This is a genomic window from Streptomyces sp. NPDC002574 (assembly GCF_042889545.1).
GTDB lineage: Bacteria > Actinomycetota > Actinomycetes > Streptomycetales > Streptomycetaceae > Actinacidiphila.
The window spans coordinates 1-57,671 of record NZ_JBIARB010000022.1 but is presented as its reverse complement, the minus strand read 5'-3'; the positions used below and the strand labels follow the sequence as shown (position 1 = coordinate 57,671).

Sequence of the window (57,671 nt, the reverse complement as noted above, 5' to 3'; positions counted from 1 at the left end):
CGAATCGGCCCCCACCGGCCCGCCGATGACCCATGACGCATTCATGGCCGCGCCGGAGGACGAGGACCGCAAGTCGGAGGCTTCGTGACCCACACGGTCGTGTGGCAGCACCAGGCCATGGACGAACTCCGGCGCCTGCGCATCCTGGACCCGGTCGGTGCCAAGGCATGCGCAGCCACCGTTTCGTGATCCGGCCAGGGATCCGCGTCCCGATACGAGGCCCGCTCACCTCGGGGTGCTGCCCGCGCGTTCCACGAGGGCCCAGCCGGTGGCGGCCATGAGGATCGCGGCCGGGGCGGTGAGGCGGACGGCGATCAGGACGGCGGAGTGGCCGTCGAGGAGGCCGCCGAAGCCGACCGCCGACAGCCCGAGGACGCCGAGGAGGGCGAGGGCCACACCGAGGGCGGCACCGGGGGCGGCCAGCCGTCGGGGGGCCGCCGGCGGACGGGGCGCCGGCGGCCGTTCCGCACGGCGGAAGACGGCGACCAGAGCCGCGGTCAGGGCCGCCGCCGCGGCGATCCGCAGCGGGACCTGGGCCCACCACGCGCCGGACGCCGGGGCGGGCAGGTCGCTGCCGAGGGCGATCAGCGCGCCGTAGACCGCGAGCATGGCCGTGAGGTGCCACAGGAAGGCGGTCATGGCGACGCCGTTCGCCGCGACCACGCCCCGCCACACGCGCGGCCGCCGCAGCCACCGTCCGGCGGGGCCGCGCAGCAGCTCGACGGCGCCGACCAGCCACACGCCGTGGCAGAGCAGCGCGAGCGTGGGCGGCGCCATGTTGGAGATCCGCTCGCCGGGCATCCCGACCATGGACAGCGGGTACGGGCCGAGGGCCACCAGCGCCGCCGCGGCCGCCATCCCGCCGGCCGCCATCACCGCGGGCCGGCGCAGCCGCCCGTCCGCCCGCAGGAAACCCAGCTGGTGCACCGCCAGCCATACGAAGGCGAAGTTCAGGAACGGCACGAAGGGCACCCCGGCGGCGAAGCGCAGCACGTCCACGGCCGCGGCCGCGGCGCACAGGGCCGCGAACGCGCCCCACCCGTACCGGTCGTGCAGCCGCAGCAGCGGCGGCGTGAAGGCCGCCATCCCCAGGTAGACCCCGATGAACCACAGGGGCTGCGCCACCAGCCGCGCCGCGGCGTCCGGCACGGGCAGCAGCAGCGCCGCCGCGCCCCACACGACGGTGAAGACCGCCGTCGGCAGCAGCAGCCGGTGCAGCCGGGCGCGCAGGAACGCCGCGTAGCCGCCGCCCGCGCGCACCACGGAGCGGTACGACAGGGCGTGCGAGAAGCCCCCGACGAAGAAGAAGACCGGCATGACCTGGAGCAGCCAGGTCAGCGGCTGGAGGGCGGGGCGCACGGCCAGCAGGTTGCCGACCTCGATGCCCCCGCCGTCGCGGGTGGTCACCGCGGCCATCAGCCAGTGCCCCAGCACGACCGTGGCCAGCGATGCCACCCTCAGGAAGTCCACGTACCGGTCCCGGCTCGCGGGCGTGGCCGCGGCCAGCGCCGCGGCGTTCGTCTCCACCATGCCGCCACGATGCCGCCGGACGGCCGGGGCCCGGCACCGCCGGGCTACTCAACTCCCGTACAAAGAGCCTGAGTACATCTACCTACGACTGACGGACGACGGTCGCGCCCTCGGCCGGTCCCGAAGTGACGCGGACCGCCCGGCAGGTGCCGGAAGCGGTGAGCGCGGCGGCGACGGACCGCGCGGACTCGGCGTCCTTGGCGAGGAACGCGCAGGTCGGCCCGGAGCCGGAGACGAGACCGGCCAGCGCCCCCGCGTCGGTGCCGGCGGCCAGGGTGGCCGCGAGCGAGGGGCGCAGGGACACCGCGGCGGCCTGGAGGTCGTTGGCCAGCGAGGCCGCGAGCGCGACGGGGTCGCCGGTGCGCAGCGCCTCCAGCAGCACCGGGGACGGCTCGGGGTCGGGCACCGCGGCGTCGCCGCGCAGGCGGTCGCACTCGCGGTAGACGGCCGGGGTCGACAGGCCGCCGTCGGCGACCGCGAAGACCCAGTGGAAGGCGCCGCCGACCGGCAGCGCGGTGAGCAGCTCGCCGCGGCCCCGGCCGAGGGCGGCGCCGCCGACCAGGCTGAACGGCACGTCGCTGCCGAGCTCCGCGCAGATCTCCAGCATCTCCTCGCGACCCGCACCGGTGCCCCACAGCGCGTCGCACGCGAGCAGGGCGGCGGCGCCGTCGGCACTGCCGCCCGCCATGCCGCCCGCGACGGGGATGTCCTTGACGATGTGGACGTGCACGTCCGGCGCCACACCCTCGCGCCGCGCAGCCAGCGCGATCGCCGCACGGGCGGCGAGGTTGCTCGCATCCGCCGGCACCTGGTCCGCGTCGCGGCCCTCGACGGTGATCCGCAGCCGGTCGGCCGGGGTGACGGTGACCTCGTCGTACAGACCCACGGCCAGGAAGACGTTGGCCAGGTCGTGGAACCCGTCCGGGCGCGGCCCGCCCACCGCGAGCTGGACGTTGACCTTGGCGGGGACGCGGACGGTCACGGATCGGCTGGTCACGGGCGTGGTTCTCCTCGGGGAACGGGACGGGACCGCACGGCGGCGGCCCCCATTGTGCCTTCTGCTACCGCTGGGCGCCGCGCTCGGCGATCGCCGCGAACTCCTCCACCGTCAGCGACTCCCCGCGCGCCTGCGGCGACACCCCGGCAGCCACCAGGGCCTCCTCCGCGGCCGCCGCCGAGCCCGCCCAGCCGGACAGCGCGGCCCGCAGGGTCTTGCGGCGCTGCGCGAAGGCCGCGTCCACGACGGCGAAGACCTGCTCGCGGGTCGCGGTCGTCTTCAGCGGCTCGGTACGGCGCACGAGCGAGACAAGACCGGAGTCCACGTTCGGCGCGGGCCAGAACACGGTGCGGCCGATCGCGCCGGCCCGCTTGACCTCCGCGTACCAGGCGGCCTTGACCGACGGCACGCCGTACACCTTGGAGCCGGGGCTCGCGGCGAGGCGGTCGGCGACCTCCGCCTGCACCATCACCAGCGTGCGGTCGATGGTCGGGAACGCCGCCAGCATGTGCAGCAGCACCGGCACGGCCACGTTGTACGGCAGGTTCGCCACCAGCGCGGTCGGCGGCGGCCCGGGCAGCTCCGCCACCCGCAGCGCGTCGCTGTGCACCAGCGTGAAGCGATCCGCCCGGCCCGGCAGGCGATCGGCGACGGTGTCCGGGAGCGCCGCGGCCAGCACGTCGTCGATCTCCACGGCCGTCACGCGGTCCGCGGCCTCCAGCAGCGCCAGCGTCAGCGAGCCCAGCCCCGGCCCGACCTCCACCACCACGTCCTCCGGCCGCACGTCCGCGGTCCGGACGATACGGCGGACGGTGTTGGCGTCGATCACGAAGTTCTGCCCGCGCTGCTTGGTGGGGCGCACGCCCAGCCGGGCGGCCAGCGCCCTCACGTCCCCGGGGCCCAGCAGCGCGTCGTCCTGATGATCGTTACGGTCGGTGTCGCTCACCGCTCCAGCCTATCCGCGCCCGACCTCGCGCCCGGGCAGGCTCTTCCCCCGCCCGCCCTCCCTCCCCCAACCTTCGGCCGGGGGTGCCCCCAGCCCCGTGAAGTCAGTGACCCCGGCGCGCGTGCAGGGTGGGCCGGGTTCGGGGCCTCCGGGGCTGCACGTCCTGGACTGGCATATTTACGCGCCTTTCCAGCACCTGCTCATCCCATCCCCGCCCGGATACCGCGCACAAATATGCCGCACCGTCCAGAACGCCCACCCCTGCACCCCCGCCCCCTCCGTTGTTTGTCGCGCCTGATCCCCGGAGGGAGGTGTTTGGCAGTGACGGCTGCGCACCTGGACAGCGCCGCGCCAACGAATGGCCCGAGCACGGTGCCGTCTCTACCCCCCACCGGGGATCAGGCGCATGACGAAACTGAGGGGGCGGGGGTGTAGGGGTGGGCGTTCTGGACTGTGGAGCATATTTGGGTGCACGACCCGGAGTGACCGATCCAGGGTGCCCGAGGCACCTAAATGTGCTGTCCAGAATGGCCAGCCCCGGAGGCCCCGAACCCGGCACCCCACGAAACGCGCGCCGGGGCACCCTGACTTCACAGGGCACCCGGGAGGGCGGGCGGGGAAAAAACCTGGCCCCACGGCAACCCGCGTCAGCGGTAGAGCTTGCGGCCGCAGACCGGCCACGGCGTCGCCCCCCGCTGGATGTACAGCCGCTTGGCCCGGTACGTCTGCTCCTTGGCGGGGGCGTCCTGGGGGCGCCCGCTGCCGCCGAGGGCGTGCCAGGTGCGGCGGTCGAACTGGTAGAGGCCGCCGTAGGTGCCGCTGGAGTCGACCGCGTTGGGCCGGCCGCCGGCCTCGCACTTGCCGAGGGCGTGCCAGTTGAGGTGGTCCGCGCCGTCGACGGACTCGGGAAGGCGCTTGGTGCCGACGCGCACGACCTCCTGGACCGGCTCGTGCACGAGTTCCTCGGCGATGGGCTCGGGTTTCTGGCGGACCCCGTTGATCGTGCGGTAGGCGTACGTGACGCGCCGGAGGCCGTTGCGGCCCCGGGTGTCGACGGCGGTGGTGCCCTGGAACAGCTGGGGGTCCTCGCGCCGCACGACCTCGTAGGGGACCGGCTGTTCGCGGGTCTCCTTGCGGCCGCGGATGCGCATGACGGAGACGGTCTGGCCGTCCCGGGGGAAGCTGTCGGGGGCGGCGGAGGTGGTGTCCTCGCCGCTCAGCCGGATGCCGGCGTCCCGCACGGCCTCGGCGATGGTCGCGGCGTTGGTCTGGACGGTGCGTTCCTTGCCGTCCACGAGGAAGGTCAGCTGCCGCTCGGTGCGCACGTTCAGGTCCAGGCCGCGCCGCCCGATCGGCTCGGAGCGCGAGGTCGAGACGTACGCGCCGTCGGCGCGCACGCCGAGCCGGCCCAGGGCCTCGTCGACGGTGCGGGCGGTGGTCCACAGCCGCTTCGGACGGCCGTCGAGGGTGAGCGTGACGGGGCGGCCGTAGCGGACGGCGACGCTGTCGCCGTCGTGCAGCTCGGCGTGCCGGCCGGGGGCGACGATGTCGTGGTCGCCGACCCGGACGCCCTGCCGGCGCAGCAGTTCCCCGACGTCCCCGGCGTAGGTGTGCAGGGTGCGCACCTGGCCGTCGACGGAGAGCTCGACCGCCTTGCCGCCCATCACGTACGCGCCGGTGCCGCCGGCGAGGACGGCGACGACCAGCGCGCGCGGCAGCAGCCTGGCCAGCGCGTCGGGGCGCTCGGCCGCGCGGCGCCTGCGGGCCTCCGCGCGTGCGGCGATCCGCGCGGCCGCGCGGCCGCCCACGGCGGGCGCCGGGCGTTGCAGCGGCAGTCCACTGCCGTACAGCCCGGCTTCGGCATACGAATGACTCACGACGTACCTCCGGCGGGTCCGGTCGGAACCGAACCGGGACCATAGCCGACATTCGTCGCGATCCGTCGCTGCGTGGTGACCCCGTGTCGCGGATCAGTAACCGAAGGCGCGCGCCGTGTTGGCGCCGATCGCCGCCGCGACCTCGTCCTCTGCCGCCTTCCGCGCCTCCGCCATGGCACGCACCGTTATCGGAACGAGATACGGAGCGTTAGGCCGACCGCGGTACGGCACGGGGGTCAGGAAGGGGGCGTCCGTCTCGACCAGGAGCAGCTCGGCCGGGGCCACCGCGACCGCGTCGCGCAGGTTCTGGGCGGACTTGTAGGTGATGTTGCCGGCGAAGGACATGTAGTAGCCCTTGTCCGCGCAGGTCCGGGCCATCTCCGCGTCGCCGGAGTAGCAGTGGAAGACCACGGTGTCCGGCGCGCCTTCCTCGTCGAGGATGCGCAGGACGTCCGCGTGGGCCTCGCGGTCGTGGATGACCAGGGCCTTGCCGTGCCGCTTGGCGATGTCGATGTGGCGGCGGAAGGAGTAGTGCTGGGCCTCGACGCCCTCAGGCCCGGTGCGGTAGTAGTCCAGGCCGGTCTCGCCGACGCCGCGTACGTGCGGCAGCGCGGCCAGCGCGTCGATCTCGGCGAGCGCGGCCTCCAGCGCGGCACTGCCACCCCCCTCGCGGGCCCCCTGCCTCGACCAGCCGTCAGGGTCCCCGTGCACGATCCGCGGCGCCTCGTTGGGGTGCAGCGCGACGGCCGCCCAGACGGTGTCGTACGCCGCGGCCGTGCGGGCCGCCCAGTGGGAACCGTTCACGTCGCAGCCGACCTGCACGACGGTGGTGACACCGACGGAGGCGGCCTTGGCCAGCGCGTCCTCGACACTGCCTTCCTGCATGTCGAGGTGGGTGTGCGAGTCCGCCACCGGGACCGCGAGCGGTTCCGGGAGGGGAGGGGTGGCGGACCCGTCCTTGCGCTGGTACTTCTGCTGGCGTTCGGGCTTCTGGGGCATGCCCCAGATCCTAGGCGGCGGCCGTGACGGCTACGCCTGGTCCCTCCTGCGGTGGAGCAGGTGCAGCGGCGACCAGTGCCGGCCGCGGCGCTCGGTGCCCTCGGCGGGGGTTGCGGCGGCGACCGGGCGCCGGGGGGCGGCGCAGGGGAGCGGGCCGGCGGTCGCGGTGCTGGACCATGTACCGGTCACATCGGACACCTGTCCGGCCCGCATGATGCGGACCTTGTGGCCCTCGCACCCGACGCACGTGGGGCGGGTCAGCGGGGACGGGACCCGCTTGCCCTCGACCATGTACCAGACGAGTTCGCGGCCCTGGGCGTCGACGTGGTGCTCTATCTCGTACGCCTGCTCCCAGCCGCGACCGCAGCTGATGCAGACGAAGGCGTACGCCTCACGAACCGTGCCATCGGTTCCGATGGTCTCGCTCATGGCAGCTCCTGTTGCCCTCCGGACGAGGCGTCCGGAGCGGGACTTCCCACTACAGAGAACGCCCACAAAGGCGCCGGTGACAGCGGGGGTGCCCTTTCTTGAGCCAGTTTTGGGAAGTATGTGACGCGAGGCCGACCTAGCGGCCGACGGCCTTTCCCTCCCCCACGACAGTACTTTGCCGACGCCGTGTTTAACCCTTTGTGGGTGGGTTCGTCGCCGCGGCGTGCTTGGCGGACACCACGGCGTCGAAGACCTCGCGCTTGGGCAGCCCGGCATCCGCCGCGACGGCGGCGATCGCCTCCTTGCGCCGCTCCCCCGCCTCCTCCCGCACCTGTACCCGGCGCACCAGTTCGGCCGGGTCCAGCTCCTGCGGGCCGGTCTCCGGGGCGCCCTCGACGACGATCGTGATCTCCCCGCGCACACCGTCGGCGGCCCAGGCCGCCAGTTCCTTCAGCGGCCCGCGCCGGACCTCCTCGTAGGTCTTGGTCAGCTCGCGGCAGACGGCGGCGCGGCGGTCCGCGCCGAAGACCTCGGCCATCGCGGTCAGGGTCTCCGCGAGGCGGTGCGGCGCCTCGAACCACACCAGCGTGCGCCGCTCGGCCGCGGTCTCGGCCAGCCGCGCCCGGCGCTCGCCCGCCTTGCGGGGCGGGAAGCCCTCGAAGCAGAAGCGGTCGACCGGCAGGCCGCTGAGCGCCAGCGCGGTGAGCACGGCGGACGGGCCCGGCACCGCGGTGACCCGCAGGTCCCGCTCGACGGCGGCGGCGACCAGCCGGTAGCCGGGGTCGGACACCGAGGGCATCCCCGCGTCGGTCACCAGCAGCACCCGCGACCCGTCCTCCAGGGCACGGACCAGCTCCGGGGTGCGGGCCGACTCGTTGCCCTCGAAGTACGACACGACCCGCGCGGTGGTCGTCACACCGAGCGCCTGGGTGAGCCGGCGCAGCCGCCGGGTGTCCTCGGCGGCGATGACGTCCGCGGCGACCAGCTCGGCCGACAGCCGGGGCGGGGCGTCGGTGACGTCGCCGATGGGGGTGCCCGCGAGCACGAGTACGCCTGCGTCCGCCGGTCCGGTCGATGTGGTCACCGCCCCAGTCTCCCACCCGGTCGGACCCGGCCGGACCCTCGGATGGCCCGGTCCTCAGCGCATCCACAAGCGGCTTCCCTACGATGGCCCGGTGACGAGTGACACCGCTACGCAGGCAGACCCGGCCGAGGACGCCGAGAACGCCTCCCCCGAGCCCGCGGAGCAGGACTCCTGGCAGCGGCGGCTGCGCCGCTTCGGCCACGTGGACCGTCCGCGCACGAGCCTGCGCGAGCGGCTGGTCCCGCCGTACCCCGAGCCCGGGACGCGCGCCTGGTCGGCGCTCGGGCTGGGCCCGGTGCTCGCGAGCCGGCTGGCCCGCTGGTCGGCCTGGGGCGGTCCGCTGCTGGTGGCACTCCTCGCGGGGCTGATGCGGTTCTGGAACCTGGGGTCACCGCGCGCGGTGATATTCGACGAGACGTACTACGCCAAGGACGCCTGGTCGCTGCTGCAGTACGGCTACGAGGGCAGCTGGCCCGACAAGGCCAACGACCAGATCCTCGCCCACCCGCCGACGATCCCGCTGTCGGAGGCGCCGTCGTACGTCGTCCACCCGCCCGTCGGCAAGTGGGTCATCGCCTCCGGCGAGTGGATCTTCGGGCTGAACCCGTTCGGCTGGCGGTTCGCGATGGCCGTCCTGGGCACCCTGTCGGTGCTCATGCTGTGCCGCATCGGCCGGCGGCTGTTCCGCTCGACCGCGCTGGGCTGCCTGGCCGGCGGCCTGATGGCGGTGGACGGCCTGCACTTCGTGATGAGCCGCACCGCCCTGCTCGACCTCGTCGTCATGTTCTGGGTGCTGGCCGCCTTCGGCTGCCTGCTCGTCGACCGCGACAAGGCCCGCGCCCGCCTGGCGGCGGCGCTGCCCGAGGGCCGCCTGGACGACCACGTCGCGTCCTTCGCGTGGCTGGGTGTGCGGCCGTGGCGGATCGCGGCCGCGGTCTGCCTGGGCCTGGCCACCGGCACCAAGTGGAACGGCCTGTACGTACTGGCCGCGTTCGGCATCCTCACCGTGCTGTGGGACGCCGGTGCCCGCCGCGTCGCCGGTGCCCGCCACCCCTGGCTCACCGCGTTCTGGCTGGACGGCCTGTGGGCGGGCTTCTCCATGGTGGCCGTCGCCCTCGGCACCTATCTGCTGTCCTGGCTCGGCTGGTTCACCACCGACAAGGGCTACGACCGGACCTGGGCCAAGGGCGACGGCGGGTTCTTCTCCGACGCCTGGGCGGCGCTGCGCAGCCTGTGGCACTACGAGTCCCAGGTCTACGACTTCCACGTCAACCTGCACTCGCCGCACACCTACCAGTCCAACCCCTGGAGCTGGCTGGTGCTCGGCCGGCCCGTCTCGTACTTCTACGAGTCCCCCAAGGAGGGCCAGGACGGCTGCACCGCCGTCGGCGGCTGCGCGCGCGAGGTACTGGGCATCGGCACGCCCGCCCTGTGGTGGGCCGCGTGCGTCGCCCTGCTGTACGTGCTGTACCGCTGGGCCTTCCGCCGCGACTGGCGGGCCGGGGCCATCGCGTGCGGCGTCGCGGCCGGCTACCTGCCGTGGTTCCTCTACCAGGACCGCACGATCTTCCTCTTCTACGCGGTCGTCTTCCTGCCCTTCCTCTGCCTCGCCCTGGCCATGATGCTGGGCGCGATCCTCGGCCCACCGGGCGCGGGCGAGCGACGCCGTATGTGGGGTGCGATGGGCGCCGGCACGATCGTGCTGCTGATCGCCATCAACTTCATCTACTTCTGGCCGCTCTACACCGGCCAGACCATCCCGATGGACGCCTGGCGGCAGCGGATGTGGCTCGACACATGGATCTGACCGGCCCGCGCGCACCCTGACCCTCCGCACCGGGGGTACCGGCCCGGCGGACCGAACCGCTCGCCGGCCCGGCCGGGCCGCACCGGGCGGACGACCGTCGAGGGGCCCGTCCGGCGCGTGAAGCGCCCATGCCTGGGGACGAACCGCCACCCGGCACCGCCCGCGCGTACCCTGCGCCCCCGCACCGGGCGCGCAACCCCGATGCACGCCTGACCGTGGCGGATGCGGCGGATGCGGCGGATGCGGCGCGGCGGCCGGTTCCGCCCCCAGGAGCGGAACCGCTCGCCGAACCGGTGGGCCGCGCGCGGCGTCAGCAGTCGGGGCCGGGGAGCCAGGGGCCGAGGTCGCGGAGGGTGTCCTCGACAAGGGCGTCGACGAACTCACCGACGGGGTCGGTGCCGTCGTCGCCGGGGCGGTCCGGGCGGACGGCGGTGAAGGTGTCGATCGGCGCGGTGCCGACGTCCTCGCCGTTCCCGCCGTCCCGGCCCTGCTCGCCGTTGCCGCCGCTGCCGCCGTTGCCGCCGTTGCCGTCGTTCGGGACCGGCTCCGGGCGGGCGGCGGGGCGCTGCGCGGCCGTGCCGGAAGGGACGCGCGGTGCGGCGGCGGAGCCGTCGCCGCAGTCCAGGCCGGCGCGGTCGGCCCGGACGAGGCCATAGCGGACGCCGTGGCCGGTCGCGGGGATCGGCTGGGAGCACGCGCCGAGCCGGGCGAGGGTCTGCCCGGGGGCGCCGGTGCACTCCCCGGTGGTACGGCACAGCGCGGCGGTGGCGCTGACGAAGCCGGTGGCCATGCTCGTGCCGGACAGGGACGCGTAGGTGTTGCCGGGGTAGGTCGAGACGATGTCGACCCCGGGGGCGGCCACGTCGACCCAGTCGCCGCGGGTGGAGAAGGACGCCAGGGCGTTGCCGGGGTCGGTCGCGGCGACCGAGATCACCTCGGGGTAGCCGGACGGGTACTCCCGTGCCGTCGTCCCGTCGTTGCCCGCGGCCCCGACGAGGGTGACCCCGGAGGCGGCGGCGATCTGCACGGCCGCGCGCAGCAGCGGGCTCTCGTCGGGCGAGGTCAGGCTCATGTTGACGACGCCGATGTTGTGCGTCGCGGCGTTGGCGGCCACCCACAGCAGGCCCTCGGCGACCTGGGAGACCGAGCCGGTGCCGTTGTCGTCGAGGACCTTGACGTTCCACAGCCGGGTGCCCATGGCCTCGCTGGCGACACCGATGCCGTTGTCGGTGACGGCGCCGATGATGCCGGCCAGGTGGGTGCCGTGCCCGTAGTGGTCGTCGGCGGTGGGGCTGTCGGAGAAGTTGACCGACCCGGCGACCACGCCGGCCAGGTCCTCGTGCTGCGCGTCGATGCCGGTGTCCAGGACGGCCACAGTGACGTCGTTGCGGGCGCCGCAGGTGGGGGCCTTGACCGCGAACAGTCCCCACTGCTTTCCGGAGGTGTAGAAGGGGTCGTTCGGCACGCACCCGCCGACCGGCGCGGCGAGCGGCACGCGGTCCTTGCCGGGCAGGACGCCGCCCTTGCCGGGCGCGGGCCGGTCCGCGGTGGCGGGCGGCAGCGGCGTGACCACCGCGGGCCGCCCCATGCGCTCGGGCGCGTGCACGATGCCGTCCCGGACGACGGAGCTGACCAGGCGGTTCGAGCGGAGGGCGGCGGCCTGTGCCGCGGTCGCCCGGATCGTGTAGGCCTTCAGTGTGCGGCCGGCGGCGGCGACGTCGTAGACCCGGCCGACGGTCGCGTGGTGCGGGCGGGCGTGCTCGGCGGCCAGCGTGCGGACGTCGCCCGCCGTGTTCTTGAGCATCACGATCCACTGGGCGGCCGGCCCGTCCGTCGCGCCCGCCGTACCCGGCACGAACGCGGAGAGCAGCGCACCCACCACCAAGGGGGCCGCCACGTCCGCTCCACGTGCCCACGTCAACGACCGCCTGGTCCGCATGTGTACTCCCGTCACACCGGCGCGCGCCTCGCGCGTCCCTCGAGACCGGGAACGTACGACAATCCGACTGTCTTACTGATCTCCCACACCGGGAGCGGCCCCCCGCCCACCCCAGCGGGTCAGCGCCGGGCCGTTTTGCGGCGCCCTCGCCGCCGCCCTAGCGTGGAAAGGCGCTCAACCCCCGCACGGGGATCACTGGACCACCTCATATGACCGGCTCCGACGACAAGGCAATCGATGCGGCCGCTGCCGACGCCGGCGGCGGCACCGCGCTGGCGGTGATCGACCCGGCGGGACGCCTGAGCCGGTGGACCGACAGCGCGCGCCGACTGCTGGGCTACCGGGCGGAGGAGGTGCTCAGCACCCCCGCCACCGACCTGCTGGCCGAGGTGGACGACCTGCCCCACGGCTTCACCGGCGAGTGGTCCGGCACGGTCGGGCTGCGGCACCGCGAGGGGCGGCCGTTCCCGGTGGGGCTGCGGGTCTCCCCGCTGCCGGGACGGGGCGGGGAGGTGGACTGGCTGGTCTCGACGACGACGCCGGACGCCGCGGTGCTGAAGGCGGTCGGCGAGGCCTGCCCCTTCCCGATGGCCGTGTGGGACGCCGACCTGCGCATGACCTGGCTCAACGAGGCCCTGGCGCGGGCGTACGGGACGCCCCCCGAGCAGCGCCTCGGGCTGCGGCTCGACGAGTCGCCGCTGTACCGCAACACCCGCGAGGTCACCCGGCTGCTGCAGAAGGTGCTGGACACCGGGGTCCCGGAGATCGACCACGAGCTGGAGCAACTGGACCACTACCGCCACCGCGCCTACGCGCTGTCGGTGTTCCCCGTCGCCGACGCCCGCGACGGCCGGCCGGGTGTGTGCTCCCTCAACGTGGACGTCACCAGCAGCCGTCGGACCCGGGAGCGGATGACCCTGCTGAGCCGGGCGAGCCGGCGCATCGGCGCGCACCTGGACGTCATGCAGACCGCGCAGGACCTGGCCGACGTGCTGGTGCCGGTGCTCGCGGACTACGTCACCGTCGACCTGGCGGAGTCCGTCGAACTCGGCGACGCCCCGCTCGCCCGGCTCGGCTCGGCGCACGGGAACGTCCCGGCGTTCTTCCGCGCCGGGCAGATGTCGATCCACGAGGACTTCCGGGAATCCCTCTGGCCGCGCGGGAGCGCCGTCTTCGTCCCGCCGGAGTCGCCCTTCATCGACGTCCTGCACTCGGGCCGGTCCCATCTGGAGACCGTCCTGGACACCGGCCCCGGCAACTGGCTCGACCACGACCCGCGGCGCCGGGAGCGGATCCTGACCCTCGGCATGCACACGCTGCTGATCCTGCCCATCCACGCCCGCGACGAGATCCTGGGCATCGCGGTGATGGTCCGCACCGAGAACCCGCTGCCCTTCGACGAGAACGACCGGACGCTCGCCGAGGAGCTGGTCAGCCGCGCCGCGCTGAGCCTGGACAACGCCCGCCGCTACACCCGTGAGCACACCGCGGCCCTGGCCCTGCAGCGGGACCTGCTGCCGAGCAACCCGGACGGCGGGAACGCCGTCGACGTGGTGTCGCGCTACCTGCCCTCGGACGCGGAGGGCGGCGTCGGCGGCGACTGGTTCGACGTGATCCCGGTGTCCGGCGCCCGGGTGGCCCTGGTGGTGGGGGACGTCGTCGGTCACGGCATCAACGCGGCGGCGACCATGGGGCGGCTGCGCACCGCCGTGATCACCCTCGCCGCCCTGGACCAGCCGCCCGACGAACTGCTCACCAACCTGGACGAGTTGTTCGTGCGCCTCACCGAGGAGTCCGACGACCGGGCGCCGCCCACCGCGCTCATGGGCGCGACCTGCCTGTACCTGGTCTACGACCCGGTGACCCGGTGCTGCGTCGGGGCGCGGGCGGGCCATCCGCCGCCCGCGGTCATCGACCCGGCGTCGGGCGCGGTGTCCTTCCTCGACATCCCCTCCGGGGCGCCGCTGGGCGTGGGCACCCGGTCGTTCCGGACGGTCACGCACCAGCTGGCGGAGGGCAGTGTCCTCGTCCTGTACACCGACGGCCTGGTCGAGACCCGGGAGCACGACATCGACCACGGCCTGGAGCGACTGCGCCGGGCCCTCACCCAGCCGCCGGGGACCGGGCTGGAGGACCTGTGCGCCACGGCGGTGCGCACGCTCGGCGACCACCGCCAGGAGGACGACGTGGCGGTGCTGATCGCCCGCACCCGGTCGCTGTGCCCGAGCCGCTTCGCCACCTGGCAGGTGCCGCGGGACGCCGCGGCCGTCGCGGGCCTGCGCGCCGAGGCCGTACGGACACTCACCGCCTGGGGCCTGGAACGCCTGGTGCCCGCCGCGGAGCAGATCGTCGGCGAACTGCTCGCCAACGCCGTGCTCCACGGACTGGCACCGATACAGCTGCGGCTGATCCGCGACCGGGTCCTGGTCTGCGAGGTCTTCGACCAGGGATGCTCCATGCCGCGGCAGCACCACAAGGCGTCCCCGGGTGACGAGGCCGGGCGGGGCGTCGCCCTCGCCACGGCGCTGTCCTCCCGCTTCGGCGTCCGCAGTTTCCCGGAGGGAAAAAGCGTGTGGGCGGAGCTGGAGTTGCCGCCCGGCTACTCCGGCCCGCCGTGCTGAGGGTGTCCCTGCCGGTACCCCGACCGGCAGGGCACTGGCTGGGCGCGCACCGCGGTCGCACGGTGGAGCCATGACCGACACCACCCGTTTCACCACCCCTTTCACCCGCCGGACCACCGCGGACGAGGTGATCGCCGGCGTCGACCTGGGCGGCCGGCGCGCGATCGTGACCGGCGGCGCGTCCGGCATCGGCGTCGAGACCGCCCGCGCTCTGGCCTCGGCGGGGGCGGAGGTGACGCTCGCCGTCCGGGACCTGGACGCCGGGCGGCGCACCGCCGCAGAGATCGCGGCGAGGACCGGCAATGACGGCGTACGGGCGGCGCGGCTGGAACTCACCGACCCCGCCTCGCTGGAGGCGTTCGTCGCGGCCTGGCAGGGGCCGCTGCACATGCTCGTCAACAACGCCGGGATCATGGCGCTGCCCGAGCTGCACCGCACCCGGGAGGGCTGGGAGTTGCAGTTCGCCACCAACCACCTCGGCCACTTCGCCCTCGCGCTCGGACTGCACGGCGCACTGGCCGCCGCGGGCGGGGCGCGCGTCGTGGCCGTCAGCTCCAGCGCGCACCTGCGTTCCCCCGTCGTCTTCGACGACCTGCACTTCGAGCGGCGTCCGTACGAGGCGTGGAGCGCGTACGGCCAGGCCAAGACGGCCAACGTGCTCTTCGCCGTCGAGGCCGACCGGCGCTGGGCGGACGACGGCATCACCGCCAACGCCCTGATGCCGGGCGGCATCCGGACCAACCTCCAGCGGCACCAGACCGGCCCGGAGGCACAGGCGATCTTCGACACGTACCCGTGGAAGACCGTGGAGCAGGGCGCCGCGACCTCGGTCCTGCTCGCGGCCTCACCGCTGCTGGAGGGCATCGGCGGCCGCTACTTCGAGGACGCCGCCGAGGCCCGGCCCGCCGCGCCCGCCGGCTCCGGCGGCCTGGACAAGGCTGCCGGGGAGGCCGGGGTCGCCGCCCACGCGCTGGACCCCGAGGCGGCCGCCCGCCTGTGGGAGGTCTCGACGGCGCTGCTGGACACCCGGGCCGCATAGCCCTGCCCGGGCCGTGCGACGGATGGTGAACCTGTGACCGATAAAAGCCCCGGTTGTCACCCGTGAAGCGTAGAGTGCGCTTGCTGCACTGCTTTTTGAACGCGTTCAGGAGGATCACGGGGAGGGTCGGCCATGCGCCGAGGCGTGAAGGCGGGGATCATCGGCACGGTGTTCGCGGGAATGGTGGGAACCGCGGGCTACGGTGCGTACAACCTCTATCAGGGGGTGAACGGCGGCGGCGGGGGCTTCACGGCCCAGGCCGCGCCTGTCGAGACGGGGCCGCCGTCGGCGGCCGAAGTACGCAAGACGGCGGTCGACTTCCTGACCGCGTGGGCCAAGGGCGACACCGCTGCGGCCGGGAGCCTCACCAACGACGCCACCGCGGCGAGCGACGCCCTGGCCGCCTACCGCACCGAGGCCCACGTGACCCGGGTGAAGCTGACGCCCGGCACGCCGGTGGACCGCGTGGTGCCCTTCAATGTCGTCGCCACGCTCTCGTACCAGGGCAGGACCTCCACCTGGAAGTACGGCTCCGCGCTCACGGTCTTCCGCGGCGCGACCACGCACAAGCCGCTGGTGGACTGGGAACCGTCGGTGCTCCACCCGAAACTGACGGCAGGTCAGTCACTGGTGACCGGTGAGGCGCCCTCCCCGCAGGTGATCGTGGTGGACCGGTCCGGCAAGACCCTGGACGCCGGCAAGCTCCCCTCGCTGGCCTCGGTGCTGCCGCAACTGCGCGAGCGGTACGGCAGCAAGCTCAGCGGCGGCAAGCCCGGCATCGAGACCTGGGTGAACGGCGGCGACGGCCCGGGCCAGACCCTGCACACCCTCACCAAGGGCACCCCCGCCAAGCTGCGGACCACGCTCGACGCGCGGCTCCAGGCGACCGCTGAGCAGGCCGTCAAGGGCAAGTCCCAGTCGTCGGTCGCGGCGGTGCAGGCGAGCACGGGCGAGATCCTGGCGTTCGCCAACAACCCGTCCACCGACAACAACAACGCGTTCAACGCCCAGGTGGCGCCCGGCTCCACCTTCAAGGTGCTCACCGCGACGGCCCTGCTGGAGAAGGGCGTCAGCCCCGGCACCGCCGCGCCGTGCCCGGCGACCGCCAATTACAACAACGGCAAGATGTTCCACAACGTGGAGAGTTCGTCCGACCCCTCGGCGACCTTCCAGCGGGACTTCGCCATCTCCTGCAACACCGGCTTCATCAAGCTCGCCGGCAACCTCAGCGAGTCCTCCGTACCCACCGTCGCCCAGCGCTACTACGGCTTCGGCCAGACCTGGAACGTCGGCGTCCCCGCCTGGGACGGCCGGGTGCCCGGCGGCAGCGGCGACGAGATGACCGAGGAGATGATCGGCCAGGGCCAGATCCAGATGAGCCCCCTCAACATGGCCGCCGTGGCCGCGACCGCGGACACCGGCACCTTCCGCCAGCCCCGGCTGGTCTCCACCGACCTCATCGGCGAACCGCTCGCCAAAGCGGGCAGTTCGCTGCCCTCCGGCGTGCGGAGCAACCTCAAGTCGATGATGCGGCTCACCGCGTCGAGCGGCACCGCCGCCGGGGCGATGAGCGGCGTCTACGGGGACGTCGGCGCGAAGACCGGTTCGGCGGAGGTCGGCGGCCAGGAGAAGCCGAACGGGTGGTTCCTGGCCTACCGCAATGACATCGCCGCCGCAGGCATGGTGCTGGAGGGCGGCCACGGGGGCGATTCCGCCGGGCCGATCGTGGCGTCCGTGCTCAAGGCCTCCTCGTAAACGGTTTGGCGTCCGGCCCCCGCCTCGGGCTAGCGTTCCGGGCATGCAGACCCCCGCCGCCGCCCACCCCCGGTTCGCCGAGGCCCTCGCCGGACTCGGGCTCGAGGTCCCCGTGCGCTCCTTCCCGGACGCCACCCGCACCGCGGCGCAGGCCGCGGAGGCGATCGGCTGCGAGCTCGGCCAGATCGTCAAGTCGCTGATCTTCCAGGCGGACGGCGCACCGGTGCTCGTCCTCATGGACGGCGCCTCGCGGGTCGACGTGGACCTGGTCCGGGCCGAACTGGGCGCGGCGGCCGTCCGCCGCGCCGACGCGGACCTGGTGCGCGAGACGACGGGGTACGCCATCGGCGGCGTACCCCCCTTCGGGCACCGGACCCGCACCACCGTCCTGGCCGACCGGCAGTTGCTGCGGCACGACACCGTGTGGGCCGCCGCCGGCACGCCGCACACCGTCTTCCCTATGGCGCCGGGCGACCTCGTCCGGCACGCCGGAGCCACCCTGGCCGACGTCCGCGAACGCACCGCGTGACCCCCCTCATAGCGGCGGCCGTCCTGGTCGCCGCGGTGACGCACGCCTCCTGGAACGCCCTCGCCCACGGCATCGGCGACCGGTTCGCCTCCTTCACCCTCGTGGGCGCGGGCGGCGGGCTGTGCGCCGCCCTCATCGCCCTGTTCGCGCCGGTTCCGGCGTCCGGGGCGTGGCTCTGCCTCCTGGCGTCGGTGGGCATCCATCTCGCCTACATGTACCTGCTGATGAAGTCCTTCACCCTGGGCGACTTCGGGCAGGTCTACCCCGTCGCCCGCGGTGTCGCCCCGATGGTGGTGACGGTGCTCGCGGCCGTGTTCATCGGCGAGGTGCCGAACGCCTGGCAGGCCGCGGGCGTCGCCGTCGCCTCCGCGGGGCTGGCCGGCGCCGCGCTGTGGGGCATGCGCGGACGCGACCCCAACTGGCGCGCGCTCGGCGCGGCCGTCGGCACCGGCCTGACGATCGCGGCGTACACCGTCGTGGACGGCGTGGGTGTCCGTGCCTCCGGCACCGCCCTCGGCTACGTCGCGTGGCTCCTGCTGCTCCAGGGCATCGTGCTGGCCGGCACCGCCTTCGCGGTGCGCCGCGCGGCCCTCCTGCCCCAACTGCGCCCCGTCGCCGCCCGCGGCCTCCTCAGCGGCGCCCTGTCCGTCGCCGCCTACGGACTCGTCCTGTGGGCCCAGACCCGCGGCGAACTGGCCCCCATCGCCGCCCTCCGCGAGACGTCGATCATCGCGGGCGCGGTCATCGGCGCGGTGTTCTTCCGGGAGCGCCTCGGGCGCCCGCGCATCGTCGCGTCCCTGGTGGTCGTCGCGGGCATCGGGCTCATGCTGCACTCCTGAGGCCGGTCCGCGCGGTGCGTTCACTTCTCACCTATTGCAACGCACACGCTAAGAAGCCCGTTGCGTTGACATCAAAACCATTGCAACAATTTCCTTATCTCCACCTGCATTAACGCCGATCGGGCGCAACAACTTCATTGCCAGATCTATGAATGCAACGTAGCGTTTCCCATATCGGAAACAGCGAGCCAAGGAGCGCACGATGCAGAAGTTCGACACCCCCGCCCCCGTCTCCGTCGTCCTCGACGTCCCCGCGGGACGCATCCGGTTCATCGCCGCCGACCGGGCCGACACCGCGGTCGAGATCCTCCCCGCGGACGCCTCCAAGAGCCGCGATGCGAAGGCCGCGGAGCAGACCGAGGTCGCCTACGCCGACGGCGTCCTGCGCATCGACGCCTCGGTGGCGGGCAACCGGGTCCTCGGCGCCTCCGGATCCGTCGAGGTGACCGTCCAACTGCCCGCCGGCTCCCACGTCGAGGCGAAGGCGGCCAGTGCCGATCTCCGGGGCGTCGGCCGGCTCGGCGACGTCGTCCTCGACGGCCAGCAGGCCACCGTCAAGCTCGACGAGGCCGGGAGCACCCGCCTCACCCTCCGCGCCGGCGACATCTCGGTCGGCCGCCTGGGCGGCCCCGCGGAGATCAGCACCCAGCAGGGCGACATCCACATCACCGAGGCCGTCCGCGGCACCGTCACCCTGCGCACCGAGCACGGCGAGATCTCGGTCGGCGCCGCCCACGGGGTCTCCGCCTCCCTGGACGCCGGCACCGCCCACGGCCGGATCCACAACGCGCTCAAGAACACCGACGGCGGCGCCGCCGCCCTGACCATCCACGCGACCACCGCCTACGGCGACATCACCGCCCGCAGCCTGTAAAGGAGAACACCCCTCATGACCGACGTGGCCATCACGGCGAACGGGCTGCGCAAGTCCTACGGCGACAAGACCGTCCTCGACGGCATCGACCTGACCGTCCCGGAAGGAACGGTCTTCGCTCTGCTCGGCCCGAACGGCGCGGGCAAGACCACCGCCGTCAAGATCCTCTCCACGCTGATCTCCGCCGACGGCGGACAGGCCCAGGTCGCGGGCCACGACCTGGCCACCGCCCCGCAGGCCGTCCGCGCCGCCATCGGCGTCACCGGACAGTTCTCCGCCGTCGACGGCCTGATCACCGGCGAGGAGAACATGCTCCTCATGGCCGACCTGCACCACCTGCCCAAGCCCGAAGGACGCCGCCCCGCCGCCGAGTTGCTCGAACGCTTCGACCTCACCGACGCCGCCGGCAAACCCGCCTCCACCTACTCCGGCGGCATGAAACGCCGCCTCGACCTGGCCATGACCCTGGTCGGCAACCCCCGGATCATCTTCCTCGACGAACCCACCACCGGCCTGGACCCCCGCTCCCGCCACAACATGTGGCAGATCATCCGCGAACTCGTCACCACCGGCGTCACCGTCTTCCTCACCACCCAGTACCTCGAAGAAGCCGACGAACTCGCCGACCGCATCGCCGTCCTCCACCACGGCACCATCGCCGCCGAAGGCACCGCCGAAGAACTCAAACGCCTCATCCCCGGCGGCCACATCCGCCTCCGCTTCACCGACCCCACGAACCACCACAACGCCGCCACCGCACTGCCCGACGCCACCCGCGACGACGAAGCCCTCACCCTCCAACTCCCCAGCGACGGCAGCCAGCACGCCCTGCGCACCCTCCTGGACCACCTCGACACCACCGGCATCCACGCCGACGAACTCACCGTCCACACCCCCGACCTCGACGACGTCTTCTTCGCCCTCACCGACGTGCCCCACCCCACCAAGGAGACCGTCCGATGAGCACCCTCACCCTCGCCGTCCGCGACTCCACCACCATGCTGCGCCGCAACCTCCTGCACGCCCGCCGCTACCCCTCCCTGACCCTGAACCTGCTGCTCACCCCGGTCATGCTGCTGCTGCTCTTCGTCTACATCTTCGGCAACGTCATGAGCGCCGGCCTGGGCGGCGCCGACCGCTCCGAGTACATCGCCTACGTCGTCCCCGGCATCCTGCTCATGACCATCGGCAGCACCGTCATCGGGGCGGCCGTCTCCGTGGCCACCGACATGTCCGAGGGGATCATCGCCCGCTTCCGCACGATGGCCATCCACCGCGGGTCCGTACTCATCGGCCACGTCGTCGGCAGCGTCCTGCAGTCCATCGCCAGCGTCGTCCTGGTCGGCGCGGTCGCCGTCGCCATCGGCTTCCGCTCCACCGACGCCACCCTGCTGGAATGGCTCGCCGCGTTCGGACTGCTCGCCCTCTTCGCCCTGGCCCTCACCTGGATCGCCGTCGGGATGGGCATGGCCAGCCCCAACGCGGAGGCCGCCAGCAACAGCGCGATGCCGCTGATCCTCCTGCCCCTCATCTCCAGCGCGTTCACCCCGATCGACGAGATGCCGGGCTGGTTCCAGCCGATCGCCCAGTACCAGCCGTTCACGCCGGCGATCGAGACCCTGCGCGGGCTGCTGCTCGGTTCCGAGATCGGCTCCAACGGATGGCTCGCGGTGGCCTGGTCCGTCGCGCTCACCGCGCTCGGCTATCGCTGGTCGACGGCATCCTTCCGCCGCGACCCCAAGTAACGGCCCGCCCGCTGCGGCCTTTTCCCCGCCCGCCCCCTCAGTGGGTTGTCGCGCCTGATCCCCGGTGGTTGGCAGTGACGGCTGGGCACCTGTACAGCGCCGCGCCAACGATCGGCCCGAGCACGGTGCCGCACTCACCCCCCACCGGGGATCAGGCGCATGAGCTCACCGGAGGGGGCGGGGTCGTAGGGGTGGATGTTCTGGACGGTGCGGCATATTTGTGCGCACCATCCGGGCGGGGATGGGATGAGCAGGTGCTGGAAAGGCGCGTAAATATGCCAGTCCAGGACGTGCAGCCCCGGAGGCCCCGAACCCGGCCCACCCACCACGCGCGCCGGGGTCACTGACTTCACAGGGCACCCGGGAGGGCGGGCGGGGAAAAAACCCGGCAGCGCCGCAGGCTCACGCACCCGCCCCGCGGAACCCCGCGTTGTGGATGAGGACGCCCCCGTCCACCGGCAGCACCACCCCCGTCACCCACGCCGCGTCCCCCGACGCAAGGAACGCGACGGCCGACGCGATGTCGTCCGGCTCGCCGACCCGCCCGAGGGGATAGATCTCCGCGAGGCGGTCGAGGTCGTCCTCGCGCCCGTCCCACGCAGGCGTGCGAACCGTCCCGGGGGCGACGAGATTGACGCGGACACCGCGCGGCGCGGCATGCACCGCGAGGGTGCGGGTGAGCGACGCGAGGCCCGCCTTGGCGGCGCTGTAGGCGTGGTTGCCGAAGTTCATGTGCCCGTTGACGGAGCCGATGCTCACGATCGCGCCGCGCCCCCCGGCCTCCGCCAGGTACGGCAGGGCCGCCCGCGCGCAGCGCATCGCGCCGGTGAGGGTGATCTCGATGTCCTCGTACCAGTCCGCGTCGAGGAGGTCCTCGAAGAGCGGGGGGTCCACGTGGCACGCGTACGCGTTGTTGACCAGCACGTCGAGCCGCCCGAAGCGCTCGACGGCGCGGGCCATGGCCGCGTCGACCGCCTCCTGGTCCGCGACGTCGCAGGCGATCGCGTCGGCCACGCCGCCGCCGTCCGTCCGCTCGGTGAGCGCGGCAGCCGTGGCCGCCGCCCGCTCCCCGTCGAGGTCGGCGAGGAGGACCGCGGCGCCCTCGGACATCAGCCGCCGCGCGGTGGCCGCGCCGATGCCCTGGCCGCCTCCGGTGACGACGGCGACGTGTCCTTCGAACCTGCGCATGCGCGCGTCCTTCCGCCGCTCGGGGGGCGCCATTTCGTCCCGCGCCCCCTCTCGCCCCCCTACTCGCGCGTAGCGTAACGTGCACGCACACCAAAAGGGAGCGGAGAGGCACACCCATGGCGCTGGACGCGGACGTCGTCGTCGTCGGAGCGGGACTGGCCGGGCTGGTCGCCACCGCGGAGCTGGCCGACGCGGGCAGGAAGGTGATCCTGCTCGATCAGGAGCCGGAGTCCAACTTCGGGGGGCAGGCGTTCTGGTCGTTCGGCGGCCTCTTCCTCGTGGACTCGCCCGAGCAGCGCAGGATGCGCATCAAGGACGACCGCGAACTGGCCCTGCAGGACTGGATGGGCACCGCCGGCTTCGACCGCCCCGAGGACCACTGGCCCCGCAAGTGGGCCGAGGCGTACGTGGACTTCGCCGCCGGCGAGAAGCGCTCGTGGCTGCACGCGCAGGGCCTGCGCTTCTTCCCGCTCGTCGGCTGGGCGGAGCGCGGCGGCTACCTGGCCACCGGGCACGGCAATTCGGTGCCGCGCTTCCACATCACGTGGGGTACCGGCCCGGGCGTGGTGGCGCCGTTCGCGCGCCGTGTGCGGGAGGCCGTCGCCAAGGGCCTGGTGGAACTGCGCTTCCGGCACCGGGTGACGGCGCTGACGACGACCGACGGCGTCGTGGACGGTGTGGCGGGCGAGGTGCTGGTGGACAGCGACACCGAGCGCGGCAGGCCGAGTTCGCGGGAGGTCCGCTCGGAGTTCCGGCTCGGGACGCAGGCGGTGGTCGTCACGTCGGGCGGTATCGGCGGCAACCACGACCTGGTGCGCAAGGCATGGCCCGAGCGGCTGGGCACGCCGCCGCAAAAGCTGCTCTCCGGTGTCCCGGCGCACGTGGACGGCCTGATGCTGGGCATCGCCGAGCAGGCGGGCGGCCATCTGATCAACGGCGACCGGATGTGGCACTACACCGAGGGCATCGAGAACTGGAACCCGATCTGGGCCCGGCACGGCATACGTATCCTGCCCGGCCCGTCCTCGCTGTGGCTGGACGCGACGGGCAAGCGGCTGCCGGTGCCGCTGTTCCCCGGCTTCGACACGCTCGGCACGCTGGAGCACATCATGCGGACCGGCCACGAGTACACGTGGTTCGTCCTCACACAGAAGATCATCGAGAAGGAGTTCGCGCTGTCGGGCTCCGAGCAGAACCCGGACCTGACCGGCAAGAGCGTGCGCGAGGTGCTGCGCCGCGTGCTGCCGGGCGCACCCGGCCCGGTGGAGGCGTTCAAGGAGCACGGCGTGGACTTCGTCGTCGAGAGCGACCTGTCCGCCCTCGTGCGCGGGATGAACGCGGTCACCAAGGACGACCTGATCGACGAGACCGCGCTGCGCCGCGAGATCGTGGCCCGCGACCGGGAGATCACCAACACCTTCACCAAGGACCTCCAGGTCACCGCGATCCGCGGGGCCCGCAACTACCTCGGCGACAAGCTGAGCCGCACCGCGGCCCCGCACCGGCTGCTGGACCCGAAGGCAGGCCCCCTGATCGCGGTGCGGCTGAACATCCTGACCCGCAAGTCGCTCGGCGGCCTGGAGACCGATCTGGACAGCCGGGTGCTGCGGGCCGACGGGCAGCCGCTGCCGGGCCTGTACTCGGCGGGTGAGGCGGCGGGCTTCGGCGGCGGCGGGGTGCACGGCTACCGCTCGCTGGAGGGGACGTTCCTCGGCGGCTGCATCTTCTCCGGCCGCGTCGCGGGCCGCGCGGCGGCCGCGGCCACCGCCTGAGCGGCGGCCCGCCCCCCGCCCTGCCCGGTCGTACCGGTGTGCGACCCCGGTCCGGGGACGCCGCGCGCGGGAGGCACCATGGAGGGGAGCAAGAGCGGCGGCGCAAGGCGGGAGTACGGGCAGTGGTGGACGTCCTGGGTGCGGTGGCGGACGGTTTCGAACCGGTCCGGGAGGCTTTCGTCCGGAACTTCGAGGAGCGCGGGGAACTCGGCGCGGCGGTGACGGTGTACCGCGACGGCCGGAAGGTCGTGGACCTGTGGGCCGGCGCGGCAGACGCGGACGACGACGGGACCGGGGCCGCGTGGACGGAGGACACCGCGCAGGTGGTCCGCTCCGCGACCAAGGGTGTGGCCTCGGCGTGCCTGCTGCTGCTGCACCAGCGCGGGCAGCTCGATCTGGACGCCCCGGTCGGGACGTACTGGCCGGAGTTCAAGACGGCCGGCAAGGAGCGGGTGACCGTGCGCGACGCCCTCGCGCACCGCGCGGGCGTGCCGGCGCTGGACACCCCGCTCACCCCGGAGCAGGCGACGGACGGTGTCAGCGGCCCGCGGGCGCTCGCGGCGCAGGCGCCGTTCTGGGTGCCGGGGAGCGACCACGGCTACCACGCGATGACCTACAGCTGGCTGATAGGCGAGCTGGTGCTGCGCGCGAGCGGCGGCCGGTCGATCGGCCGCTACGTGGCGGAGGAGATCGCCCGTCCGCTGGGCCTGGACCTGTGGGTGGGGCTTCCGGCCGGGCAGGAGGCGCGCGTCGGCCGGATCGCCGCGATCCGGGCCCCGGAGGCGCCCCCGGCCGCGGGGCTGCGCGCGCGGCCGAAGCGCAGCGTCAGCGAGGCGTACGACGACCCCCGGTCGCTGACCCGGCAGGCGTTCGGCGCCATCGACCCGCTGCCGGACGAGAACGACCCCGCCTACCGTGCCGCGGAGCTCGCCGCGTCCGCGGGCATCGCCACCGCGCGCTCGCTGGCCCGCTTCTACGCCGCCCTGGTCGGCGGTCTGGAGGACGGCGGCCCCCGGCTGTTCGCCCCGGCGACGCTCACCTCGGCGCGCACGGCCGAGTCGGAGGGCCCCGACCGGGTCCTGGTGGTGAACACCCGCTTCGGCCTGGGCTACATGCTGCACGGCCCGTCCTCGCCGTTCCTGTCCCCCGGTTCCTTCGGGCATCCCGGCCGGGGCGGCTCGCTGGGCTTCGCCGACCCGGACGCCGGGATCGGTTTCGGCTACGTCACCAACGGCATGCAGAAGAACGTCACGGCCGACCCGCGCGCCCAGGCTCTGGTGCGGGCGGTACGGGAGTGCCTGCGCTGACGCGGGTCGCGGACGCCGTCACGAGTCGCCACGAGTTGCCCGGGCTCCGGGACCCGCGAACGATGGATGGGTGAGCGACGCCGCGTACCTCCGGTTTCCGCATGTCCACGGCGAACGGCTGTGCTTCGTCGCCGAGGACGACATCTGGGTCGCGCCCCTGGACGAGGGGCGCGCGTGGCGGGTGACGGCCGACCGGACCCGGGTGGGCCATCCCCGTTTCTCGCCGGACGGTTCGGTGATCGCCTTCAACAGCTGGCGCTCGCTGGACCCCGAGGTCCATCTCGCGCCGGTGGAGGGCGGGCAGGCGAGCCGGCTCACCTACTGGGGCAGCCCCGACACCCGGGTGCGGTCCTGGACACCGGACGGCCGGATCCTGGCGGTCTCCTCGCACGGCGAGCCGTTCTCGCACTACACGTGGGGTTACGCCGTCCGCGCCGACGGCGGCCCGGGCAGCCGGCTGCCGTGGGGGCCGGTGTCCGACATCGCCGTGCGGGACAGCGCCGCCGGGGAGCACCAGACGCTGCTGCTGTCGGCGACCGCGCCGCACGAGCCCGCCTCGTGGAAGCGGTACCGGGGCGGGGCGACGGGCCGGCTGTGGCTGCAGGGCGAACTGCTGGTGCCGGACATCGGCGGGCATCTGGAGTCCCCGATGTTCGTGGGCGAGCGGATCGCCTTCCTCAGCGACCACGAGGGCATCGGCAACCTCTACTCCTGCCGGCCCGACGGCACGGACGTGCGGCGCCACACCGACCACGCCGACTTCTACGCCCGCCACGCGGCCACCGACGGCCGGCGGGTGGTCTACCAGTGCGCCGGCGAACTGTGGATGGTCGACGGGCTGACCCCTGACTCGGCGCCGCGGCGCCTGGACGTCGATCTCGGCGGTACGCGGGCCGGGCGGCGCCCCTACCAGGTGCCGGCCGCCGCCTACCTGGACGGGCTGGCCGTGGACCGCACGGGCCGGGCGAGCGCGGTGTGCGTGCGGGGCAGCCTGTACTGGCTCACGCACCGCGACGGCCCCGCCCGCACCATCTCCGACGAGCCCGGCTCCCGGGTCCGGCTGCCGGCGATGCTGGGCGACACCGGCCGGATCGCCTTCGTCACGGACGCCGACGGCGAGGACGCGATCGAGATCGCGGCGCTGCCGGGCCGCCCGGCGGCGCTGGCCGTCGCCGAGATCGCCGACGAGGACGACGCCGTGGCGCAGGCGCTGCGGGCGGCCGAGGAGGCGGACGGGAACGCGCCGGCCGGTGCCGAGGAGGACGGGACGGCCGGTGAGGGCACGCGCGCCCCGTGCCGCAGCGGCGGCGCGCGCCTGGCCTGCGGGGAGATCGGCCGGGTGCAGGAACTCGTGCCCTCCCCCGACGGCGAGACGATGGCGGTCGCGGCCCACGACGGGCGGCTGCTGATGGTCTCCGCCGAGACGGGCGCGGTCACCGAACTCGTCCGCTCCGACAACGGTCCCGTGCGCGACCTGGCCTTCTCCCCGGACTCGGCGTGGATCGCCTGGTCCCAGCCGGTGGTCGGCCGCTCGCTGCGCAAGATCCGGATCGCCCGGCTGGCGCCGGACCCCGAGAGCGGCGAGCGCACGGTCATCGACGTCACCAACGGCCGGTTCGAGGACGAGCAGCCGGTCTTCACCCGTGACGGCCGCTATCTGGCCTTCCTGTCCTGGCGCGGCTTCGACCCGGTGTACGACGTGCACACCGGCGACCTGTCCTTCCCGCTCGGCTGCCGCCCGCACCTGGTGCCGCTCCACTCGGCGACACCGTCGCCCTTCGCGCTGCCCGTCGAGGGCCGGCCGGCCGGCGGCGGTCTCGACCCGACGGGCTTCGCCGAGGGCCCGCTGGCGGTGGAGGCCGCCGGGCTGCCGATGCGGGTGACGCCGTTCCCGGTGCCGGCCTCCAAGTACAGCTCGCTGGAGGCGGTGCGCGGCGGGCTGACGTGGCTGCGCTGGCCGATCTCGGGGGCGCTCGGCGAGACGTTCGTCAATCCGACCGACCCCTCGGCCCGGCCGACGCTGGAGTACTTCGGCCTGGCCAAGTCCAAGCGGGTCGAGCTGGTGCGGCACATGGACTGGTACCGGGTCAGCGGCGACGGCACGCAACTGGTGGTCTTCGACGAGGGCGAGCTGACGGTCGTGCCCGCCTACGAGCCGGGCGACCTGGACTCCACCGTCTACGTCGACATGCGGCGCGTGCTGCACGAGGCCGACCCGCCCGCCGAGTGGCGCCAGGCGTACGCGGAGGCCGGGCGGATCATCCGCGACTACTTCTGGGCCCCGGACATGTGCGGCATCGACTGGCCCGCGGTGCTCGACCAGTACCGCCCGCTGGTCGAACAGGTCTCCACGCCCGACGAGTTCGCCGATCTGCTGCGCGAGGTGCTGGGCGAGCTCGGCACCTCGCACGCGTACGTCGCCCCGGCCCGGCGCAACGAGGGGCCGCCGCACTACCAGCGGCCGATCGGGCTGCTGGGCGTCAACTTCGCCCACACCAAGGACGGCCGGTGGGTCGTCGGGCGCATCCTGCCCGGTGAGTCCTCGGATTCCAGGGCGCGTTCGCCGCTGGCCGGCACCGGCATCCTGGAGGGCGCGACGCTCACCCACGTCGACGGCCGCGCGGTGGACCCGGTCGCCGGTCCCGGACCGCTGCTGTCCGCGGCGGGCGGCACCACGGTGGAGCTGACGTTCACACCGCCCGGCGACGGTCCCCCGCGCCGGGTCGCGGTCGTGCCGCTGGTGGACGAGCGCCCGCTGCGCTACCAGGACTGGGTGGCCAAACGCCGCGCGGTGGTCCGGGAGTTGAGCGAGGGCACGTGCGGCTATCTGCACATTCCCGACCTCGGCGGCTCCGGCTGGGCGCAGTTCAACCGCGATCTGCGCATGGAGGTCGTGCGCCCGGCGCTCATCGTCGACGTGCGCGGGAACGCGGGCGGCAACATCAGCGACCTCGTGGTGGAGAGCCTGACCCGCAAGATCCTCGGCTGGGACTACATCCGCGACGCGCAACCGGTGAGCTACGCGGGCAACGCCCCGCGCGGACCGATCGTCGCGCTGGCCGACGAGGCGACCGCCTCCGACGGCGACATGATCACGGCGACGTTCCGGCTGCTGTCCATCGGCCCGGTGGTGGGCCACCGCACCTGGGGCGGCGTGGTCGGCATGACCGGGCGGCACCGGCTGGGCGACGGCACGATCATCACGGTGCCGATGAACGCGGCCTGGTTCGAGGCGTACGGCTGGTCGGTGGAGAACCACGGCGTGGAGCCGGACATCCCCTGCATCCGCACGCCGCTGGACTGGGCGGAGGGCCGGCGCACCGACCTGGAGGTGGCGGTGCAGACCGCGCTGGACCTGCTGGAGAAGCACCCCGCAGCCGTCCCGCCCGACCTGTCCGACCGCCCCGACCGCCGCCGCCCCCCGCTCCCCCCGCGCCCCTGAGCCCCGCCTCCGGCGGTGTTCGCGCCCCCCAAGTGGCCCCCGCCTGACGCCTGCGGCGTTCCGCTCCCGGCGCCATGCGCCAACGGCTTCCCGCTGACGTCGGCTTGGCCACCACGTCCCCGCTCGATCCGCCCATGCCGACCACGACCGTCCGAACCGAACAGCCCGCCCTCAGAGGCCAACGCCCCCACCGAGCCGGGCCGTTCCATGCGAACGCCGCCCTGCCGAAACCGGCTCGGCCGTCACACGGCGACCGGCGGACCCTGGCAGCGGGCCATGCCGTTCGAGCCGCAGCCTGTGCGGCGTCGACGAAACCCGCCGCGCACTCACCGCAACCACGAGCGCCGCAGGAGAACGGGCTGCCGCCGGCCCACCAACGGCGCCGCGCCGGGCGGGCCAACGCCCCGCATCGCCCGCCCCGCGGGCCGGGCACGGGAAGGGGCGCGCCCTCGCGGGCGCGCCCCTCGGCGTTCAGGCCTGAACCACGCGGGTCAGTGGTCCCGGTGCTGCCGCTCGTCCCGGATCGCGGACTGCTCGCGACCGGCGCCCTTCGGCGACGACTGCGGGGACTGCTTGCCGGACTGACCACCCTGGCCGGGCTGCCGCTGCTGCGTCCTGCCCTGCTCGCCCTGCTGGCGCCGCTGCTCGTCGGTCATGTCCTGGGACTTGTCCCGGGCCTGGCCGATGCGCTCCTGCGGGCGGTCCTGCTGGCGCTGCTGCCCGGCCTTGCTTCGCGTGGGGTCGTTCTTGCCCATGATCACTCCTTCGTGATGTGTGGACTGGGCCTCGACCAGGCTGACACGTCCGGACACGCTACGCATTTCGGACGAACGCGCAGCGTGAACGGTGCTGGTCAGAGCACCTTTTCGGACCGCGCGCGCTCATCGGCCGCACCGCCGGGGCCCACCAGCCCGTGCCGGATGCCGCCCGCCGCCGCGATCCTCGGCTCCAGGCGGCGCATTTCGCGCTGCCCGATCGCGCCGCCGATCAGCCCCGGCAGGTAACCGCGCACGGACTGCATGCCGCGCAGCCACCACTGGGCGTAGACGTGCGGCGAGCGGCGGGCGATGCCGTCCGCGATGCGCTCCACGGCCGGCTCCAGCGGGTACGTGCGGTTGGCCGGCCACGGCAGCCTGCGGCGGGCCGCGCGCATCACGTCGTCCTCGTCGGCGCCGCGCACCATGTCGGTGTCGGTCCAGCTCAGGTACCCCACGCCGACCTTCACACCCTTGACGCCCACCTCGGCGCGCAGGCAGTGCGCGAACGCCTCGACGCCCGCCTTGCTCGCGCAGTACGCGGTCATCAGCGGCGCCGGGGCGATCGCGGCGAGCGAGGCGATCTGGAGCAGGTAGCCGCGCGAGGCGATGAGCGCCGGCAGGAAGGCGCGTGCGGTGACGACGCCGCCCAGCAGATTGACCTGGATGACCCGGTCGAAGTCGGCCGCGTCCACGTCGAGGAACGGACCGCCGGTGGCCACACCGGCGTTCGCGACCACCGCGTCGACGCGTCCGTAGCGCTCCACGACCTCCTCGGCGACGCGCGCCATCGCCTCGCGATCGGTGACGTCGGCCGTCCAGTGCCCGGTGCCGGAACCGATCTCCGCGGCGACGGCCTTGAGTTCGTCCGGCTCCAGCCCGACGAGCGCCAGGCGGGCACCCCGCGCGGCGAGGGTGCGGGCGAGCAGCGCGCCGACCCCGCGGGCCGCGCCGGTCACCACCACGACCTGGCCGTTCAGCGACCTGCTCATGCCGACTCCTCCTTGAACTGCGCCTGCGGCCGCAGATGGTCCGTGATCAGGGTGCGGACGACGCCCGCGACCGCGGCGGGCGCCTCCAGCGGCGTCATGTGGCCGAGGCCCGGCAGCTCGGTCAGACCGGCGAAGTGGGAGAGCCGGGCGGCCAGCCCCCGGGCGTGCACCGGCGGGGTGAGCTTGTCGTCGGTGCCCACCAGCACGGCGGTCGGCACGCGCAGCGCCGCCACCCCCGCGTCCAGGTTCAGCCCGGCCAGCACCCGTCCCCACGCCGCGCGCTGCCTGCGCCCGCAGGCGTGCACGATCCGGGCCGTCGCCGCGACCAGTTCGGGGCTCGAATCCGGGCCGAGGATGCCGTACTTGAGGGCGGCCCGCGTCACCGCGGACTGCGGGCCCAGCGGCGCCGCGCTGATCAGCAGGAAGCGGTGGAAGCCGTCGCGCACCCGCTTGGCGCGCACCCGCGGCGGCAGCACCAGCGACTCGGCGAGCAGCCGCCCGCTGCCGGTACTGGCCAGCAGCACCGCGGCGGTACGGGACTGGATCGCCGGCCGGTCGCCGGCCGCCATCGCCGTCATGCCGCCCATGGAGTGCCCGACCAGCACCGCCTTCTCGTCGGCGGGGAGCACGGACTCCAGCACCGCGGTCAGGTCGTCGGCGAGCGCGTCGGTGCTGTAACCGTCGCGGTGCGGGGTCCCGCTGCGGCCGTGACCGCGCTGGTCGTACGCCACGACCCGGTACTCACCGGCCAGTTCGTGGATGAGCGGCGCCCAGAACCGGGTGTTGCAGGTCCAGCCGTGGATCAGCACGACGGTCGGTGCCGTGCCCGGCTCGGAGCCGTACTCCTCCACGTTGATCGAGGTGCCGTCGGCGGAGCGCACGAAGTGCGCGTGCCGTGCCTTGGGCAGGTCGAAGACGCCGCTGGTCACGAAGCCACCTCCACAGGGGCCGGGCGCTGCTCGGGGGCGCCGGCGGTCACGATCGTGTACTCGTCGAGTTGCACCCGGCGGGTGGCGCGCCGGAACTCGGCGGTCGTCCCCGGCCAGACGGTGGTGTTGCGGCCCTGGTCGTCCAGGTACCAGCTGACGCAGCCGCCGGTGTTCCACACGGTGCGGACCATGCGGCGCTGCACCTCCTCGTTCCACGACCGCACGGCCTCCGGCCTGGCGTCCAGCGCGGCGGCGCCGGTGGTGTCCAGGGCCCGCAGGTACTCGGCGATGTAATTGAGCGAGGACTCGATCATCAGGATCATCGAGCTGTTCCCGAGGCCGGTGTTGGGCCCGATGACGAACAGCAGGTTGGGGAAGCCGTCGACGCTGGAGCCGCGCAGCGCGGCCATCCCGTCCTTCCAGTGCTCGGCCAGCGTCCGCCCGTCGGCACCGAGGACCCGGTCGCCGATGGGCATGTCGGTGACGTGGAAGCCGGTGCCGAAGACGATGGCGTCGACCTCGCGCTCGGTGCCGTCGGCCATGACGATCGTCGAGCCGCGCACCTCCCTGAGCGCGGAGGCCACGACCTCCGTGTTGGGCCTGGTGAGCGCCGGGTAGTAGTCGTTGGACAGCAGGATGCGCTTGCAGCCGATCCGGTAGTCCGGGGTGAGCTTCGCGCGCAGGGCCGGGTCCTTGACCGCCTTGGCGAGGTGCGACATGGCGAGCCGCTGCACGCCGCCGAGCAGCGCCGGGCGCTTGGTGAAGGCGCCCACCTGCAACTCGCGCAGCAGCCAGAGCATTCCGCGCCGCGCCTTGGCGGTCGCCGGGACCTTGGCGTGCAGCCACCGCTCGGCCCGGGTGATGTCCCGGTCCATGCGCGGCATCACCCACGGCGGGGTCCGCTGCACCACGGTCAGGCTCTCCACCTCGGGCTGGATCGCCGGCACGATCTGGATGGCGGAGGCTCCGGTGCCGATCACGGCGACGCGCTTGCCCTTGATGTCGTAGTCGTGGTCCCACTGCGAGGAGTGGAAGACCGCGCCCGGGAAGGCGTCGAGCCCCGGAATGTCCGGCAGCCGGGGGTCGGACAGTGGGCCGCCCGCCGAGATCAGGACGTCGGCGGTCAGCTCGCCGCGCGAGGTGGCGACGTGCCAGTGCTTGGCCTCGGTGTCCCAGCGGGCCTGCCGGACCTCGGTGTCCAGCCGCAGATGGGGACGGAGGCCGAAGGTGTCGGCGACGCGCTCCAGATAGGCCCGGATGTGCGGCTGGCCGGAGAAGGTCCGCGGCCACTCCGGGTTCGGCGCGAACGAGAAGGAGTACAGGTGCGAGGGCACGTCGCAGGCGCACCCCGGATAGCTGTTGTCGCGCCAGGTGCCGCCGACGGAGTCGCGCCGCTCCAGCACGACGAAGTCGGTGATCCCCTCACGGCGCAGGCGCACGGCCGCGCCGAGGCCGCCAAAGCCGGATCCGATGACTGCCACCCGTACGTGTTCGCTGCGCTCGGCCATGCCGCCGCCTCTCGGTGCCGCCCTTGAGCCTGATCGCGCCAGTATTCACTGGCATGGTTCGGAGCGTAGACCAGAACGCGTTACCAGCGGTAGAGGTCCGACCGCGCGAGTTGCCCCACCGCACCGCATAGGCTGGCGGGCGTGGCAACGCACGAGCGCGAGTACCGGATGGACGAACTGGCCGAGGCCGCCGGAGTGCCCGTCCGCACCGTCCGCTTCTACCGGGAGCGCAAACTGCTGCCCGCCCCGCGCCGCGAGGGCCGCATCGCCTGGTACAACGAGCACCACCTCGCCCGGCTCCGCACGATCACCGCCCTGCTGGAACGCGGCCACACCCTCGGCGGCATCGCCGAGCTGATGGGCGCCTGGGAGAGCGGCCGCCACGACGTCGGCGAACTGCTGGGCCTGGACCCGGCCCTGAACACCCCCTGGTCGGAAGAGGAGCCACTGCGGCTGACCCCCGAGGGGCTGGCCGACTTCTACGGGGAGCAGGCCACCGCCGAGAACCTGGCCACCGCCCTGGACATCGGCTACATCGCCGTCGACGGGGACGACGTCGTGCACGTCAGCCGCCGCCTGCTGGAGGCCTCGTCCGCGCTGGTCAAGGAGGGCATCCCGCTCGCCGAGGTGCTGGCCGCCGGCCGCGACATGCGCCACCGCATGGACCTGCTCGCCGAGCTCTTCGTGCAACTCGCCCGCGCCCACGTCCTCCCCGACGCCGAGGCCGATCTCCAGGCCGGCGACACCACCCGCCTCACGGAGGCGATAGCCCGGCTGCGCCCCCTGGTGAAGGCCGTCGTCGAGGCGGAGCTCGCCCTGGCGATGGACCGCCGGCTGCGCGAGGAACTCAAGGGTTAGCCCACGCGCCGGCCCCCGGGAAAGCTACCGTTACCCAGAGTGACTGTCGCTTCACAGACGGGGGTTGACGTGACGGTGTCCAATGACAAGCGCTCCGTGAGCATGGCGATCTTCGGCGACCTCCTCAAGGCCCTCCGCGAGGGCAGGGGGGTCACCCTCGACGCACTGGCCGCGCACACGGGTTACTCGAAGTCCCTGGCCGTCAAGATCGAGTCCGGCGAACGCCTCGCGAGCAAGGCGTTCATCGACAAGGCGGAGGAACTGCTCGGCTCCGCCGGGGCCTTGCGGGCGGTGGCGCCGCACCTGTCCCGCGAGAAGCTGCCCGCGGGGTACGGCGAGTACGCGGACGAGGAGGCGCGGGCAACGTGTCTCGACGTGTACGACACCCACATGATCAACGGCCTGTTGCAGACCGAGGCATACATCCGCGCGATCTTCGACTGCCGCTGTCCGACTCTCGACCAGGAGGAGATCGACCGCTGGACCGAGGACCGCCTCGCCCGGCAGTCACTGCTCACCCGGAAGCCCACGTGCATGCTCTCCTTCGTCCTGGAGGAGTCGATCCTCCGCCGGCCCGTCGGCGGGAGCGTCGTGATGAGGGGGCAGCTCGAGCGCTTGATCGCCGCAGGTGAACGGCGGAATGTCCACATCCAGGTCATGCCGGCCAGGCTTGAGGAACATGCCGGATTCGCGGGCGCCTTCACGGTTCTCGAGAATCCTGAGCGCCGTCGGCTCGCCTACGCCGAAGGGCAACTGGGCGGTCTGCTCACCGACGACCCCGAAAGGGTCAGTCTGCTCCAGCAGCGCTATGGCATGATCCGATCGCAGGCCCTCAGGCCAGAGGAATCAGCGAAGCTGATCGAGCAGATTGCGGGCGAGCTGTGAACACACTCGTGTGGTTCAAATCCAGCTACAGCAGCAACGACGGCGGCCAGTGCATCGAAGTCGCCCTCGGCTGGCGCACGTCGACGTACAGCGGCGACGACGGCGGCGAGTGCGTCGAGGTCGCGGCCTGCCCGGCCGCCGTACACGTGCGGGACTCCAAGGACCGGAGCGGCCCCACGCTGACGTTCGCACCGGAGGCTTGGGCCGCGTTCGTCCCGTTCGCCGCAAGTAGCGCCGCCGAGGGGATAGTTACCAACCGGTAATCACCACGTCGGCCGCCGCTCACCCGGGCAGGCGAGTGTACGGGAGCATGACAACCCTCGAGCCCTTCAGCTTCAGACGCGCCGCCGTCACCGTGGCGATCGTGGCCGCCGGGATGACCGGCCTCGCGCTCCCCGCGTCCGCGCATGCCGTCGAGGCGCCCGTGCCCGCGGCGACCACGAAAGCCGCCGCGTCCGTCGACTACGACACCTGGCAGCGGGACGTCCGCGCGGTCATCGACCAGGCGCACACCTATGTGCAGGACCGCACGGCGAACTCCACCGGCGAGAAGCTCGCGATCGTGCTGGACATCGACAACACGTCGCTGGAGACCTACTTCGACTGGTGGTTCCCGCAGGCCGTCGCGCCGACCCGGGACCTGGCCCGCTACGCGGACGCCCGCGGCGTGGACATCTTCTTCGTCACGGCGCGGCCGGACTTCATCTACCCGGCCACGTACTACAACCTCGACCACGAGGGGTACCCGGTCGCGGGCCTGTACGGCCGCTCGATCCCGGATCTCTTCGCCGAGGTCGGCGCGTACAAGACGGCGCAGCGCGCCGCGATCGAGAAGCGCGGCTACACGATCATCGCGAACATCGGCAACAACACCACCGACCTGGTGGGCGGTCACGCCGAGCGGACGTTCAAGCTGCCGGACTACGACGGCGCGCTGGACTGAGGAAGGCCCCGCCTTCCGGCCGACGCCCGGGGAGCGACCGTTCCCCGGGCGTTCACCATGCCCTCATACCGATGCTTGGTGAGCGCTTTACCTGCGTCCTACCTTCGCGACGTCCGGTTCGCCTGAAGTAGACGAGGTATAAATGTCCCTCCGCCATGCAGTCGCCGCTCTGGCGGTCGTGCCCGCGCTGGCGGTCCCCGCGACCGCCCAGGCGGCCACGGACCACCATCACCACCACGTTCCGTCGCAGAAGAACCACTTCGACCTCCAGGCCCACCGCGGCGGCCTCGGCATGACCACCGAGGAGTCGCTGGAGGGCTTCGGCAAGGCGCTGCGCCTCGGGGTGAGCACCCTGGAGCTGGACACGCACGTCACCAAGGACGAGAAGGTCGTGGTCAACCACGACCGGCAGATCAGCGCCCAGAAGTGCAAGGACACCGCGCCGGTGACGCCGGGCGACCCGATGTACCCGTACGTCGGGAAGTACATCAAGGACCTGACCCTGGCGCAGATCAAGACCATGGACTGCGGCTACCAGCAGCTGCCCGGTTTCCCCGAGCAGGAGCAGGTCAAGGGCTTCCGCATGGTGGAGCTCAAGGACGTCCTGAACCTGGTCAAGAGCTACCGGGCCAACAAGGTCACGCTCAACATCGAGACCAAGGTGGAGGCCGGGGCCCCGACCCAGACCGCGCCGCGCGAGCTGTTCGTGCACCGTGTCTTCGAGGAGATCCACCGCTCGGGCATCGAGAATCAGGTCACCATCCAGTCCTTCGACTGGGGCGCGCTGAACGAGATGCACAAGCTCGCGCCGAAGTACCCGCTGGTGGCGCTCACCAACTTCGACTTCCTCCAGGTCGGCAAGCCCGGCGCCTCCCCGTGGCTCGGCGGCATCGACGCGGACGACTACGACGGCGACTTCGTGAAGGCCGCCGCGGCCATCCCCGGCGTCACGGCGCTCTCGCCGGTGTACGGCCTGCCGCAGAACGGCACCGTCGCCGACCCGAACTTCACGTTCTACGTCAACAAGAAGATGGTGGACGACGCCCACTGGCTCGGCCTGCGGGTCATCCCTTGGACCTGTGACGACCCCGCCACCATCAAGGCGCTGCTGGACATGAACATCGACGGCATCATCACGGACTACCCGAACCGGGTCCGCGACATCATGGCCGAGCGCGGCATGCGCCTGCCCCGCGCCTACAAGGCGCCCCGTCACTGACGCACCGTGCGTACGCCCCCGGGACCGCGCGGTCCCGGGGGCGTACGGCGTTCACATGGGCGACCCGGCGGGCTGCCCCTCGGCCACCGGCGCGTTCTCCTCGGGGTGGACGCACTTGTACAGGCACTGCGTGCGGGAGAGCGCGAAGACGCCGTAGGTGAGCGCGGCGAAGCCCAGCACCGCGGGCACCAGCCACAGTCCGGTCCGCGGCTGCTCCCCGTACAGGACGACCCCGAGGGCGAAGCCCACCACGGCGTCGCAGAGGGTCAGGGCGGGCTGGGAGGCGATGAGCGGGCCGCCCTGCATGGCGGTGCCGAGCAGGAAGAGGGAGAAGCCGCCCGTGGCGGCGAAGGCGTAGGTCTGCCAGGACAGCAACCAGGCCGCGATGCCCTGGTGGCCCAGGATGTCCATGGACGACTTGATCAGCGCGGCCGTCAGCGCGTTGCCCACGGCCGCCGCCGCGCCGAGGCAGGCCGCGCGGGTCAGCCCGAGGGGCCGTCGCAGCCCGGCCACCACCAGCGCCGCGCCGAGCCCGCCGACGATGAGCAGCGTCGGCACCCACCAGATCCCCGGCACCTGTTCGCGTCCTCCGGTGGGCGCCAGTGAGAACAGGAAGACGCCCAGGCCCACGGCGATGCACCCGACGCAGAGCCACGCCTTGTGCGAGAGGTCGACGTGGAAGACGGCCCCGCCGATCACCAGGGCCAGCGGCAGTTCGAGGATGAAGACCGGCTGCACGGTGGCCAGGGAGCCGGTGCCGAGGGCGAGTGCCTGGAAGACCGCGGCGCCGATGACCGCGAGGATGCCGGCCAGCCAGACCGGGGTGCGCAGCAGATCGCGCATGAGCCCGAGGCGCAGCGAGGTGGAGGCGGGGACCTTCAGTACCGCCTTCCGCTGCAGCACCGTCCCGAGCGCGTTGCTGCACGCCGCGATCACGGCGAAGAGGACCGACAGGATCATGTCGGCTGCACCACTTCCGTGCCTCCGCTGGTTCGACCTGGTCCGGCACGGGGCCGTGTACGCCCACGGCCCCCGGAGCTCACGAACCGTCGCCATCCATGACAGATCGGGAATCTCCGGTCAAAGGGTCAGTCTAACGTCGACAGCGCGGGCACCGCCCGGGCTCACAGGGCCGCGCGGCTGCCCGTGTCCACGGCCTGCGTGGCGGCCGCGGCGCGCCGCGCGTCGTCGCGGACCTCGTCGGCGGTGAGGACGTAGCCCGTGGTGGAGTCCGTGGTCGAGCGGGCGAAGACGACGCCGTAGACCTGGCCCGTGGTGTCCAGCAACGGGCCGCCGGAGTTGCCGGGGCGCACGACCGAGCGCACCTGGTAGATGTCGCGGGTGACGATGCCGTCCCCGTAGATGTCCTGGCCGGTGGCGCGGATGCGGCCGGCCACGGTCGCCGCCCGCAGGTCCAGGCCGCCGTCCTCGGGGTATCCGGCCACGACCGCGCCGTCGCCGCGCTCGGCGGCGTCGGTGAAGTCCAGGGTGGGGGCGCGCAGCCCGGGCACGTTGAGGACCGCGACGTCCTTGCCCGGGTCGAAGAGCACGACCGTGGCCCGGTACGCGCGCCCGGCGCCGCCGATCTGGACGGCGGGGCTGTCGACGCCCGCGACGACGTGGGCGTTGGTCATGACGTGCTCGTCGGCGTAGACGAAGCCGGTGCCCTCCTGGCCCTGGCGGCGGCCGTCCACGAAGGCGATGCCCTCGATCTTCACCGTGCTGCGGGCGGCGGCCCGCGAGGCGGCGCCGGTGACGCTGTCGCCGGACGGCGCGGGCACCCCGTTGACGGGCTCGGACTCGAAGGGGTTGAAGACCTGCGGGAAGCCCGCCTGGGCCAGGGCGCTGGACGCACTGCTGAACCAGCTGGGCGCCTGCCGCGGCATGGTGTCCTGGACCGCGCCGAGCACCGCGGAGCCGCGGATGGACTGGGCGAGCACGCTGGAGGAGGCGGTCACCAGGACGCTCGCGGCGACCCAGGCGACCAGCAGCACCGCCACCGCGTTCGCCGCGGCCCCGCCGACGCCGTCGAGCCAGCGCAGCGGCCCCCAGTCCAGTCCGGTGCGCACCTTCCAGGCGACCCCGGAGGCGACGGCGTGGCCCGCGGCCGCCGGGATGAGGACGGTGAGCAGGGCGACGAGCGTGGCGCGGGGGGTGCCCGGCTCCACGTACTGGAGCACGTACGGCAGCAGCCACACGCCGATCACGGCGCCACCGAGGAAGCCCGCGAGCGAGATGGTGCCCGCGACCAGTCCGCGCCGGTAACCGGCGACCGCGTAGGCGACCGTCAGCACGAGCAGCAGCAGGTCGAGCAGGTTCAACCGAGAGGCCTTTCCCCGAAACCGTATGGACCCGTAAAAACGCACATTAACCGACCATCGGTTCCCTTTTGTGTCGCACCGCACGCACTCTCTGCCCGAAAAGCCATACGAACGGCCCGGTTCCGGCCCCCGCAGATGTTCTACGGAGGCCGTCACCGGGCCGTTCATCGCGCCGTACCCCGTCCCCACGGGTGGGCGCGCACGGGACCGTCCCACCGCTCAGGGGAGGTCCCGCGGCACAGCGGCGCGCGACGTCACATGTGCACGACGGGTGCCGCGCCGGCGTCCTGCCGCGGCGCCCCGCGCCGGTAGAGCAGGAAGCTGATCACCAGGCCGGCCGCGAAGAAGGCCGCCGCCCACCAGTAGGCGGTCGAGTAGCTCTCCAGCGCGGCGTTCGCCTTCACCAGCGGGTCGGCCGGGTCCTTGCCGGCGATGTACTCCGTGGCGGCGCTCGTGGCGAGGGTGTTGAGCAGGGCGGTGCCGATCGAGCCGCCGATCTGCTGCATGGCGTTGACGGCGGCGGACGCGACGCCCGCGTCCTCGGCGCCGACGCCGGTGGTGGCCAGGTTCATGGCGGGCGGGAAGATCAGGCCCATACCGAGACCGATCACCAGCAGGGGCGGCAGGACCTCGGTGGCGTAGCCGCTGTGCAGGCCGAGCCCGGTCAGCCAGACCAGACCGGCGGCGGCCAGGCCGAAGCCCACCGGGACCACCGGCTTGGGGCCGATGCGGGGCACCAGCACGACGGTGGCGACCTGGGCGCCCACCATCAGCGCGGCGACCAGCGGCAGGAAGGCCAGGCCGGTCCTGACCGCGGAGAAGCCGAGGGTGAGCCGCAGGTAGTAGGTCAGGAAGAGGAAGACCGCGAACATGCCGGCGCTGGAGACCAGCGAGGCGGCGAAGGACGCGCCGCGGTTGCGGTCGAGCAGCACGCGCAGCGGCAGCAGCGGGTGCGCGGCCCGGGTCTGCCACCAGGTGAAGGCGGTCAGCAGCAGCCCGCCGGCGACCAGGTAGCCCCAGGTCTGCGGGGAGCTCCAGTCGTGGCTCTCGGCGTTGGAGAAGCCGTAGACCAGGGCGAACAGACCGGTGGTGACCAGCAGCGTGCCGGGCAGGTCGATGGAGGCGCCGGGACGGCGGCGGGCACGCTGCAGCAGGGCCATGCCGCCGAGGAAGGCGACGACGGCGAAGGCCAGGTTGACGTACAGGGTCCAGCGCCAGTTCAGGTACTCGGTGAGGACGCCGCCGAGCAGCAGGCCGACGGCCGCGCCCGATCCGGCGATGGCGCCGTAGATGCCGAAGGCGCGGGCGCGTTCCTTGGGCTCGGTGAAGGTCGTCGTCAGCAGCGACAGCGCGGCGGGCGCCAGCAGGGCGCCGAATCCGCCCTGCAGGGCGCGGGCGGTGACCAGCATCTCGAAGCTGCCTGCCGCGCCGCCGAGCGCGGAGGCCGCCGCGAAGCCGACGACCCCGACGAGGAAGGCGGTCTTGCGGCCGAAGAGGTCGGCGATCCGGCCGCCGAGCAGCAGCAGGCTGCCGAAGGCGAGGGCGTACGCGGTGACGATCCACTGCCGGTTGCCGTCGGTGAAGCCGAGGTCGGCCTGGGCGGAGGGCAGGGCGATGTTCACGATGGTCGCGTCCAGCACGACCATCAGCTGGGCGACACCGATGACGGCCAGGACCCACCAGCGCCTGGCGTGGCCGTCGTGGTCGTGGCCCGCCCCCTCGACGGGGGGTGCGGCGACGCCGGCGCGGGGCTCGGCGGTGCTCTGGGACATGGGGACGTGCTCCCGTCGTTCGGAAGAGGCGTTGGACAGGCGTGGGCAGGCGTGGGCAGGCGGTCACGAGGTACGATCGATACGAAACCGTTTCGTACGCTTAGAGCCTAGGCCCCGACCCATCGAAACGCAAGAGTTTCGATCGCACGGCCGCGACACGCTGCCTAGAGTGGGTGCCGAGCGAACGAGGAGGTGCGTGCCGTGGCCGACCAGCACACGGGAGATCGCCCGGAACAGGCGATACTGCAACGGATCAGCGCGATGGTCTCCGACGAGCGGACGCTGCGCGAACTGCTCGCCGCGGGAAGCATCGACGGCGAGACCGAGCGGGACCGGCTCGAAGTACTGGAGCGCGAACTCGACCAGTGCTGGGACCTGTTGCGCCAGCGCCGCGCCAAGACCGAGATCGGGGAGGACCCGGGCCAGGCCCGCGTGCGGCCCTCCGGCACGGTGGAGGGCTACCAGTCGTGAGCACCCCGACGATCACCGACTCCCCGGGGACCCGCCGCTACGAGGCGCACATGGAAGGGAAACTGGCCGGATTCTCGGCGTACATCCGCACGCCCGAGATGATCGCCTTCCTGCACACCGAGGTGGACCCGGAGTTCGAGGGCCGCGGCGTGGGCTCCGCGCTCGCCCGGCAGGCGCTGGACGAGGCCCGGGAGCGCGGGCAGAGCGTACTGGCGGCGTGCCCCTTCATCGCGGGCTGGATCGCCCACCACCCGGACTACCAGGACCTGGAGTACACGCCCCGCAGCGTCGTCAGCGACTGAGGCCGGCCGCCGCGGCCCGCCGGATCAGCGGCGGAAGCCCAGGGCCGGCAGCACGACCGCGTCGATGTAGCGGTGCATGAACGCCGCGTCGACCTCCACGTCCTCCAGCAGGCGCCGGGTGATGACGGCGCCCAGCATCATGTGCGGCATGAAGTCGGCCGCCGGGTTGTCCTGGGGGATCTCGCCGCGGTCGGCGGCCCGGGTCAGCAACTGCCGCAGCCCGGCCAGCTCGGGGTCGATGAGGTGCTCGCGCATCGCCTCGGCGAGGTCGGGACTGGTGGCGGAGGCGTGCGACAGCCCTCTGATCAGCGAGGTGTCCACCTCGGAGCCGTCGCCGAACCCGGCGGCCATCGCGTGCAGATCGCCGTCGAGGGAACCGGTGTCGACCGGTGCGTGCGCGGGCTTGGTGCAGCGCAGCGCGGTGACCACCAGCTCCGGCTTGCTCTTCCACTGCCGGTAGAGGGTGGCCTTGCTGGACCGGGTGCGGGAGGCGACCGCGTCCATGGTCAGCGCCTCGTAGCCGACCTCACGGAGCAGTTCGATCACCGCCTCGTAGAGCTCCTGCTCCCGCTCGGGCGTCAGGCGGGTGCGCCGCGCCGGGACGCTCGCGTCCGTGGTCATCTCGACTCTCCGTCTCTCGTCCCCTGCGAAACGGTTTCGTATCCAACGACAATATGGCACCGCCCACCGAAACCGAAACGTTTCGATGGGCGGTGGGGAACGTCCGGGCGGGTGTTCAGGCCAGGGACGCGGTGAGGGTGATCGCGGTGCCCGCGAGCGCCTGGCTCACCGGGCAGTTCGCCTTGGCGTCCTCGGCCGCCTTGATGAACTCGGCCTCGTCCAGGCCGGGGACCTCGCCGACCACGGTCAGGTGGATGCCGGTGATGCCGGTGCCGGGCTTGAAGGTGACGTCGGCCTGCGTACGCAGCTGCGTCGGCGGGGTCTTGGCCCGGGACAGGCCGGCGGACAGGGCCATCGAGAAGCAGCTGGAGTGCGCGGCGGCGATGAGCTCCTCCGGGCTGGTCTTCCCGCCCGGCTCCTGCGAGCGGGCGACCCACGTGACCGGGTACTCGCCGATCCCGGAGGAGTCGAGGGTGACGACCCCACTGCCCTCGATGAGGGAGCCGTCCCACACGGTGTGGGCGACGCGCGTCGTCTCGCTGGGCGTGGTCATGGTGGATCCTTCCGGTTCGTGGCTCGGTCCGCCCGGCACGTACGGCGTTCCGGGGCACCGGCCTGCGGCGCGTCCAAGTCTCCACCACCGGCCGCCGCTTCGCGACGTGATCCCCGGCCGTTCCGCGGGCGTGTTGCCCCTGTCAAACGGACCGTCACCCACAAGAGTGGCTGTACGCAGGGATTTCACGGTCCCGCCCCCGGCCGGTCGCCGCCGGTCCTACGTTCGGCAAGAGGACGCGGACGTCAAGGAGTGAGCCAGGTGGAGGAATCCGTACGGGTGCCGATCCTCGCGTCATGGGAACGCTGCCAGGCCGCCGGCCTCGACCCCGAACGACTCGATGTCCCGTACACCCGGGACATCGACCTCGCCGGCCCGCTCGCCAGGGCCGCCCGGCCGGTCCTCGACCGGCTCGCCGACGCCCTCGCCGGGTCCGGCACGGCCGTCCTCCTCACCGACGGCAGCGGGCTCGTACTGGACCGCAGGGCCGCCCGGCCGCCGCTGCTGCCCGCCCTCGACGACGTCGGCCTCGCCCCCGGCTTCGGCTACCACGAACTCGGCGCCGGTACCAACGGCATCGGCACCGCGCTCGCCGCCCGGCGCCCGGTCCGGGTCAGCGGCGAGGAGCACTACTGCGCCGCCCTGCGCCGCTTCACCTGCTTCGGCGTGCCCCTGCGGCACCCCGTCAGCGGCCGGATCGAGGGGGTGCTGGACCTCACCAGCCTCCAGGACGAGGCCCATCCCCTGATGCCGCAACTCGCCCGCGGCTCCGCCCTGGCCATCGAGCAACGGCTGCTGGAGGACTCCGGCCGCCGCGAACGCGCCATGCTGCACTCGTACTTGGCAGCCGAACGCAACAACCGGAGCCCGGTCTCGCTGCGGCTCGACGGCGACGGCCGCATCCAGCCCGTCGGTCCCCCGGCCGGACTCACCACCGGCGACGAGGCGGCCCTCGCCGAGACCGCCACCGGTCTCATCGCCGCCGGACGGCGGGACGCCGTCGAACTGCCGCTCTCCCGGGGGCGCACCGCCGTGCTGCTGTGCCGGCCGCTCGCGGTGGGCGCGGTGGTCGAGGTGACCCTTCCCGACGACGCAGGACCGCGGGCCGTGCGCCGGCCGCTGCTGGTCGGCGAGGCGGGGGTCGGCCGGCTCGCCGTCGCCGCCCGGCTGCGGCTGGAACTGCTCAGCGACGCCGCCCTGCGCATCGGCACCACCCTCGACGTCGTCCGCACCGCCGCGGAACTGTGCGAGGCCGCCGTCCCGCGCTTCGCCGACCGGGCCACCGTGGACCTCCTCGCCCCCGTCGTCCGGGGCGGCACCCCGGACGCCGCCGACAGCGCCGCACCGGTCCTGTGCCGCGTGGCCGACGCCGGGACGGGCGCGACGGGACCGCCAGCCGTGGCCGCCCCGCCCGCGGAACCCGTCCCGGCCGCGCCGGACGGACCGCAGGCGCGCGCGCTGGCCGGCGACGGCCCGGTGCGGGCCGGGGACGCGCTCATCGCCGTGCCGCTGCGCGCCCGCGACACCCCGCTCGGGGTGGCCACCTTCCACCGGGCCGCGGACAGCGCGCCCTTCGCGGAGGACGACCTCACCCTCGCCCGCGAACTGGCCGCCCGCGCGGCCGTCTGCGTCGACAACGCCCGGCTGTTCACCCGCGAGCACCACCTCGCCCTGGAACTCCAGCGCAGCCTGCTCCCGCACGGCCTGCCCGCACAGCACGCCGTGGACGTCGCCCACCGCTACCTGCCCGCCCCGGGCCGCGTCGGCGGCGACTGGTTCGACGTCATCCCGCTCTCCGGCGCGCGGGTCGCCCTCGTCGTCGGCGACGTCGTCGGCCACGGCATCCACGCCGCGGCCGCGATGGGCCGGTTGCGTACCGCCGTCCACAACTTCTCGGCCCTGGACCTGCCCCCGGACGAACTGCTCGGCCGCCTGGACGACCTGGCCGTGCGGCTCGACGAGGAGGGCGGCGCGCACACCGGACTGTCCGGCGCGACCTGCCTGTACGTGGTGTACGACCCGGTCGCCCGGCGCTGCCAGCTCGCCCGCGCCGGGCATCTGCCGCCCGCGCTGCTCGGCCCCGACGGCGACGTGCGTTTCCCCGAACTGCCCGCGGGACCGCCGCTCGGCCTCGGGCAAGAGCCCTTCGAGGCCACCGAGTTCGAGCTCCCCGAGGGCACCGGCCTGGTCCTCTACACCGACGGCCTCATCGAGGGCCGGAACCTCGACCCCGAGGCCGGCATGCGCAGACTCGGCCGGGCGCTGGCCACCGCGCCCAGGGACGGGACGCCGGAGGAGCTGTGCGCGGCCGTGGAGTCCGCGCTGCGCCCGGTGCCCTCGGCCGACGACATCGTGCTGCTGGTGGCGCGTACCCGCGCCCTCGACGGCGGGCAGGTCGCCTGCTGGGACGTGCCGGACGACCCGGCCGCCGTCTCCGCGCTGCGCCGTGCGATCACCCGCCGGCTGCGCGCCTGGGACCTGGACGAACTCGCCTTCACCACCGAGCTGATCGCCAGTGAGCTGATCACCAACGCCATCCGGCACGCCCAGGGGCCGGTCCAGGCGCGGCTGGTGCGCGACCGGGCGCTCACCTTCGAGGTCGCCGACGCCAGCGGCACCTCCCCCCGGCTGCGCCGCGCCGCCACCACCGACGAGGGCGGCCGCGGCATCTTCATGGTCGCCCAGCTCTGCCGCCGGTGGGGCACCCGCTACACCGAGCAGGGCAAGGTCATCTGGACCGAGCAGCAACTGCCCGCGTGACGCCCGTACGGCGCAGCCGGCCGCGGCGGCCCGGCCGACCGGCCGTGGGGCCCTCCGTGCGGCGGGAAAGCACCCGTCACGGCGGGGCGGCGCCGCGGGACCGCGCGGGGCCGCCCCTACCCCATGCCGCACGATGCTGCCCGTTCCGGCTGTGCGACGGCCCGGTGTTGCCTACGGTGGGACCATGACCACCGCGGCGCGGACCAGCGCAGACAGCAGCACGGACACCTACGACGTCATCGTCATCGGAGCGGGACCGACCGGCGAGAACGTCGCCGACCGCACCCAGGCGGCCGGGCTGAGCACCGTGATCGTCGAGGCCGAACTCGTGGGCGGTGAGTGCTCGTACTGGGCGTGCATCCCCAGCAAGGCCCTGCTGCGCCCGCAGGCCGCCCTGGACGCCGCCCGCGCGGTCCCCGGCGCGCGCGAGGCCGCCGGCGGGCGGCTGGACACGGCCGCCGTACTGGCCCGGCGCGACTGGTCCACCGCGGGCTGGAAGGACGACGGGCAGGTCAGCTGGCTGGAGTCGGTCAACGTGGACCTGGTGCGCGGCCTCGGCCGGCTGGACGGGCCGCGCCGTGTCGTCGTACGGACCCCCGAGGGCGGCGAGCGGGTGCTGACCGCCCGCCACGCGGTCGCGGTGTGCACCGGCACGCGCGCGCTCCTGCCCGACCTGCCCGGCATCGCCGAGGTGCGCCCCTGGACCAGCCGCGAGGCGACCAGCGCCCAGGAGGTGCCGGGGCGTCTGCTGGTGGTCGGCGGCGGCGTCGTGGCGGTGGAGATGGCGACCGCCTGGCAGTCGCTCGGCTCGCAGGTGACCGTGCTGGTCCGCGGCTCCGACGTGCTGCCGCGCTGGGAGCCCTTCGCCCGGGAGCTCGTCGCGGAGGGGCTGCGGACGGCCGGCGTCGACCTGCGGACCGGGCTGTCCGTCACCGCCGTACGGCGCGACGGGGACTCCGGACCGGTGACCGCGACGCTGACCGACGGCTCCGAACTCACCGCCGACGAGATCCTCTGCGCCACCGGCCGCGTGCCGCACACCGACGACCTCGGCCTGGAGACGGTCGGCCTGACCCCCGGCTCCTGGCTGGAGGTGGACGACACCTGCCAGGTCCGCGGCGTCGACGGCGGCTGGCTGTACTGCGCGGGCGACACCAACCACCGCGCCCTCCTCACCCACCAGGGCAAGTACCAGGCCCGGATCGCCGGCGCGGCCATCGCCGCCCGCGCCAAGGGTGAGCCGCTCGACACCGCCCCCTGGGGCGCGCACGCGGCCACCGCCGACCACGAGGCCGTCCCCCAGGTGGTCTTCAGCGAGCCCGAGGCCGCCGCGGTCGGCGTCACCGCCGAGGAGGCCGAGCGCGCGGGCCGCCGCGTCAAGGTCGTCGACTACGAGATCGGCAACGTCGCCGGCGCCTACCTGCACGCCGAGCACTACCGCGGCCACGCCCGCGCCGTCGTGGACCTCGACCGGGGCCACCTGATCGGTGTCACCTTCGTCGGGCCGGGCGTGGGCGAGCTGCTGCACTCGGCCACCATCGCGGTCGCCGGCCAGGTGCCCGTGGAGCGGCTGTGGCACGCCGTTCCGTCGTTCCCGACGGTCAGCGAGATCTGGCTGCGCCTGCTGGAGGCCTACCGGGACCAGTAGACCCGCCCCCGTCCTCCGCGCGGAGGACGGCTTCGCCATCGGGAAGGCGCGACCGGCCGATAGGATCGCGCCCTGCCCGTCGAGTCCAGGTCCAGGGAGCTGCAGAGGTGGGGATTTTCCGGCGCGGGCCGAAGCGCGACCAGCGGGACGCGCCTCGCGACCCCGAGTACGCCTTCTTCTCCGTGGACGAGGGCGCGCGCTTTCGCGCCCATGTGCGTGAGGCCTTCGCCGAACTCGGCCTGGAGGTCACCGTGTTCGCGGACCTGGTGACCGACAGCTCCGGCCGCAAGTTCGGCACCGGCAACCTGGCGGCGCTGTGCCACAACGACCGGCGCGGCCCGCGGGTGTGGCCGCAGCTGGCCCGGGAGCACGTCGGCGCCGTGCTGCGGACCCTCGACGGCCCGTCCCCGCTGGAGACGATGCCGCCCGAGGAGATCCGCGAGCGGCTCTACCCCCGACTGGTCACCCCGGACATGATCGACCCCGAGACCTTCCGGTACGCCCGGATCGCCGCCCCCGGGCTGCTGGAAGTGCTCGCGCTCGACCTCCCCGAGAGCGTCATGACGCTCGCCGACCACGCGCTGGCGCCGCTGGGCGACATCCGGGAACTGCGCGGCCGGGCCCTGCTCAACCTCCGCGACCTCCCCGTCGAGCGGCACGAGGTCGTCCGCCACGCCGATGTGCGCTTCGACGTCGTCGTGGGCGACTCCTTCTTCACCGCCGCCCGGGTCCTCGCCCTCGATGAGCTCGTCGAGCGCGTCACCGGAGCGCCGCTGACCGACGACGGCGCGCTCGTCGCCATGCCGTTCCGTCACCAGCTGGCCTTCCACGCCATCCGGGACAGCGCGGTCATCCCGGCCCTCAACGGCATGGCGGGCTTCGCGGCCGCCGGCCACGAGGAGGCGGTCGGGCCGATCAGCCCCTACGTGTACTGGTGGCGCGACGGCGTCCTCACCCAGCTCAGCGAGAAGGACGGCGACGGGCTGCTCATCACCGTCGGCGAGGAGTTCCAGAACGTCCTGGAGCGCCTGGTCCCCGACCAGGCCGGCGAGGAGCGCTGAACCCCGCGAGCGGGCCGGGACCCCGGAGGTGCTTCGCCCCGAGGGTTCCGGCGGTCAGCGCGTAAAAGCGCCCGGCACGACCGCGTTCTCGGGCAGCAGGGGGTTGGCCAGCGGCACGTAGCGCGCGGCGGCGCCGTCCGCGGCCGTCCAGCGCAGCAGGAGGTTGGTCTTCGCCGGGATGTGCGGCGCGCTGAGCAGCTCCCGCACCGGGGCCGGGTCGCCGTGCGCGCGGGCCCAGTCGGCGAGGAGGGCGCGGGCGCGGGCCCACAGCGCGGGGGCGAGTGCGGGGCGGCCGCCGGCGACGGCTCCGGCGATCTCCAGCAGGTTGTTGGTGACCAGGCAGTAGACCAGCCGCTCCCAGCCGTAGGCCGGGCTCACACCGGGCGTCGGCTCGTCGCCGCGCGCGTGGCGGCGCAGCAGTTCGCGGTGGCGTTCCTCGTCGAGCTTGACGCCCTCGTGGTCGCGGAAGACCGCCTGTGCGGGCAGGCCGTCGCCGTCCACCGCGATGACGACGTTCTGCAGGTGGGCCTCCAGCACCACGCCGTGCCCGAACCAGGCCGCGAGCACGGGCGGCACGACGCTGTCCAGGTAGGCCTGCCACCAGGCGAGGGCGGTGCGTTCGTCGCGGCGCGCGGCCGCCAGGGGGTCGCCGTCGAAGCCGCCCTCGGCGACCGCCGCCGCCAGCAGCGGGGTGAGGCCGGGCCGGACGTGTCCGCCGAGGCCGTCGCGGACCAGGACCGCCAGTGCCTCGTACGCGTCCCGGCCGCCGAGGTCGGCGGTGCGGTGGCCGCGGTCGGAGAGGATCTCGGCGCCGGTGACGGTCCGCAGCACCTGGTCCACCGGGTCGAGCCAGCGCAGGTCGTGCCGCCACAGCCGGCGGATGTCGTTGGTGATCCGCACGTCCAGGCTGAACTTGAGGAAGAGGTCGGCGTCCGGCAGGTACACCGTGCGGAGCGACGCCGTCGGCACGGCGGGGACGGTCGTGCGGCCGAGCCGCAGCAGGCGCCCGTCGTGCAGGGCCGGCAGATCGCCGAGGAGTTCCAGCTGCCAAGGGTGGGCGGGCAGCAGCCGGTAGCCGTCGGGCACGTCGTCGTGGAGGCGGTCGATCGCGGAGGTGTCGCCCTCCCCCGCCAGCAGGTCGGCGCGCACGGCGAGCAGCGTCAGCGGGAAGGCGGTGTGCGCCTCGGGCGCGTACGGCAGCCAGCTCGCCGGGGCGCCGCCGCCGCGGGCCTTGGGCGCGGGGTGGTACCGGTGCCCGGCGACGAGCGCCTGCTCGGAGCGCAGGTACGGATCGGCGGGCGGTGGCGCGTCCTCGCGGGCGGCCAGCAGCGCGGCCAGCACGTCGCGGCTGTCGCGGATCTCCGCCGGCAGCGTGGCGTTGGCCGTGCCGGTGCGGGCGGTCAGTTCCCCGGCGGTGAGGTCGACGAGCCCGTCGAACGTCAGGGGGTGCCAGTCGCCGTCCGGGCCGAGCAGTTCGGGGCCGGAGGGGTGGCGGCCGGGGCGCACCCGCAGGAGCCGGTCCGTCGCGGGGAGCCGCAGGACGTCACGCCCGGCGGACCCGGCGGACCCGGCAGGCCCGGCAGGCCCGGCAGGTTCCGCGACTTCGCGGACGAGGCAGTTCAGCAGGGCCGTGGCGGCCAGTTCGTCGGCCCGGCGACCGGTCCCCGCCGGTGCTCCCGCTGCTCGTTCCACGGTGCGGCGTCCTCCTGCGTAGGCTAGGGACCCATCATGCACCCCGATTCGACGACCGCGACGCGGCGCCCCACGGAGGCGGCGTTCGCCGCCGGGCTGACCGCCCTGCGTCCCGGCCTGGCCGACGCCTGGGCCGCCTCGTTGCCCGGTGCCCGCGCGGCCGTACTCGGCCGCCTGTGGCGCGCCCTGCTGCTGGAACCGCTGCCGGGCCTGACCGTCGAAGGGCCGGGGCGGGTCCGCCTGGACGACGGCCGGTCACTGACCGGGCCGGACCGCCTGCCGCACGATCTCGGTCTCGCGCAGGAGGAGTTGGTCCTGCGCCTGGACGGCCGCCCGTTCGACCACCCGGTGGCCCTGCTGGAGGCGCTGGGCCTGCCCGGTTCCGGGCCGCTGCGGGAGGAACTGGCGGACAGCGTCGCCTCGTTGGCCCTCTCGCGGGCGGGCGCGCCCCGAGCCGACGGCCCCGACACCACCTTGACCGGCCTCGAGCAGGGCGTGGTCGACGGGCACCCCTACCACCCCTGCTGCCGCAGCCGCCCCGGCTTCTCGCCGGCCGAGCAACTGGCCTACGGCCCCGAGCACCGGCCCGTCGTGGCCCTCGACCTCGTCGCCGTACCCGCCGACGGCGCCCTGGTGTCGGGCGACTGGCCGGACCGGCTACGGGACGGCGACCGGCTGCTGCTGCCCGTGCACCCCTGGCAGACCCGGCACGTCCTGCCGGGCCTCGGGGTGCGCCCGCACACCACCGCGGCGATCGCCGCGCGGCCGCTGATGTCCGTGCGCACCTTCGCGCCGCTCGACGGCGGCCCGCACCTGAAGACGGCGCTGAGCATGCGGATGACCTCCGCGGTGCGCGACATCTCGGCCCAGTCGGTGGCGGACAGCGCCCGGCTGTCGGAGCTGCTGGACGGGCTGACCCGCCGGCTGGACGGCGGCCCGCTGCGCGTGACGCGCAACCTGGCGGCGGCCTCGGCGGTGCTCGACGGCACCGCGAGCCCCGACCTGGCCGCGCTGGTACGGGAGTCCCCGGAGGCCTTCGCCGACCCCGCCGCGGGCGAGACCGTGCTGCCGGTGGCCGCGCTCATCGGCCGCCCCGCGGACGGCGGCCCGCCGCTCCTCCGCTCCCTGCTGTCCGCGGCCGACCCCGGTCAGGACGGCGCCGCCTGGCTGACCGCGTTCGCGCGGCTCGCCCTGCCGCCGGTGCTGCGGCTGCTGTCCTGGGGCGTCGCCCTGGAGGCGCACGGCCAGAACCTGCTGGTCGTGCTGGACCGGGAGGCCCGGCCGCTGCGGCTGGTCTACCGCGACCTGGCCGACGTACGCATCAGCCCGGCCCGGCTGGCCCGCAACGGCTTCGCTACACCGTCCCTGGGCCGCGGGCTGAGCGACGACCCGGCCGTCCTGCACGCGAAGGTGTACGGGTCCCTGGTCGCCACCACCCTCGGCGGCCTGGTCTCGGCGCTCGGCGAGGCGCACCGCGCCACCGAGGCCCGCCTGTGGGCCGCCGTCGCGGCCGAGGCCGTACGCGCCTGCGACGCCCTCCCGGACACCCCCGACACCCGCACCGACCGCGCGGCCCTGTTCGCCCGCGAACTGCCCGTCAAGGCCCTGACCTTGATGCGCCTCCAGCCGTCCGCACCCGGCGACCGGTGGGCCCGCCTCCCCAACCCCCTGCGCTGATCCGCACCGGGCGGGGCGGATCACGCGTACCGTTCGAGAACCGCCTCCACGTACGCCTCCAGCCGCCGCGCCAGCAGCCCGGGCGTCAGGTCGGTCCGCCCGAGCTCCCGCCACGGCACCGCGACCTTCTCGGCGTCGGGCGCGAAGGCCAGCGCGTCCAGCAGCCGCCAGTACAGGTGCGCGGGGCCGTCCGCGAGCGGTCTGCCGCCTGCCGCGGCGTAGCGGTCGGCGAAGGCCATGCCCTCCCGCGGGCCGTGCAGCAGCGCGAGCGCGGTCGCGCAGTGCGCCACGTCCAGGTCGGCCGGTCCCCAGGACGTCTCCACCCAGTCCACGACGCCGCTGACGGCGCCGTCCGCGAAGAGCACGTTCCCCGGATGGAAGTCCCGGTGCAGGAAGCACCCCTCGTACGAGGGGGGTTCGCCGCGGATCACCTCCACGGCCCGGTCCCACACCCACGGCGCCCGCGTCCCCTCCGGGACACGCACCCGCTCCGGGGAGGTCCACGCCTGGTACGGGCGCGGCCGGCCGGGCTCCGGCGGTCGTACGGCGTGGACGGCCGCCAGTTGGCGTGCCAGCAGGTCCGCGCGCCGTGCCGCGCCCCGCTCGTCCAGGCGGACGGTGCCGGGCAGCCGGGTCATCAGCAGCGAGGGGTCGTCGCAGTGCCGCGCCGTCGCGTCCACGGCCACCAGCCGGGCCGCCGGCACACCCTCCTCCCCGGCGAGCAGGGTCAGCACGGCCGCCTCCCGGTTCAGCAGGCCCTCGGCGTGCCGCCGGTAGAAGGGCGTGACGAACGACCGCAGTACCAGGTGCCGTTCGGCCGTCGTGCGCAGCAGACGCATCTGCGAGGTCCAGCCCCCGCGCAGCCGCTCGGCGGCCATCACACGCTCGCCGCCGCCCAGCCGGCCGTCCACCCAGCCCCGGGTCGCCGACCACTCCCCGTCCGAGGTCATCGGCCCGCGACGATCCCGGCCGCGCGCGCCGCCGCCAGCCACTGGGGGAACTCGGCCACCAGCGCCTCGTACAGCGTCCCCTCCGGTACGGCGCCCGGCTCCGCGCCCGCCGCCCAGAAACCGGCGTTGTCCACCGGCCGCCGGCCCGGCACGGGCAGTTCGTCGAGCTTGCGCAGGAAGTCGAACTCCTTGCTCGCCGGCTCCCCGAAGCCCACGAACTGCCAGAACAGCGGCAGCCGCGCCGCCTCGCACAGCAGGCGCTCCGCCGCCGTCCGCGACGACGGGCCCCCGTCCGTCTGGAACACCACCAGCGCGGGCCGCCGCGCGCCCGACGCCTCGTAGTGGTCGATCACCGCCCGCATGGCCAGGTGGTAGTTGGTGCGCCCCATGCGGCCGTAGCCCTCGTGCAGCGCGTTCACGCGGCCCGCGTAGTCCTCCAGCCCGAGTTCCGCGATGCCGTCGACCTCCGTGGAGAAGAACACGACGGGCACGACCCCGTCGTCGTCCAGGTGCGCCGCCAGTCCCAGCACCTGCTCGGCCAGCCGCTGCACCGTCCCCTCCCGGTAGTGCCGCCGCATACTCCCGGACCGGTCAAGCACCAGGTAGACCGCCGCCCGTTCCCCCGCGACCCCGGCCTTCTCCAGCGACACCCGCGCGCCCTTGTAGAGCCCCACCAGCCCCGGCGCCGCGGCCTCCACCTTCTCCAGTCCGATGCCCATCCCCGCGCCCCTTCCGCCCGGCGGCCACCCACCCGGGCCGCCCCGCCACGTCCCACAGTAGGCAACACCGCGGCGGGCGGAACGGGACGCGCTCGTCACGCCGGTGAGGGAGCCGAGATCGTCGTCAGGTGTTCCTCGGTGCGGAAGCCGGCCGCCGCGTAGACGGGTTCGCCCATCTCACTGGCGTAGAGGAAGGCGGTGGTGGCGCCGGCGGCGTAACCGGCCCGGACCAGCTCCGCGGTGACAGCCGCGCCGTACCCCCGGCGCCGGTGGGCCGGCAGCGTGGAGATGTTGAAGATCCCGGTCAGGTCACCGGTCACGACCGCCATCCCCGTCCCCACCGGGACACCGTCCACCTCGGCCAGGACGAACGTGGCACCGTCCATGCGGTCCAGGGCCGGATCGGCGAACGTCCGGAACACCTCGGACGGCACCTCGAAGCCCTCCGCCATGATCGCGGCATACCGGCCGAACTCACCGACGTCGATCGCCCGTACCTTCAGCGCCCCGACCGCCCGCTCCTCCGGCATTCCCTGACCGGGGTGCCGGACCATGAGCGGTGAGCGGTGGAACGCGATCAGTCCGTGCCGTGCCGCCACTTCCGTGACGCCGGGTCCCGGCACCCCGCGGACGTGGATGCTCCACGGAAGGTCCCAGGGTTCGGAGGCCGCCAACTCGGCTATCTCGTCCGGATCCGGCTCCAGGGCGGGAACGACGATGCCGTTCAGTGAGGCGACCGGCGCCCCGGTGACGGCCAGCACCGCACCGCGCGGACCCCTGCGGGTGCGCCCGGTGACCAGGGACGCCAGGTTCTCCAGAAGGTCGGCATACGCGGACGCGATCGGCTGCAGCGGGTCGTGCTCTCGGGTCGTCATGGGGGACTTACTTCCTTCGCTCTCTCACGTAGGCGGCGGGCGTGGCCCCGTAGGCCGCTTTGAAGTGCCGGATGAAGTGACTCGCGTCCGAGAAGTGCCAGCGCGCCGCGATCTCGGACATCCCGGCCGCGCTGCCCAGCGTCACGAGTTCGTCGTGCGCCTTCTGCAGACGCCGCCGCCGGGCGAACGCCATGACCGAGTCGTCGGACGCGGAGAAGCACCGGTGCAGGGTGCGCAGGGACACCCCGACGCTCCTGGCGACCATCGGCGGGGACAGGTCGCCGCTTTCGAGATTCTCTTCTATGACGCTCCTGGCGGCCACCACCACGGCCCGGGGATGATCACTGAGCGCCGAACCGGGGCGCTCCGAGATGATGTGCGAGAAGAGCGTCGCGCAGGCGTCCCGGGCCATGTTCCGCGCGGCGACCGACCCCTCCAGTTCGCTGCCGCTCTTCTTGATCGCTTCCAGGAAATTGACGAAGAAGCGGACCTCGGGGACGTCGACGTCCGCTATGTGGGCCCGCCCCAGGGCCCTGCGTGACCCGATGTGCGGCAGCACGAGGTGCCGCGGGATGGAGATCACGTGCGCGGTCGTCGCCGGCGCGCAGGAGAACTCCCAGGACGCCTTCGTGTCGCGGACGCATATCTGGCCCGGCTTGACGGAGTGCTTTTCCTTCCCCTCCAGGAACTCGATCCAGCCCGAGGTCACCAGGTCGGCGACGATCGGATCCTGGTCGAGATGGTTCCCCGACACACCCGTCAGCGTGTCGCAGTACACCTCCGCGGACAGCAGCCCGTCGATGAGGTGGCCGTTCGCGACGAAGCGGAAACCGCGGGGAACGGCGAAGTCCGGCACGGCGAGGCGGATGAGGTGGGAGAACGGACCGCGCTCCCAGTTCATGAAGTGCCGCTCGGAGACCCGCGCCTCCTCGGCGGTCAGGACCATGTCGGCCCGGTAGTGGACCGCACCCTCGGGACTCTGCGCGGAGGTCACCCGACCCGCCCGCCGCGCGTCGCGGGCACCGGGGCGACAGCGCGCCCGGACGCGCGCGACAAGGTTGTCACCCCTGTGCGGGGCATGCGTGACTCAGTCATCGGACGTGAATGCAATTCCTTGATCCATTGCGGTCGGCTGCCGGCTTCGAGACCTCGCCCCGCGGGGGAACCGACACATCAGGCGGGCGCCATTGCCCGTGAGGCCGCTCGTCCGCATTATTACCGACCACGCGCCCCACAAAATAGTACGGCCGTGCCAGAGTGCCGTTCCCGCAGGACGAGGGCGGCACCCGGCTCCCATGAATGCGAGCCGGACAGGGCCGGCCGCTCCGCTCGGCCCGGTATCCCGTCCGGAATGGAAGATCCGTGCCGGGAATGGAATACGCGCGCCGATCCCGGCGAATCATGTCCCTTATGCCTGATACTTTGTCAGGCTCCTTTCCCCCGCGCCTTGTTCCGTCCTTGCGCGGCATGAGAACAGGTTTATGATCTGCTCCGTCATCGGGTCCGCGTCGCATCGACCGCCGTTTGACGCGGAAGCCGTGGAAGACGGAGAAGAGGACAGCGCGCGCCATGAACCAGCCAGGTGTGTCGATTCATCAATTGCGCGTCGTCATGGCCGTGCTCAGCCTCGCGTTGTTCGTCCAGACGGCCTTCTGGCTCCTGTACGACCTGGCCGTGCGCGGCCTGCCGGGTGCGTGGACGGTGTGGACGACCGGCCACGCCCCCGGCCTGTCGGCGACGTCCTCCCTCGACCTGGGGCTGGCGGCACTGCAACTCGCCGCCGCGGCGGCCGCGTTCCTGGGCACCCGGGGCGCCGGCGGACTCCTGGTGACCGCCTGCGCCGTGACACTCGGCTTCCGCCTGCCCGCGGTCTGGTACTTCCTCCTCGACTCGCCCGCCGACCCGTGGTTCGGCCCCCTCACAGGCCCCTCGGTGACCGCCGTCGGCGGCAGCGCCGCCCTCGCCGTGGTCGTCGCCCTCGTCCTCGGCGCGCTCCTGCTCCTGGCGCGGCACATCGAGTACGAGGCCGCCGCCGCGGACGCGGCATCCGGCGGCGGGATCCGTCCCGTGAAGGTCACGGCGGCCACCTCCGGGCTGCTGCTGGCGGTGCTCAACGTCTTCTACATCGGCCGGAACGCGGTCACGGCCTTCCAGGTCGGCCCCGGCGTGCTCGGCGACCTGCTCGTCGGCAGGGGGACCGGGCGCGCGGTCCTCGGCGTGTCCGCCCCGTACCAGTGGGCCTGCCTGACCGTGCTGTGCGGGGCCGGCATGCTGCTGGCCGCCCGGCGCCGGCCGATCGCGACGGGCTGCTCCACCGGTCTGTCGCTGTTCATGATGCCGTCGGCGTTCACCGATCTGTGTGCCTACGCGGGCGACACGGTGTCGCCCTCCCTCGTGGACATGTCCCAGCACCTGCTGGAGTTCGTCGGCTCCGCGGCCGTCGTGGCCCTCACCGTCGGGGACGTCCGCCGCGATCGGCGGCCGGACCTCCCCGCCGCGGAGGCGCCCGGGGCGCCCGAACCCGGCGTTCCCGTACGGCGCGAGGTCGAGTCCGAGCCCGCCGAGGCCTGAGAGCGGCGGGCCCGGATGGGCGTCAGCCGCGTCAGTCGTCGAGTCGGAGCCCGTCCACCGCGTGGTCGAAGACCGCTCGGCACGAGGCCCACCGGTCGGCCGGGGCGGAGAGGTAGACCGTGAACTCCCGCTCCCCGGGCTGCCCGAATCCGAGGTCGATCGCGCGGAACGGACGTACCTTGCCCTGGAAGGTGAACTCCCATATGGCGGCGGGCCGTCCGCGCCATCGCGTGCTCTGCATGCGCAGTTGCCCGTAGCCGTCCAGCTTCGGGATCGTCTGCGCCTCCAAGTCCTCGAAATGCCGGAGCGGGCTGGGCCCGGCGAAGTCCAGCGAGCCCACGCGCAGCCCGACCAGCCCCGTCGGGTCGACGTACACGAACTGCCGGCCCGCATCGCTCACCTGCCGCGTCCAGCCGTCCGGCACGGGGATGGCGAAGCCGCGGTCCGGCTCCTCGGCCAGGTGGTAGCCGTCCGGGACGGGAGGCGGGCTGTACGAGGGGGACGGCGTGCCCTGCGGCGCCGACGGGGGCGACGGGGGCGGGGACGACGGTCGGGGCGAGCCCGCGGTGGCGGGGTGCGCACCGGCGAAGTGCGGGACGGCGTAGAACCCGCCCCCTGCGAGGGCGGCCACCAGGACGCCACCGGCGGCCCACAGCGGCGCCCGGCGCCCGCGAGCACGCGGTACGGGGACCGGGGCGGTCACGGGGCCGGTGGGTCGTGTCAGGGCGTCGCGGGGGACGTTGGCGGTGGTGGTCTCGGCGGCCACCGCCCGCAACATCCGCTCCGCCTCCGGCGACGACAACCGCCGCTCCGGCTCACGCACCAGCAACCCCGCGATCACCGGAGCCAGCGCACCCGCACGACCCGCCA

The 57,671-nt window shown here is 73.6% G+C and carries 47 protein-coding genes and 1 pseudogene; 24 read left to right on the top strand and 24 right to left on the bottom strand.

Features of this window, described 5'->3' with window-relative positions; translation table 11 throughout:
* Window positions 1–225: 225 nt before the first annotated feature.
* From ACFYXS_RS37060 to rsmI, 7 genes are all read right to left on the bottom strand, one after another.
* On the bottom strand, window positions 226–1,530 hold the full coding sequence (locus ACFYXS_RS37060) for an acyltransferase (protein ID WP_389256186.1): 1,305 nt from the start codon (window positions 1,528–1,530) through the stop codon (window positions 226–228).
* A gap of 82 nt (window positions 1,531–1,612) precedes the next feature.
* Window positions 1,613–2,527 (bottom strand): 4-(cytidine 5'-diphospho)-2-C-methyl-D-erythritol kinase, encoded by a 915-nt coding sequence (locus tag ACFYXS_RS37055; RefSeq protein ID WP_389256185.1) that lies wholly within the window; start codon window positions 2,525–2,527, stop codon window positions 1,613–1,615.
* Between the two features lie 64 nt (window positions 2,528–2,591).
* Window positions 2,592–3,473, bottom strand: a complete 882-nt coding sequence (rsmA, locus tag ACFYXS_RS37050; RefSeq protein ID WP_389256184.1) for a 16S rRNA (adenine(1518)-N(6)/adenine(1519)-N(6))-dimethyltransferase RsmA — start codon at window positions 3,471–3,473, stop codon at window positions 2,592–2,594.
* Window positions 3,474–4,120: 647 nt separating this feature from the next.
* Window positions 4,121–5,350, bottom strand: coding sequence for a ubiquitin-like domain-containing protein (locus tag ACFYXS_RS37045; protein WP_389256183.1), 1,230 nt, complete (start codon window positions 5,348–5,350; stop codon window positions 4,121–4,123).
* A gap of 93 nt (window positions 5,351–5,443) precedes the next feature.
* The gene (locus ACFYXS_RS37040; protein ID WP_389256182.1) at window positions 5,444–6,349 is read right to left on the bottom strand and encodes a TatD family hydrolase; all 906 of its coding nucleotides are present in this window, start codon (window positions 6,347–6,349) and stop codon (window positions 5,444–5,446) included.
* A gap of 30 nt (window positions 6,350–6,379) precedes the next feature.
* The gene (locus ACFYXS_RS37035) at window positions 6,380–6,778 is read right to left on the bottom strand and encodes a hypothetical protein (RefSeq protein WP_389256181.1); all 399 of its coding nucleotides are present in this window, start codon (window positions 6,776–6,778) and stop codon (window positions 6,380–6,382) included.
* A 190-nt stretch (window positions 6,779–6,968) separates the two neighbouring features.
* Window positions 6,969–7,862, bottom strand: coding sequence for a 16S rRNA (cytidine(1402)-2'-O)-methyltransferase (gene rsmI / locus ACFYXS_RS37030; RefSeq protein WP_389256180.1), 894 nt, complete (start codon window positions 7,860–7,862; stop codon window positions 6,969–6,971).
* 91 nt (window positions 7,863–7,953) lie between these two features.
* Between rsmI and ACFYXS_RS37025 the strand changes: the two genes are divergently transcribed.
* Window positions 7,954–9,669 carry a dolichyl-phosphate-mannose--protein mannosyltransferase gene (locus ACFYXS_RS37025; RefSeq protein ID WP_389256179.1) on the top strand — a complete coding sequence of 572 codons (1,716 nt, stop codon included), beginning with the start codon at window positions 7,954–7,956 and terminating at the stop codon, window positions 9,667–9,669.
* Window positions 9,670–9,979: 310 nt separating this feature from the next.
* Here ACFYXS_RS37025 and ACFYXS_RS37020 read toward each other — a convergent pair whose 3' ends face one another.
* On the bottom strand, window positions 9,980–11,566 hold the full coding sequence (locus tag ACFYXS_RS37020; RefSeq protein ID WP_389256178.1) for a S8 family serine peptidase: 1,587 nt from the start codon (window positions 11,564–11,566) through the stop codon (window positions 9,980–9,982).
* Between the two features lie 251 nt (window positions 11,567–11,817).
* On the opposite strand from ACFYXS_RS37020, the gene ACFYXS_RS37015 reads away from it, so the two are divergent.
* The 8 genes from ACFYXS_RS37015 (at window position 11,818) to ACFYXS_RS36980 (ending at window position 21,010) form a co-directional block, all read left to right on the top strand.
* On the top strand, window positions 11,818–14,229 hold the full coding sequence (locus tag ACFYXS_RS37015; RefSeq protein WP_389256177.1) for a SpoIIE family protein phosphatase: 2,412 nt from the start codon (window positions 11,818–11,820) through the stop codon (window positions 14,227–14,229).
* Window positions 14,230–14,299: 70 nt separating this feature from the next.
* A complete protein-coding gene (locus tag ACFYXS_RS37010) occupies window positions 14,300–15,268 on the top strand; it encodes an SDR family NAD(P)-dependent oxidoreductase (protein WP_389256176.1) in 969 nt (322 codons plus the stop codon).
* Window positions 15,269–15,400: 132 nt separating this feature from the next.
* Window positions 15,401–17,023, top strand: coding sequence for a penicillin-binding transpeptidase domain-containing protein (locus ACFYXS_RS37005; protein WP_389256175.1), 1,623 nt, complete (start codon window positions 15,401–15,403; stop codon window positions 17,021–17,023).
* A 43-nt stretch (window positions 17,024–17,066) separates the two neighbouring features.
* A complete protein-coding gene (locus ACFYXS_RS37000; RefSeq protein WP_389256174.1) occupies window positions 17,067–17,552 on the top strand; it encodes a YbaK/EbsC family protein in 486 nt (161 codons plus the stop codon).
* The gene (locus ACFYXS_RS36995; RefSeq protein ID WP_389256173.1) at window positions 17,549–18,391 is read left to right on the top strand and encodes an EamA family transporter; all 843 of its coding nucleotides are present in this window, start codon (window positions 17,549–17,551) and stop codon (window positions 18,389–18,391) included. Before ACFYXS_RS37000 ends, ACFYXS_RS36995 begins: the two co-directional genes overlap by 4 nt.
* 202 nt (window positions 18,392–18,593) lie before the next feature.
* On the top strand, window positions 18,594–19,265 hold the full coding sequence (locus tag ACFYXS_RS36990; RefSeq protein WP_389256172.1) for a DUF4097 family beta strand repeat-containing protein: 672 nt from the start codon (window positions 18,594–18,596) through the stop codon (window positions 19,263–19,265).
* Window positions 19,266–19,280: 15 nt separating this feature from the next.
* Window positions 19,281–20,228 (top strand): ATP-binding cassette domain-containing protein, encoded by a 948-nt coding sequence (locus ACFYXS_RS36985; RefSeq protein WP_389256171.1) that lies wholly within the window; start codon window positions 19,281–19,283, stop codon window positions 20,226–20,228.
* On the top strand, window positions 20,225–21,010 hold the full coding sequence (locus ACFYXS_RS36980) for an ABC transporter permease (protein ID WP_389256170.1): 786 nt from the start codon (window positions 20,225–20,227) through the stop codon (window positions 21,008–21,010). The genes ACFYXS_RS36985 and ACFYXS_RS36980 overlap by 4 nt, the downstream gene beginning before the upstream one ends.
* A gap of 402 nt (window positions 21,011–21,412) precedes the next feature.
* Here the strand turns inward: ACFYXS_RS36980 and ACFYXS_RS36975 are convergent, their stop codons facing one another.
* Window positions 21,413–22,198 carry an SDR family NAD(P)-dependent oxidoreductase gene (locus ACFYXS_RS36975; protein WP_389256169.1) on the bottom strand — a complete coding sequence of 262 codons (786 nt, stop codon included), beginning with the start codon at window positions 22,196–22,198 and terminating at the stop codon, window positions 21,413–21,415.
* Window positions 22,199–22,314: 116 nt separating this feature from the next.
* On the opposite strand from ACFYXS_RS36975, the gene ACFYXS_RS36970 reads away from it, so the two are divergent.
* The 3 genes from ACFYXS_RS36970 (at window position 22,315) to ACFYXS_RS36960 (ending at window position 28,719) form a co-directional block, all read left to right on the top strand.
* On the top strand, window positions 22,315–23,970 hold the full coding sequence (locus ACFYXS_RS36970; RefSeq protein WP_389256168.1) for an FAD-binding dehydrogenase: 1,656 nt from the start codon (window positions 22,315–22,317) through the stop codon (window positions 23,968–23,970).
* 122 nt (window positions 23,971–24,092) lie between these two features.
* Window positions 24,093–25,277, top strand: a complete 1,185-nt coding sequence (locus tag ACFYXS_RS36965) for a serine hydrolase domain-containing protein (protein ID WP_389256167.1) — start codon at window positions 24,093–24,095, stop codon at window positions 25,275–25,277.
* A 70-nt stretch (window positions 25,278–25,347) separates the two neighbouring features.
* Window positions 25,348–28,719 carry a S41 family peptidase gene (locus ACFYXS_RS36960; RefSeq protein WP_389256166.1) on the top strand — a complete coding sequence of 1,124 codons (3,372 nt, stop codon included), beginning with the start codon at window positions 25,348–25,350 and terminating at the stop codon, window positions 28,717–28,719.
* A gap of 491 nt (window positions 28,720–29,210) precedes the next feature.
* Here the strand turns inward: ACFYXS_RS36960 and ACFYXS_RS36955 are convergent, their stop codons facing one another.
* The 4 genes from ACFYXS_RS36955 to ACFYXS_RS36940 all read right to left on the bottom strand — a co-directional run bounded on the left by ACFYXS_RS36955 (window position 29,211) and on the right by ACFYXS_RS36940 (window position 32,903).
* The gene (locus tag ACFYXS_RS36955; RefSeq protein WP_389256165.1) at window positions 29,211–29,474 is read right to left on the bottom strand and encodes a hypothetical protein; all 264 of its coding nucleotides are present in this window, start codon (window positions 29,472–29,474) and stop codon (window positions 29,211–29,213) included.
* A gap of 98 nt (window positions 29,475–29,572) precedes the next feature.
* Window positions 29,573–30,466, bottom strand: a complete 894-nt coding sequence (locus ACFYXS_RS36950) for an SDR family oxidoreductase (protein ID WP_389256164.1) — start codon at window positions 30,464–30,466, stop codon at window positions 29,573–29,575.
* Entirely contained in the window at window positions 30,463–31,395 is a 933-nt protein-coding gene (locus tag ACFYXS_RS36945) for an alpha/beta fold hydrolase (RefSeq protein ID WP_389256163.1), read from the bottom strand. The genes ACFYXS_RS36950 and ACFYXS_RS36945 overlap by 4 nt, the downstream gene beginning before the upstream one ends.
* Window positions 31,392–32,903: a flavin-containing monooxygenase gene (locus ACFYXS_RS36940; protein WP_389256162.1), complete on the bottom strand. Its 1,512-nt coding sequence runs from the start codon at window positions 32,901–32,903 to the stop codon at window positions 31,392–31,394. The genes ACFYXS_RS36945 and ACFYXS_RS36940 overlap by 4 nt, the downstream gene beginning before the upstream one ends.
* Window positions 32,904–33,071: 168 nt before the next feature.
* Between ACFYXS_RS36940 and ACFYXS_RS36935 the strand changes: the two genes are divergently transcribed.
* From ACFYXS_RS36935 to ACFYXS_RS36915, 5 genes are all read left to right on the top strand, one after another.
* Entirely contained in the window at window positions 33,072–33,761 is a 690-nt protein-coding gene (locus tag ACFYXS_RS36935; protein WP_389256240.1) for a MerR family transcriptional regulator, read from the top strand.
* A gap of 69 nt (window positions 33,762–33,830) precedes the next feature.
* Window positions 33,831–34,646 (top strand): helix-turn-helix domain-containing protein, encoded by an 816-nt coding sequence (locus tag ACFYXS_RS36930; RefSeq protein ID WP_389256161.1) that lies wholly within the window; start codon window positions 33,831–33,833, stop codon window positions 34,644–34,646.
* On the top strand, window positions 34,643–34,909 hold the full coding sequence (locus tag ACFYXS_RS36925) for a DUF397 domain-containing protein (RefSeq protein ID WP_389256160.1): 267 nt from the start codon (window positions 34,643–34,645) through the stop codon (window positions 34,907–34,909). Before ACFYXS_RS36930 ends, ACFYXS_RS36925 begins: the two co-directional genes overlap by 4 nt.
* 47 nt (window positions 34,910–34,956) lie before the next feature.
* Window positions 34,957–35,589, top strand: coding sequence for an HAD family acid phosphatase (locus tag ACFYXS_RS36920; protein WP_389256159.1), 633 nt, complete (start codon window positions 34,957–34,959; stop codon window positions 35,587–35,589).
* Window positions 35,590–35,731: 142 nt separating this feature from the next.
* Window positions 35,732–36,808 carry a glycerophosphodiester phosphodiesterase family protein gene (locus ACFYXS_RS36915; RefSeq protein ID WP_389256158.1) on the top strand — a complete coding sequence of 359 codons (1,077 nt, stop codon included), beginning with the start codon at window positions 35,732–35,734 and terminating at the stop codon, window positions 36,806–36,808.
* A 51-nt stretch (window positions 36,809–36,859) separates the two neighbouring features.
* Here ACFYXS_RS36915 and ACFYXS_RS36910 read toward each other — a convergent pair whose 3' ends face one another.
* The 3 genes from ACFYXS_RS36910 to ACFYXS_RS36900 form a co-directional block, all read right to left on the bottom strand.
* The gene (locus tag ACFYXS_RS36910; protein ID WP_389256157.1) at window positions 36,860–37,768 is read right to left on the bottom strand and encodes a DMT family transporter; all 909 of its coding nucleotides are present in this window, start codon (window positions 37,766–37,768) and stop codon (window positions 36,860–36,862) included.
* A 164-nt stretch (window positions 37,769–37,932) separates the two neighbouring features.
* Window positions 37,933–39,129 (bottom strand): MarP family serine protease, encoded by a 1,197-nt coding sequence (locus ACFYXS_RS36905; protein WP_389256156.1) that lies wholly within the window; start codon window positions 39,127–39,129, stop codon window positions 37,933–37,935.
* A gap of 254 nt (window positions 39,130–39,383) precedes the next feature.
* Window positions 39,384–40,901 (bottom strand): MFS transporter, encoded by a 1,518-nt coding sequence (locus ACFYXS_RS36900; RefSeq protein ID WP_389256155.1) that lies wholly within the window; start codon window positions 40,899–40,901, stop codon window positions 39,384–39,386.
* 201 nt (window positions 40,902–41,102) lie between these two features.
* Here ACFYXS_RS36900 and ACFYXS_RS36895 point away from each other — a divergent pair, with 201 nt between their 5' ends.
* Complete coding sequence (locus tag ACFYXS_RS36895; RefSeq protein ID WP_389256154.1) at window positions 41,103–41,372, top strand: DUF2630 family protein; 270 nt, start codon at window positions 41,103–41,105, stop codon at window positions 41,370–41,372.
* The gene (locus tag ACFYXS_RS36890) at window positions 41,369–41,674 is read left to right on the top strand and encodes a GNAT family N-acetyltransferase (protein WP_389256153.1); all 306 of its coding nucleotides are present in this window, start codon (window positions 41,369–41,371) and stop codon (window positions 41,672–41,674) included. Before ACFYXS_RS36895 ends, ACFYXS_RS36890 begins: the two co-directional genes overlap by 4 nt.
* A gap of 24 nt (window positions 41,675–41,698) precedes the next feature.
* Here the strand turns inward: ACFYXS_RS36890 and ACFYXS_RS36885 are convergent, their stop codons facing one another.
* Window positions 41,699–42,295, bottom strand: coding sequence for a TetR/AcrR family transcriptional regulator (locus ACFYXS_RS36885; RefSeq protein WP_389256152.1), 597 nt, complete (start codon window positions 42,293–42,295; stop codon window positions 41,699–41,701).
* A gap of 115 nt (window positions 42,296–42,410) precedes the next feature.
* Window positions 42,411–42,848, bottom strand: coding sequence for an OsmC family protein (locus tag ACFYXS_RS36880; RefSeq protein WP_384282053.1), 438 nt, complete (start codon window positions 42,846–42,848; stop codon window positions 42,411–42,413).
* Between the two features lie 261 nt (window positions 42,849–43,109).
* On the opposite strand from ACFYXS_RS36880, the gene ACFYXS_RS36875 reads away from it, so the two are divergent.
* The 3 genes from ACFYXS_RS36875 to ACFYXS_RS36865 all read left to right on the top strand — a co-directional run bounded on the left by ACFYXS_RS36875 (window position 43,110) and on the right by ACFYXS_RS36865 (window position 48,317).
* Window positions 43,110–45,608, top strand: coding sequence for a SpoIIE family protein phosphatase (locus tag ACFYXS_RS36875; protein WP_389256151.1), 2,499 nt, complete (start codon window positions 43,110–43,112; stop codon window positions 45,606–45,608).
* A gap of 184 nt (window positions 45,609–45,792) precedes the next feature.
* Window positions 45,793–47,256, top strand: a complete 1,464-nt coding sequence (locus tag ACFYXS_RS36870; protein WP_389256150.1) for a dihydrolipoyl dehydrogenase family protein — start codon at window positions 45,793–45,795, stop codon at window positions 47,254–47,256.
* 107 nt (window positions 47,257–47,363) lie between these two features.
* The gene (locus ACFYXS_RS36865) at window positions 47,364–48,317 is read left to right on the top strand and encodes a hypothetical protein (protein WP_360914053.1); all 954 of its coding nucleotides are present in this window, start codon (window positions 47,364–47,366) and stop codon (window positions 48,315–48,317) included.
* A gap of 54 nt (window positions 48,318–48,371) precedes the next feature.
* Here ACFYXS_RS36865 and ACFYXS_RS36860 read toward each other — a convergent pair whose 3' ends face one another.
* The gene (locus ACFYXS_RS36860) at window positions 48,372–50,009 is read right to left on the bottom strand and encodes an IucA/IucC family protein (RefSeq protein WP_389256149.1); all 1,638 of its coding nucleotides are present in this window, start codon (window positions 50,007–50,009) and stop codon (window positions 48,372–48,374) included.
* A gap of 36 nt (window positions 50,010–50,045) precedes the next feature.
* Between ACFYXS_RS36860 and ACFYXS_RS36855 the strand changes: the two genes are divergently transcribed.
* Window positions 50,046–51,686: an IucA/IucC family protein gene (locus tag ACFYXS_RS36855; RefSeq protein WP_389256148.1), complete on the top strand. Its 1,641-nt coding sequence runs from the start codon at window positions 50,046–50,048 to the stop codon at window positions 51,684–51,686.
* Window positions 51,687–51,706: 20 nt separating this feature from the next.
* Here ACFYXS_RS36855 and ACFYXS_RS36850 read toward each other — a convergent pair whose 3' ends face one another.
* The 4 genes from ACFYXS_RS36850 to ACFYXS_RS36835 form a co-directional block, all read right to left on the bottom strand.
* Window positions 51,707–52,636: a phosphotransferase family protein gene (locus tag ACFYXS_RS36850; protein WP_389256147.1), complete on the bottom strand. Its 930-nt coding sequence runs from the start codon at window positions 52,634–52,636 to the stop codon at window positions 51,707–51,709.
* Complete coding sequence (locus ACFYXS_RS36845) at window positions 52,633–53,355, bottom strand: VWA domain-containing protein (protein ID WP_389256146.1); 723 nt, start codon at window positions 53,353–53,355, stop codon at window positions 52,633–52,635. Before ACFYXS_RS36845 ends, ACFYXS_RS36850 begins: the two co-directional genes overlap by 4 nt.
* A gap of 95 nt (window positions 53,356–53,450) precedes the next feature.
* Window positions 53,451–54,230: a GNAT family N-acetyltransferase gene (locus ACFYXS_RS36840; RefSeq protein WP_389256145.1), complete on the bottom strand. Its 780-nt coding sequence runs from the start codon at window positions 54,228–54,230 to the stop codon at window positions 53,451–53,453.
* A gap of 7 nt (window positions 54,231–54,237) precedes the next feature.
* Window positions 54,238–55,224, bottom strand: coding sequence for a helix-turn-helix transcriptional regulator (locus ACFYXS_RS36835; RefSeq protein WP_389256144.1), 987 nt, complete (start codon window positions 55,222–55,224; stop codon window positions 54,238–54,240).
* 575 nt (window positions 55,225–55,799) lie between these two features.
* On the opposite strand from ACFYXS_RS36835, the gene ACFYXS_RS36830 reads away from it, so the two are divergent.
* Window positions 55,800–56,801 (top strand): hypothetical protein, encoded by a 1,002-nt coding sequence (locus ACFYXS_RS36830; protein ID WP_389256143.1) that lies wholly within the window; start codon window positions 55,800–55,802, stop codon window positions 56,799–56,801.
* 31 nt (window positions 56,802–56,832) lie between these two features.
* Here the strand turns inward: ACFYXS_RS36830 and ACFYXS_RS36825 are convergent.
* Window positions 56,833–57,671, bottom strand: a pseudogene (locus ACFYXS_RS36825) (serine/threonine protein kinase); the annotation flags it as partial.

Bases quoted from the DNA above. Each gene is read 5' to 3' on its own strand.
- ACFYXS_RS37060 (WP_389256186.1), bottom strand. From the start codon at position 1,530: ATGGTGGAGACGAACGCCGCGGCGCTGGCCGCGGCCACGCCCGCGAGC.
- ACFYXS_RS37040 (WP_389256182.1), bottom strand. From the start codon at position 6,349: ATGCCCCAGAAGCCCGAACGCCAGCAGAAGTACCAGCGCAAGGACGGG.
- ACFYXS_RS37035 (WP_389256181.1), bottom strand. From the start codon at position 6,778: ATGAGCGAGACCATCGGAACCGATGGCACGGTTCGTGAGGCGTACGCC.
- ACFYXS_RS37015 (WP_389256177.1), top strand. From the start codon at position 11,818: ATGACCGGCTCCGACGACAAGGCAATCGATGCGGCCGCTGCCGACGCC.
- ACFYXS_RS37010 (WP_389256176.1), top strand. From the start codon at position 14,300: ATGACCGACACCACCCGTTTCACCACCCCTTTCACCCGCCGGACCACC.
- ACFYXS_RS37005 (WP_389256175.1), top strand. From the start codon at position 15,401: ATGCGCCGAGGCGTGAAGGCGGGGATCATCGGCACGGTGTTCGCGGGA.
- ACFYXS_RS37000 (WP_389256174.1), top strand. From the start codon at position 17,067: ATGCAGACCCCCGCCGCCGCCCACCCCCGGTTCGCCGAGGCCCTCGCC.
- ACFYXS_RS36990 (WP_389256172.1), top strand. From the start codon at position 18,594: ATGCAGAAGTTCGACACCCCCGCCCCCGTCTCCGTCGTCCTCGACGTC.
- ACFYXS_RS36985 (WP_389256171.1), top strand. From the start codon at position 19,281: ATGACCGACGTGGCCATCACGGCGAACGGGCTGCGCAAGTCCTACGGC.
- ACFYXS_RS36980 (WP_389256170.1), top strand. From the start codon at position 20,225: ATGAGCACCCTCACCCTCGCCGTCCGCGACTCCACCACCATGCTGCGC.
- ACFYXS_RS36975 (WP_389256169.1), bottom strand. From the start codon at position 22,198: ATGCGCAGGTTCGAAGGACACGTCGCCGTCGTCACCGGAGGCGGCCAG.
- ACFYXS_RS36970 (WP_389256168.1), top strand. From the start codon at position 22,315: ATGGCGCTGGACGCGGACGTCGTCGTCGTCGGAGCGGGACTGGCCGGG.
- ACFYXS_RS36955 (WP_389256165.1), bottom strand. From the start codon at position 29,474: ATGGGCAAGAACGACCCCACGCGAAGCAAGGCCGGGCAGCAGCGCCAG.
- ACFYXS_RS36950 (WP_389256164.1), bottom strand. From the start codon at position 30,466: ATGAGCAGGTCGCTGAACGGCCAGGTCGTGGTGGTGACCGGCGCGGCC.
- ACFYXS_RS36940 (WP_389256162.1), bottom strand. From the start codon at position 32,903: ATGGCCGAGCGCAGCGAACACGTACGGGTGGCAGTCATCGGATCCGGC.
- ACFYXS_RS36935 (WP_389256240.1), top strand. From the start codon at position 33,072: ATGGACGAACTGGCCGAGGCCGCCGGAGTGCCCGTCCGCACCGTCCGC.
- ACFYXS_RS36920 (WP_389256159.1), top strand. From the start codon at position 34,957: ATGACAACCCTCGAGCCCTTCAGCTTCAGACGCGCCGCCGTCACCGTG.
- ACFYXS_RS36915 (WP_389256158.1), top strand. From the start codon at position 35,732: ATGTCCCTCCGCCATGCAGTCGCCGCTCTGGCGGTCGTGCCCGCGCTG.
- ACFYXS_RS36910 (WP_389256157.1), bottom strand. From the start codon at position 37,768: ATGATCCTGTCGGTCCTCTTCGCCGTGATCGCGGCGTGCAGCAACGCG.
- ACFYXS_RS36900 (WP_389256155.1), bottom strand. From the start codon at position 40,901: ATGTCCCAGAGCACCGCCGAGCCCCGCGCCGGCGTCGCCGCACCCCCC.
- ACFYXS_RS36885 (WP_389256152.1), bottom strand. From the start codon at position 42,295: ATGACCACGGACGCGAGCGTCCCGGCGCGGCGCACCCGCCTGACGCCC.
- ACFYXS_RS36880 (WP_384282053.1), bottom strand. From the start codon at position 42,848: ATGACCACGCCCAGCGAGACGACGCGCGTCGCCCACACCGTGTGGGAC.
- ACFYXS_RS36870 (WP_389256150.1), top strand. From the start codon at position 45,793: ATGACCACCGCGGCGCGGACCAGCGCAGACAGCAGCACGGACACCTAC.
- ACFYXS_RS36855 (WP_389256148.1), top strand. From the start codon at position 50,046: ATGCACCCCGATTCGACGACCGCGACGCGGCGCCCCACGGAGGCGGCG.
- ACFYXS_RS36850 (WP_389256147.1), bottom strand. From the start codon at position 52,636: ATGACCTCGGACGGGGAGTGGTCGGCGACCCGGGGCTGGGTGGACGGC.
- ACFYXS_RS36845 (WP_389256146.1), bottom strand. From the start codon at position 53,355: ATGGGCATCGGACTGGAGAAGGTGGAGGCCGCGGCGCCGGGGCTGGTG.
- ACFYXS_RS36840 (WP_389256145.1), bottom strand. From the start codon at position 54,230: ATGACGACCCGAGAGCACGACCCGCTGCAGCCGATCGCGTCCGCGTAT.
- ACFYXS_RS36830 (WP_389256143.1), top strand. From the start codon at position 55,800: ATGAACCAGCCAGGTGTGTCGATTCATCAATTGCGCGTCGTCATGGCC.